We start from the raw sequence: 56,790 nt of genomic DNA, 5'->3' as shown, positions 1-56,790 counted from the left end.
TCGGTGTTGTAAAGCTCGCTTGCCATGTGCGCCGACCAGATGTGATCGCGGCCCAGCTTCTCGCCCATGAAGCGCTGGAGCAGCTTGTCGCGAACCGGCTCGATCGTCGCATAGGGTAGCAGGATCGAGAACACACCGCCCCCGCCCTCCATGCTGACGCTGTAGCTGGCGACGGCGGCGGCATTGCTCGGCTCGGCGATGGCGGCGAAGCGCGGGCTCGATTCCATGCGCTCGAGCCCCATCGTGACGGCGGCGATCTCTTCGAAGGCGGAAGCCAGGTCGTCGAGCGCCATCTGCACCACGCGGCTGACCAGGCTCATCTCGATGGTGGTGAAGCTGCGCGCCTCGGCAGGCTGCGTGCGGGTGCCGCCGCGCCCGCCCAGCAAAGCATCGACGATGGCATAGATCAACCCGGCATCGACGGTGACCACGCCGTAGCTTTCCCAGGGTTTCACCTGGAACACGCCGAACAGCGAGGGCAGCGCCATGTTGCCCATGAAATCGCCGAAGCGCACCGAAGTGATCGCCTCCAGGTTCACGTCGATGGCATCGGAGGTGAGGTTGCGCATAGAGGTGGCGAAATTGCGCACCATCCTCTCGCACACCACTTCCAGCATCGGCAGCCTTTCGTGGCTGATGACATTGGATTCCAGCACGGCCTTCAGTCCCCGGCGGGGCACGGTGTCGCCGTCCACCGCGGCAAGGCGGATGGTTTCCGGGCGAGGTGCGGAAGAAGCCGGATCGTCGCGCTCGCCGGTCATTGCTGGATCAGATCCTGGATCAGCACGTCGCGCACCATGCCCGCGCCCAGCGCCTGAGTGGAGCGGCGCAGCATCTCTTCCTTGATTCTGAACACCGCCGCTGCGCCGTTGAGGTCGTCGGGGCGCAGTTCACGCAGGAAGGGCTGCAGCGCATCGAGAATCACCGGCAGGCGCGCCTTGACGGCGTCGGTCTTGCCATCGGCGGCGACGATGATGAAGCGCAGCTTGATGAACTTGGCCTGGGCGCCGCCCCCGCGCAGGTTCACCATCATCGGCGGAACCTCGATATAGGCTGCCGAAGGGTCCGCGTCCGCCGTGCCACCGTGCCCGGAAGTTTCAGCCGGTGCTTCTGCTTCCGTCTCCGGCTTCGCATGCCCGGCGCTGCCCTGCATGTACCACCAGACGCCGCCCGCACCGGCGAGCATCCCGACCACCACGACGGCAATCGCGATCAGACGGCCACGCTTCTTCTTCGCTGCTGCGGCCGCGCCGTCTGCTGTCCCTTCGGACACCTCGACCGGCGCAACGTCGATCACCTCGCTGGACACGTAATCACCCCTGACACCCGGCCATTAAATCTTGCCCGCACATCCGCGCGCACGATTTCATTCCTATATATAGGATTGTTTCCCGGTCGGGTCCCCTTCCCGGCGGGTTATACCGAACTTTTTCGTCAAGGTGCCGCCATGGACGTCTCCTCCTTCGTTCTGCTGAGCCACGAGCAGGCCTTGCGCCGCCAGTTGGACGTGGCCGCGAACAACATGGCGAACGTCTCGACCACGGGGTACAAGCGCGAACAGGCGCTGTTCCACGAATATGTCGAGAACACACAGGACGCGCCCGTCCAGGATGCGCGCAAGACCTCGTTCGTGCTCGACTACGGCGCTGTCCACGACGTTTCGCAAGGCGCCTTCCAGGCTACCGGCAACGCGCTTGACGTGATGATCGACGGGCCGGGCTACCTCAACGTGCAGCTTCCCGACGGTTCCACCGCTTACACTCGCGCCGGCTTCATCAAGGTGCTCGACACCGGGGAACTGGCGACTTCGGGCGGGCAGCGACTGCTCGACGAGAACGGACGGCCGATCAACGTTCCCACAGACCAGGTCGGCAGCCTGACCATCGCGCCGGACGGCTCGGTCATGGCGGGCGAGGAAGCCGTGGGCCGCCTTGCCGTCACCAGCTTCGCGGACGAGAACATGCTGGAGGCGCGCGGCGACGGGGTGCTGACCGGCAGCGGCGGCCAGATGATGACCGCCGCCCAGACCAAGCTGCGCAGCGGGGGCGTCGAAGGCTCCAACGTCGAGGCGATTTCGGAAACCACACACATGGTCGAGATTCTGCGCTCTTACCAGACCAGCCAGCGCCTTTCATCCGACCTTGCCGACATGCGCCGCAATGCCATCGGCCGCCTCAGCAAGCTCACCTGATTCATCTGGACTGACCCTAGCACCCCAACCTTACGAAGGAGTCCCCCATGCGTTCGCTCTCCATCGCCTCGACCGGGATGCTTGCCCAGCAGACCAACGTCGACGTCATCTCGAACAACATCGCCAACATGAACACCACTGGCTTCAAGCGCCAGCGTGCGGAGTTCGAGGACCTGCTCTACCAACAGGTCTCGCGGCCCGGCGCGGCAACCAGCCCGGACGGGACCAAAGTGCCTACCGGCATCCAGATCGGCGCCGGCGTGAAGACCGGCGGCGTCTACCGCATCACCGAACAGGGGGCCCTGACCAGCACCGGCAATGCCTATGACATGGCGATCGACGGCCCCGGCTACTTCCAGGTTTCGCTCCCCTCGGGCGATATCGGCTATACCCGCGCCGGCTCGTTCCAGCTTTCCGACCAGGGCGAACTGGTGACCACCGACGGCTACCGCGTGCAGCCGGACATCACCATCCCGCAGGGCGCGCTCAGCGTCACCGTTTCGAAGACCGGCGAAGTGCAGGTGAAGCTGGCGGGCCAGGCCGAAATGCAGACCGTGGGCCAGCTCGAACTCGCCACCTTCATCAACGAGGCGGGCCTTGAGGCCATCGGCTCCAACCTGTTCCTGGAAAGCGGCGCTTCGGGCCAGCCCAATGTCTCCACCCCCGGCCAGCCCGCATTCGGCACCCTGAGCCAGGGCTTTATCGAGGCTTCCAACGTCAACCCGGTGTCGGAAATCACCTCGCTCATCACCGCCCAGCGCGCGTATGAGATGAACAGCCGCGTCCTCAAGACCGCAGACGAGATGCTGCAGACCTCGACCCAGACGGTCTGACGCAATGCTTGCCGCCCTGCTCCTTGCCGTCGCCGCCGCGACGACGCCCGCACCCGGGACCGAGTTCGCGCCGGTTCTGGCGCGTGCGGTAGAGCGGGGCGAAGTCCTCGCGAAAGCCGATTTCGAAACCGCGCGGGTGCTGCCCGCCGTTGCCCGCAATGCGCTCAGCCCGGCCGAGGCGGCAGGCCAGGAAACCACCCGCCGCCTGAACGCGGGCGCGCCGGTAAGGGCGAGCGACCTCACTTCCGCGCGGGTCGTGCGCCGGGGCGAGACGGTGACGATCTCCCTCGTTTCGGGCGGCCTGCGGATCACTGCGCCCGGCCGCGCGCTGAGCGATGCTGGCCGGGGCGACCTGGTGCGCGTGATGAGCCTTGCCACGAACCGCACGCTGGAGGGGGTCGCCCTGGCCGCCGGCGAAGTGCGCGTACAGGCGCCCTGAGGAAATGCTGCCAATGAAGTCCCGTTTCGCCGGATTTACCTGCCTTCTGGCATCGGCTTCGCTGCTGGCCGGCTGCGGCTCGGTTGGCCGCCTCAAGAACGTGGGCAAGGCGCCGAAGCTGACCGAGGCGGGCGAGCCTGTCGCCCCGCGCCTCGAACCCTCGCTCGGCAACCATTCCGTGGCGGGCCGCACGGCCGACGGCGGCGATCCGCAGGCGGAAGAGGCCGCGCGGGGTGCCTCGCTATTCCGTACCGGCGGCGGCGCCTTCTTCCGCGACCAGCGCGCCTCGCGGGTGGGCGATATCGTCACGATCCGCATCAACATCGCTGACAACGCGCAGGTCGCCAACACCACCACCCGCACCCGCAACGGTAGCGAAAGCAGCGGTATCGCCGCGCTGCTCGGGCTGGAAAGCCAGATCAGCAAAGTGCTGCCGGGCAACCCAGATCCCGCCAATCTTGCCAGCACCAATTCGAAATCGAGCGCAGTGGGCGCGGGCAACACCTCGCGTTCGGAACAGATCAACATGACCGTCGCCGCCACCGTCACCGGCGTCTTGCCCAACGGGAACCTGGCGATCCGCGGCAAGCAGGAAGTGCGGGTCAACTTCGAGCTGCGCGAACTGGTCGTCTCGGGCGTGATCCGCCCCGAGGACATCGCCCGCGACAACTCCATCCGCCACAGCCAGATCGCCGAAGCGCGCATCAGCTACGGCGGACGCGGCCAGCTTACGGACGCCCAGCAAGCCCGCTGGGGCCAGCAGATCTACGACGCCCTGTTCCCGTTCTGAGTCCTTTCGGTGTCGCACCCGAAGCTAATTTTTCAAGGATAAAACCGCCGCGCCAAGACTCCTCCTAGAATGATCATGCACCCGTCTTTTTCGGGACCGCACGGACGACAGCGTTTCTGTCGCCGGACCGCAGAATCGGTCTGTAACCTAGAAGGAAACTTGAAATGGCGTTTTCGGTAAACACCAATGCTGGTGCCATGGCTGCTCTCCAGAGCCTGAACAGCACCAACCGTTCGATGGAAACCACCCAGAGCCGTATCACCACGGGTCTGAACGTGGCGTCCACGAAGGACGACTCGGCGAAGTACACCGTCGCCCAGACGCTCCGCGGCGACCTCGGCAAGTTGAATGCTGTCACCAGCTCGCTCAACAATGCCAAGAGCGTCACGGATGTGGCCGTCGCCGGCGCAGAACAGATCTCTGACCTCCTCAACCAGATGAAGTCGAAGACTCTCGAAGCATCGGACGCCGGTCTCGACGTCGAAAGCCGCACCGCGATCTCGAAAGATCTCGCTTCTTTGAAGAAGCAGATCAGCACGGTCATCGATGGTTCGGACTTCAACGGCGTCAATCTGCTGAAGGGTGCCGGAGCGGCCGACACAACTGCGGGTAAAGTCACCGCATTGCAGTCGATCGCGACGGACGAGACCACCGGAAAAGCGCCGGTTCTCGAAATCAACAATCAGGGTTTCAGCACCATGCTCGAAACCCTGCCCACTGACGATTTCGCGAGCCTTGCCGGAACGGATTCCGTCGTAGCGGCAGGTGCAGCAGATGCCCTTACCGTCGTTCTCGACAAGTTCTTTAACGACGTAAAGGGTAGCCTCAGCGTTCTGGGCGCGGGTTCGCGCCAGATCGAGGGCCAGCTTGCCTTCAACAGCAACCTGACTGACGTGGTGACGAGCGGCATCGGCAACCTCGTCGATGCAGACCTCGCCAAGGAGTCCGCGAGCCTTCAGGCCCTTCAGGTCCAGCAGCAGCTGGGCGTGCAGGCCCTGTCGATCGCCAACCAGGCACCGCAGACGCTCCTGTCGCTCTTCCAGTAAGCGGAACGAACGACTTGCCTTTCCGGCTTGCCGGAAGGGAATTTCGGATGGGCCGGGACGACTTGTTCGTCCCGGCCTTTCTTTATGGTGATCAGCGCGCAGCGCAGCTGGGCCGCCATCGCCCTCTCGCCGGTAGCAATCCGCGCGCGCCGCTATCGGACGTCACGTAATCGGGAATTACGCCGAAAGCAAAAAGGCTGGTGCGATCACACGGGAAAATACCGCTGACGCTATCGCCAAAAACGCAGTTAGCGACTGCGAAATCGATTAATGTGGAGAAAGCAGCCCGGGTTGAAAAACGCTCCGGCTGAATTCGCATGTCACTCAAGTGACAAGGAAAATCTCTGGATGCCCCGCGAGGAGGCAGACCGGCCTGATCGATGGCATTTTCGACGAGTGCCGTTGAGCGGTTGGAGCGGGTAGCGGGAGACTGCCAGACCTCTGAACCGGGGCCGGGGCTACAGCGCTGATCCAGCGCAATTTCTTCTGTAGCCGGGTTCGGGACCGATAGCGGGAACGGCACCAGTGCCATATTCTCGGACGATATCCTGGCCTGCGCGGTAGCGAGGACTGGCTCGAGGTGGCTGGATATTTCGTCGAGGCTCATCCCTGCCTGGTGGGCAGCCCGTAGGTGATCGATGATGATGGCGAGGCGGCCCTGGTCATCGTGGAGGGTGTCTTCGCGGGAGCCCGTTTCGGGCGATGCAGGCGTGTTGATGACGACGTTCTCCAATGTCAGGCGCGTTGGCGCCGAGGATACCGGTATCGTGGGGAGGACGGCCTGGTGAGCGATCGAGATGAACGTTAGTGGATCGTGGTCCAACCAGAGGTGTCATCGTCGAGGAACGTCTCCATGCCCTCGGTCTCGACCGCCCGGAGGAACGCTTTGAAGGCCGCAGCGTCGGTATCGAAGGGTTCTTCCCAGACCGTGGATGTACCCTCCGCGTTGACTACCTCCAGCGTCCAGCCTGCATCCCCGCCGATTTTAAAAATCGCGACCTGCACGGTGATCGCGTGTCGGGTGACGGTTTTCGACAGCGGCGATTCGATGATGGGCGGATCGATGTCGGCCATGACGGTCTCCAGGATAGACGAAGACGATATAGGTCAGGCCGCTTGCGAGGTCATCTGCTGCTTGAGCCGGTGAACGGTTCCGATGCCGACGCGCAGCTTCTTGGCGGTCGCGTTGATGCTAACCCCCCGGCCGAGAGATCGCTTGATCCGTTCGACCTTGTCGGGGTCGAGGGCGGGGCGACCGCTCTTCTTGTCCGAACGGGCAAGGCCTGCGCGGACGCGTTCGGAGATCATGGCTCTTTCGAACTCGGAGAAGACGCCAAGCATCTGGAACATCGCGCGCCCAGACGGGGTGCTGGTGTCGAGGGCCTGCACATGGAGATAGAGATCGACGCCGCGCGCGTTCATGTCGCCCAGCATGGAGATCAGGTGCTGGAGAGACCGCCCTAGACGGCAGACCGACCATGCGGCCACCATGTCGAACTCGCGCCGGGTGATGGCCTTCAACATCGCGTCGAGGCCGGGGCGCTTGTCTCGGCCGCGTGCACCGCTGATGCCTTCGTCGGTGAAGTGCTCGACGATTTCCCAGCCCATCCGCTCGGCGGCAGCGTGGAGTTCCCGAAGCTGGTTCTCCGTGGTCTGCTTCCCATCGTTGGTCGAAACCCTGGTGTAAATGGCAACGCGCTTCATGCTGGGATTATATCCCGAACACATCGATTTTGGCAATAAATCAGAGGCTTTCAATCGTTTCTGGCGATTTGCATCGAGCGGCCGCGTCAGCCCACCTTTCGTTCAGTGCTTCCCGGCTTGGGCGATCTTCCTCACGCTTCGGATGGTTCGTGATCTCATGAGGTATGCCCAGGTTCGTTCGAACGCCATCGGGTACCCAGATACGGTAGTCGCCATCGATCCGAAGGATATCCAGGTCGAACCGGGTGTGGATGTCCGCGCGCAGCAGCAGGCCGTTCTGCACATGGTTCGTCTGGCCGTCTCGGGCAGGCATTATATGTGCGGCCTGGAGAATTTCCTCGATCGTGCAGCCGGTGATGGCGCAGCGGCCACCGTATGCTTGCAGCAGATCGTCTCGGAACCGGGACTGGCCCTGTCGGACGGCGACCAGGCGCTCGATTTTCTTCCGCGCGTCCGTCTTGTCCTTAGGATCGAACGGTTCGGTATCCTGGGCCGGAGACGTGCGGTGATCTCTCGGCACGTACTTCCACTCACCGGAGAAATCCACGTCGTCGGGATACTTCCAAAGGACGGCAGGCATGCCCTGCCTTGTCTCATCGGCGAACCGCAGGCGCGTGCAGCCCACCATGAAGCCATGAGCGATGTTGCTGTCCGCATGATCCCCGGCATAATCGATATCGACGATGTTGCCTTGCACCGTGATGGAACAGCGGACCTTCGCCTGCCATGCGCTGTCTTTGCCGATGACGATGTGCTGGCGGAACTCGCTGATGCCGTCATGGCGGAACCAATAGCGCGGGATCAGGTCGGTGGTTCCTTCGGCAGGATCGGCATCAGCCCATTTGATCGCGAGCATGTCCGTCATAGCTAACCCCCTTGTACTCGCAGCGGGATCGCATCGGACATCGGTCGGGGCAAGGACGTTCCAATTCCAACCGGTTGTGGAATGGCCGGTTCCTGCTTATCGATATGGCCGTTTTCCGTACCTTTCGAGAGGCACGGTGCAGCAGGGTTTATGGAATGCTCACTGTACGTAATGGCATAGGCGCAGCCTTGGCTTCGAACGCGCGGAACATCTTCACCCAGATCGTCCAGCGGTCACATCAGGATTGGGCGCGGAGATGATCACGAACATCGCATCCGCGTCATCCCAACTGTCTTGGCAAGAACTTCCAGGACGGATCATGATGAAAGAGAAGAAAGGGAAAGATGGCGTCCGCCCAGCAGAGAAATGACGCCTTTTGGATCATGACAAAATGATCTTTACCCAGTCTAATCAGTGGCCTAGACGATGCGCCTCATCACAAGGGGGCAATTTTTATGATCGAACTTTCACCGAAAGCGAAAATTCGTCTCGGCACATTTTTAGCAGTATCTGTGACATCATTATTTATGGTCGAAATGTTAGGGCTAACATTCGGCGCAATGATGGCGGGTTTCTTATTTCTTTTAGCAGTGGTTTTTCGGTTTACGACTGCAGCAAAAATCATACAAGATTATTATTCTAGTAATAGCTTCATAAATCACATTTTCGCACAGGTAAATCAGAAAAAACTGGCGCGATATATTTTTATCGCAAGCGCGATTATGGGCACAAGCACAATCCTCGCCTACAAAACGAACGAAAGTAGGGAAGAAAAAGCTAGAGAGCTATTAATGCGAAATGCTCAGATGGAGCGTGACGCCGCTGCAAAAAAGCAAGCCTATGATAACAGTGAATACGGGAAATTTATGAATAGCTGCATCGGATTAGTCGTCGCAACGACCCAAGGAAGCAGTGCAGGCGAAATTTGTGAAAATAAAGCGTCGATGATGGGGCTATCGTCAGGCAATTGAATATCATAAAATCGAAAATTCAAAGTCGAGGCACTGTAGCGGATCTAAAACGCCTACGATTGCTGCTGCCTAAAGGACCGATAATAGAAAGCGCTTCTTCGATCTCAACAGGATTCATTCCGCATCCATAGGTGGCCTGTTGATGTGAGCCAAGACCGTCGAAGAGCGCAACATGCGTGTTTATGGTCGAACATCGCGGTCCAGTTTGATTTTCCGCTGGCGTATGGCCAAAGAACGCGCGAAAATTTTCGCAGGATTTTGATGCAGATTGGCAAAGCGATAAGAGATGCCAGGAAGGCTGCCGGTCTTTCCCAGCATCAGGCCTCAGCCCTGGCAGGGGTTTCCGCCCGTGCACTCTGGACTTTGGAGAAAGGGGGCGGGGCAATCGAGACCTTCCACCTTGTAACAAAGGTACTCGATTTCCGGATCGCTGGCCTTCCGCGTGGATCGAGTTTGGCGCAACGCCTGCGTCTGGCACGCAAGAAAAGACGGTGGCCACAAGCAGAGGTCGCACGTCGCGCAAATTTGACGGCAGCTACTGTCCGAGCATTGGAGGCGGGCGGCGGTTCGGTTGCCAGTCTAGGTGCTGTAATGTCAGTACTCGCGCCAACTGCCCGGGGACGAAAGCCTGAACGCGCGGCATGGGCGGAAGGGAGCCGTGATGAACGGTTTACGCCTCGGCATTTTCTCAAGCTGATCGAGGACTCATTCGGCGCCATCGCGATTGATCCCTGCAGCCATCCGAATTCTAACGTGGTCGCTGAGCGCCACATCATGATTGAAGAGAATGGTTTAAGCACGCGATGGTCTGGACGGCTGGCGTACGTAAACCCGCCGTTCTCGGCGGCAGCGGCCTGGATTGAACGCTGCCATCAGGCTTGGCTGAATGGTGAAGTCGAGACGGTCGTGCTGCTCTGTCCGGCACGGACGCACATCCGCGCTTACAGCAATTTTGTGCATGGAGTCGCCGACACGATTTTCCTGGCAGGACGCCTGCAATTCGATAACGCCGAGAGGGGGGCGGGATTCCCGCTGGGTCTCATGGTCGCTGTATGGGGTGGTTCAAAAGAGCAGATTGCTTATCTACTCTCCAGAATCGAAGGGGCGCACGTTTCAGGAAAGTCCACGCGCTTCGCAGGAATGGCAGAAGCCTGACCTCCTACGGTCGAAGGTGCTTGCCTGGGCGCGCATCTCCGACCGCAACGACTACAGCCTCACCAGTCAATCGCCGAACGGCTCCATCGGCGCAGAGCCTGGAGTTCAGGTTTGCCGTCGAAACGAGGGCGGTGATCCAGCACCCCATTCTCCCGCACAAAGTCACGCGCCTGACCATCCAGCGTTGCAGATACCGGCCGATTGCGAGTGGCATAGACTCCGCTCAGAAACCAACGCTCACGGTGTTGATTGCCACTGAGATGTGACCCGGGATTACCGTCGAGAATTGACCCGGGTGGGTATTAGTTATGTGCTGCCGTTGACGGGCAGGTTCAAGATGCTGGCTTCTCCTTTCTGGCCTTGGGCGCAGCGGTGCTGGCGCGGAAGCGGAAGCTGTCGTTCCCGGTTTCCAGGATGTGGCAGTGATGGGTGAGGCGATCGAGTAACGCGGTGGTCATCTTGGCGTCGCCGAACACGCCGGACCATTCGCTGAAGCTCAGGTTGGTAGTAATGACGACGCTGGTGCGCTCGTACAGCTTGCTGAGTAGATGGAAGAGCATGGCCCCTCCTGATGGGCTGAAGGGCAGATAGCCCAGCTCATCGAGGATGAGGAGGTCGAGACGCAGCAAACGTTCGGCCAGTTGGCCGGAACGGTTCGCCGTCTTCTCCTGCTCAAGCGCGTTGACCAGATCGACCGTGGAGAAGAAGCGGACCTTCTTGCGGTGATGCTCGACGGCCTGGACGCCCAGGGCAGTGGCGATATGGCTTTTGCCGGTACCGGGTCCGCCAATCAACACGACGTTGTCGGCGTTTTCCATGAAGTCGCCCTGGTGGAGTTGGCGCACGAGTGGCTCGTTGATCTCGCTGGCGGCAAAGTCGTAGCCTGCCAGGTCTTTGTAAGCTGGGAAGCGGGCCGCCTTGATCTGATAAGATATGGACCTGACCTCCCGCTCGGCCATCTCGGCCTTCAGCAGCTGCGACAGCATTGGCACGGAAGCGTCGAAGGCCGGCGCGCCCTGTTCGATCAGGTCGCCGGCGGCCTGGGCCATGCCAAACATCTTGAGGCCGCGCAGCATGACAACGACCGCGGCGCTGGCAGGGTCATGACGCATGGCGAATCTCCCTGAGTGTATCGTAGCGATCGACATTGGCCCTGGGCTCCTGCGTCAGGCGCAAGGCCTGAGGCGCATCAATCGGCGCTGCCGGCGGCGCCTTGCCGTCAATAAGGCGATGCAGCACGTTGAGAACGTGGGTCTTGGTGGCGACGCCTGCTTCCAGAGCCAACTCGACTGCATGCAAGACGGCCTGCTCGTCGTGATGCAGAACGAGAGACAGGATCTCGACCATCTCCCTGTCGCCACCTGGGCGCTTAAGGAGATGGCCCTGTAATTGCCGGAAGGCTTCGGGCATCTCGAGGAAGGGGGCACCATTACGCAAAGCGCCGGGCTTGCGTTGGACCACCGCCAGATAATGCCGCCAGTCATAGATTGTGCGTCCCGGCTTGTGATGGGAGCGGTCGATGAGCCGGGCATGTTCGCACACGATCTGGCCTTCGGCAGCAATGACCAGGCGATCCGGATAGACCCGGAGGCTGACCGGCCGGTTCGCGAAGGATGCCGGAACGGAATAGCGGTTGCGGTCGAAGGCGATGAGGCAGGTTGGCGACACGCGCTTGGTCTGCTCGACAAAACCATCGAAGGGCCTGCCCAGCGGCATCAGGCAGGAAGCTTCCTCAGCATGCGCATCGGCTACGGTGCCGGGCATGACACCATGTTGGATCTCGCCCCATTGGGCGATGCATCGCTCTTCCAGCCAGGCGTTCAGCTCGGCCAGGCCAGGGAAGCTNGGCATCGGTTGCCACAACCGGCGCCGNGCGTCCTGGACGTTCTTCTCGACCTGNCCNTTCTCCCAGCCTGAGGCCGGATTGCAGAAATCGGNCTCNAACAGATAGTGGCTGGCCATGGCGGCAAACCTTGCGTTGACCTGCCGTGCCTTCCCNGTCCCGATCTTGTCGACNGCGGTNCNCATATTGTCNAAGATCCCGCGCTGGGGCACGCCGCCCAGCACCCGGAACGCCTGNGTNAGCGCGTCNAACAGCATCTCATGGGTCTGGAGCAGATAGGCTCGCACGATGAAGGCNCGGCTATGNGCCAGCTTGGTATGGGCGACCTGCAGCTTCGTNGGCTTGCCGCCCAGCANGGCATAATCCTCNCTCCAGTCGAACTGGAACGCCTCGCCGGGCTGAAAGACCAAGGGTACGAATGTNCCACGCCCGCTGGTCTGCTGCTCATACTGNAGCTNGGTCCGCCATCGTCGGGCAAACGCCGCAACCCGGTTATAAGAACCGTCGTACCCNAGCTTCACCAGATCGGNGTACANCTGCTTGGCGGTCCGCTTCTGTTTGCGGGGTTTCTTGGATTCCACCCGCAGCCANGCGGTCAGCTTCTCGGCNAAAGGGTCGAGTTTGCTCGGCCGAACCGGGACTTTGAAGCTGGGCTCAACAGCATCGGAACGCAGATATTTGCGGATGGTGTTGCGGGATAGGCCGGTCCGCCGCTTGATCTCCCGAATGGAGATCTCCTGCCGGAAATGCCACCGGCGGATCACACTGAGTAAGTCCATGTCGATCACTCCGAGACCCTCCGACTGGCAGCCGGAGGGGAGGAAAACATGGGTCAATTCTCAATGGTAATTTATAGGCGCCCCGGGTCACATCTCAGTGGCAATCAACACATAGGCCGTTAGAATTAGGGCGCGTCTCGCGTCACGCATGGATGAAGTGTTCAGAGACCGACTGATGTGACTTCGGCCCAGCACCGTGGCGACATCGGCTGGAACCCTCACGCGATACTGAAAGATCGTGCCCCGCCGCCATAGCCCCGGCAATCGTCGACCCGAACGTTTGTGCAACAGTGGTGTGCTACAGTCGGCAGGACCGTTTCTCCCACGATTTCCGAGGCTTCCCGACGATGGGGAAGGCTTCGTGTACAACAGTGGTGTGCGACACGTAGCTCGACCTTGCTCCGAAGAGCGCGGTATTGCTGGAATGTGGGAAACTCTGGATGCCCCGCGAGGATTCGAACCTCGATAGGCGGTATCAGAAACCGCAGTCTTACCATTAGACGACAGGGCACCGGAGAGGCGCTCCCCTTAGATGCGGCTTTGATTCGCGTCAAGTGCCTTGGTCAAGGTTCTGCAATTCGGGGGCCTTGTGCCTTTGCCCGCAGGGCGTTAGCATCGCGGTCAGGTGTCCGCCTATCCGGCGGAATGATATATGATCGAGAATTGAAATCATGGCGGAGCAAGATCCGCCGGCAGCGAAAGTCGAAGTGTCGGGCCGCCCGGGACGGCGGCGAAAAGGTCGTAAGGGCAAGGCTGGTTCGCCTGGTAGCCCACAGACCGCCGGCATAGCCAAGGGCAAGGCGCGCCCGTCAGGGAGCGCGCGGGGGCCCGAGGCCGGCAAAGCGCCGCGCGCAGAAAACAAGTCCAGGACTCCGGCCGCAGGCAAGTCTCCAGCCGTGCCTAAGGTGCCCGCAGCCCCTGCCAAGCTGATGGAACAGCCTGCGGCGACACCCGCCCCCGCTGTATCGACGGCACCGGCTCAGACGCCCTCCGCAGCATCGTCCGGGCCGCCCTATCCGCGCCAGGCCTATGCCGCGATCAACCTTGGCACCAACAATTGCCGCCTGCTTATCGCCCGTCCCTCGGGAGAGAATTTCACCGTGATCGACGCTTTCAGCCGCGTGGTGCGGCTGGGCGAGGGACTGGCGCAATCGGGCCGGCTTTCCGACGCGGCGATGGAGCGCACGCTTTCAGCGCTGCGAATCTGCGCGGACAAGCTGATGCGCCGCAATGTTTTTCTTGCTCGCTCGGTGGCGACGGAAGCCTGCCGGCGCGCCGTCAACGGCACCGAATTCATCGAGCGGGTACGGGACGAGACCGGGATCGCGCTCGACATCATCAGCGCCCGCGAGGAAGCGCGGCTGGCGGTGCTTGGCTGCCATGTCCTGCTTGAAGAAGGGCTGGGCCCGGCGATGATCTTCGACATTGGCGGCGGCTCCACCGAACTGGTCCTGATCGAGAGCACCGGCACCGTACCGCGCATCCTCGACTGGCAGAGCGTGCCTTGGGGCGTCGTCTCGCTAACCGAAAGCTGCGCACCCGAAGGCGCCACGCGCGAGGACCGCCTAGCCCGCTATCGCCACATGCACAGCCTCGTTGCAGAAAGTTTCGCGGCATTTTCCAAGCGCGTCGCCCCGGCGCGGGAAAGCGCGGGGCAGGACGGCCCGCTGCGCCTGCTGGGCACCAGCGGCACCGTAACCACGCTTGCCAGCCTGCACCTGGAACTGCCGCAGTACGATCGCCGCATGGTCGACGGGCTGATCGTGCCGGCCGAATCAATGCGCGACATCAGCACGCGGCTGTCCTCCATGTCGCTTGAGGAGCGCCGCGAGGTGGCGTGCATCGGGCGTGAGCGCGCCGATCTGGTGGTGGCGGGCTGCGCCATTCTCGAGGCAATTCTCGATCTTTGGCCGGCCGCACGCCTTGGCGTGGCCGACCGCGGTATCCGCGAGGGCATTCTGCGCAGCCTGATCGCGTCCCACAGTCCTTCCCACGGTCATATTCGCGCGCCCGGCGTGCGCGGTTCCGTACATAACGCGATAGGTGCAAGATGAGCCGTTCAGGAAAAGACCCCGGCGAGCGCCTGCGCACCGCCAAGAAGCGCACGACGAGTTCGGCGCGCTGGCTGACGCGTCAGATCAACGACCCTTATGTCAAGAAAGCCAAGGCCGACGGCTATCGCAGCCGCGCCGCCTACAAGCTGATCGAGCTGGACGAAAAATTCGACCTGTTCAAGGGCGTGACCCGCGCAGTCGATCTTGGCATCGCGCCGGGCGGCTGGAGCCAGGTGCTGCGCCTCAAGGCTCCCAAGGCCAAGGTCGTTGGCATCGACCTGCTGCCCACCGATCCGATTGAGGGCGTGACCATCTTCGAGATGGATTTCATGGCGGACGAAGCCCCCGCCGCGCTGGAAGGCGCGCTGGACGGACCGCCGGATCTCGTGCTGTCGGACATGGCGGCGAACACCGTTGGCCACAAGCAGACTGACCACCTGAGGACCATGGGCCTGGTCGAGACGGCGGTGGACTTTGCGATCCATTCGATGGCGCCGGGCGGTACATTCGTCGCCAAGGTGCTGGCGGGCGGTACGGATACGGAACTGCTGTCTCTGCTCAAGAAGCACTTCACCAGCGTGAAGCACGCCAAGCCGCCTGCGAGCCGCAAGGACTCCTCTGAGTGGTACGTGATCGCCAAGGGCTTCAAGGGGCAGGGCTGAGCGATAGGCGCAGGCAGGGCTGCTGGATTGTGCCACCACAATTGAAGTGGTGAGCGGCTATTCTGCGCCTACTTCACCATCGTCAACAGCGTCGTCATCCTGAACTTGTTTCAGGATCCGTCCGGCTTGCCGCTGTGCAGCAAGCCGCACATCCGGCGTGCCATTATGACACTGGGCGAGCGGCATGATGGACCCTGAAACAAGTTCAGGGTGACGGGCCAAGCGAGGGGCGGCTCCAATCTTGCCGACAGTGTGCATTCTGCCGATAGCGGTCCCAGCCTTCGCTGGGATGAAGATGATATGCCACATCCCCGAAAGACGAAAACGGCCCGCTAGCGACTCGGCGGCGCTAGCGGACCGTTTTCAACCGGCAGAGCCGGATGGCGTTTTTACTGCGCCGCAGCCTCGCTCGCTTCGGGAGCGGCTGCTCCTTCCGCGGCGGGAGCGGCAGCGGCGTCCGCAGCGGGCGCTGCATCGGCCGCCGGCAGCGGCAGGTTGGAACCCTGCGTGTTCAGATAGGCGATGACGTTGGCGCGGTCTTCCGGCTTCGACAGGCCGGCGAAGGTCATCTTGGTCCCCGGCGCATAGGCCTTGGGGCTCTTGAGCCAATCGTTCAGCGCATCGAACGACCAGTTGCCGCCCTTGCTCTTGAGAGCGTCGGAGAACGCGAAACCGCCCACGCCCTGGCCGATCGCCTCGCCGACGACGCCGTGAAGGTTGGGACCGATGCCGTTGGCGCCGCCCGAATTGATGGTGTGGCACGAGGTGCACTTGGCGAAAGTAGCCTGGCCCTTCGCGACGTCGGCGCTGGCCAGAAGCGTTGCGATCGGCACGTCAGCGCCGCCTTCGCCCTTTTCGGCTACGCCCTCGACTGGATAGCCCGCCGTCTCGGGAGCGTGGTGCTTGTCAGCCTGAAAGTACATTCCGCTAGCAATGCTCAGCCCCAGGCCGACGATGCCCGAGAATAGAGTCCAGCCGGCGATAGTATTGAAACGATCGTCCATTCGTGCATGCCCCTGCGGCTTATTTAAGCTCATCCTGTGGCTCGGGGTCCTAATGGGCGCCTTGATCCAGCGCAAGAGCCATTGCGGATATCGCGATTGCCGCCTAATCGCGCGCTAGTCATGAACGCCTATCCTCAACCCGCGATCGCCCTTGTCGGCGAAATGGAAGTCGCCGCCCTCGCCAGCCCCGAACGGGCCGTCGCCTTGCAGGGCGCGCCCGGCTGCAACGGGCACCGCGCCGCCCTTGAATATGACGCGGATTGCCTGCCGCTGCCGTGCTTCTCATTCGAGGATGCGCTGGATGCGGTGAAGGAGGGGCGGGCCGCTCGCGCGATCATCCCGATCGAGAATTCCCAGCATGGCCGCGTTGCCGACATTCACTTCCTGCTGCCGGAAAGCGGGCTGTCGATCGTGGGTGAGCATTTCATGTCGATCCATCACGCGCTGATGGCGCTGCCCGGTGCCAAGGGGCCTTTTTCGGCCGCCTACAGCCACCCGCAGGCGCTGGGCCAATCGCGTCATTACCTTCGCGAACGCGGCATCGTACCGATGGCCTATGCCGACACCGCCGGCGCCGCCGCGCTGGTGCGCGAGGCCGGCGACCCCAATTCCTGCGCCATCGCCCCGAAGCTGGCGGCGCAGCTCTACGGCCTGGACGTGATCGAGGAGAATGTCGAGGACGCGGCCGACAATACCACCCGCTTCGTGGTGCTGGCGCGCGAACCGCTGGATCCCTTCGAGCTGAAGGACCAGCCGGCGATGACCACTTTCATCTTCGAGGTGAAGAACATCCCCGCCGCGCTCTACAAGGCGCTGGGCGGATTCGCGACGAACGGCGTCAACATGACCAAGCTGGAAAGTTATCAGGCCCAGGCCAGCTTCGCGGCGACGACCTTCTACGCCGACATCGAAGGCGCGCCCGGCGAGGCGCGCGTCGACATGGCCCTGCAGGAACTGGCGTTCCACTGCAAGTACGTGCGCCCGCTAGGCACCTATCGCCGGGCACGGGCACGCGGCTGAAGGGCAGGTCGCCCGCAGGCCGTGTTGGCGTAGTCGGTGCGACGGGCGATTAACACGCAGTAGCAAGCGCTTGCGCCGCCCTGGCGCCCGTGCAATCGTGCGCCTGTGACGGTTGGCGGAGGTCAAGGCGCGGGTTCGGCCGCAGGGTCCTCTGCGGCTGGATTGGCCAATGGCGGGGCCGATGACTGGAAGGCCGTACGCGATACCGCCGACATCCAGTACGCCCCGCTTCCCGAACCGCGCTTGCCCGATCCGCAGACGACGCCGGAATGGCTCAAGGGGCTAGGCCGGTTTCTCGAAAGGATTTTCAGTCCCATCGGCGAACTGCTTGGCATGTCCTGGCCGGTGTTCCAGTACATCCTGATCGCGCTCGGCGCGGTGCTGGCGCTGTTCCTGCTCTGGCGCATCGCCATCGAGCCGCTGATGGACAAGTGGCGTATGCGCCAGCCTGCGCCCGAGGAAATCCACTGGACGCCGGACCGGGCAGAAGCGGTGGCCCTGCTGGAAGATGCCGACCGGCTGGCCGCTCAGGGCCAGTTTGGCGAAGCGGCGCACCTGCTGCTGCGGCGCAGCGTCCGTCAGATTTCCGATGCCCGGCCCGATTGGCTGAACGCCGCCTCCACCGCGCGCGAAATCGCCGTGCTGCCGATGCTGCCCGATGCTGGGCGCAGCGCTTTCGCAGTGATCGCCGAGCGGGTGGAGCGCGCGGTATTTGCGCTGCGCGACCTCGACGCGGGGGATTGGGACGCGGCCCGCAGCGCCTATGCCCGGTTCGCACAGATCGAACTGAGCGCATGAGCACGGCTAGGGACACCTCTACCGCAGGCCGTACCCCAACTGGCATTGCGGTCGGCGCCAATCCGTTTTCGCGCTGGGCGGTGCTGGCCCTCGTCCTGCTGGGCGGGGCGCTGTTCGTGGCGCTGCTGTGGATGATCGCGACCGGCACCGGCATGGGCTCCGCGAATGACGGTCAGGCCCACGCCGAGGGCAGGGGCCTCAACGGCTATGCCGCCTTTGCCGATTACATCGAACGGCGCGGATACGCGGTGAGCCGGGTGCGCAACCAAGGCGCGCTGAACAAGCCGGGCCTGCTGGTACTGACCCCGCCTGCGTTTGCGGACGGCAAGGACATCGAGAAGATCGTTGCCAATCGCCGATATATCGGCCCGACGCTCGTCATTGCGCCCAAGTGGATGGCGAGCCAGCCCGCGCGCGAACAGAAAAAGGACGCCAAGACCGGCTGGGTGCGCCTGACGGGTACCATGCCGCCCGAATGGCGGGGTTTCCTTGATACACTGTCGGTACGGATTTCGCCGCTGCCCAAGACGCGTGCTGCTTGGCAGGGCGCTGGCCTTTCCGGGGTGCTGCCTGACGGCCGCTACGTACTTTCAGGCGGAGGCACGGGCCTCGTGCGGATCGTCGGCAGCCGCGATGGAAAGCTGACGCTGGCCGGATTCATGGATGACGGCGGATATTATCCCGAGCTTGAGGACATCGCGCAGGACCGCGTCATCAACGACGAGGAAGACGAGGAGCGTTACCCCGTCATCATCGTTTTCGAACCCGATCTGCTCGACAATTACGGCATGGCCCGGATGGAAAATGCCCGCTTGGCCGAGGCGCTGGTCCGTGCAAGCGGCGTGGAGAAGGGCGCCCCGGTCAGCTTCGACATGACGCTGCCCGGTTACAGCCGCTCCCAAAACCTGCTGACGCTGGCCTTCACTCCGCCTTTCCTGGCGGCGACGCTGTGCCTGCTGCTGGCGGCGCTGGTGGTCGGCTGGCGGGGTTTCATGCGCTTTGGCCCGCCGCTGGTGCAAGGCCGGGCGATCGCGTTCGGCAAGCGCGCTTTGGTATCGAATGCCGCAGGCTTTGTGCGCCGCACCCGCCGCTGGCACCTGCTCGGCGGGCCCTATGCCGATCATTCGCGCGAGCGGCTGGTGCAGGCCCTGGCCCTGCCGCGCACGCTCGGTCCCGAGCGCGCCGACGCCGCGATCGACCGTGCTCTTGCCGCCCGCCGCCACCAGGGTGAACCTTTTTCCGTTATCGCCGGCCGCCTAAGGGCAGCGCGGCGTCCGCATGACCTTCTGAAAGCCGCGCGTGACCTTCATGCGCTCGAAAGGATGCTGATCCGATGACCGACACGCCCCCGTCCGATCCGGGCTTTTCCCAACCGGGCGTTGCCGAACCGGCACCGCAGGGCAACGCCGGTGTCGCGGCCGTTGCCGCCCTGGCTCAGGCCATCCGAGTCGAAGTCGCCAAGGGCGTGGTAGGGCAGGCCGAAATTGTGGAGCATCTGCTGATCGCGCTGATGGCGCGCGGCCATGTGCTGCTGGAAGGCCCCCCGGGCACCGCTAAGACGTTCCTTGCGCAGTGCTTCGCGGCGACGCTGGGCCTCGATTTCGGGCGCATCCAGTTCACCCCGGACCTGATGCCGGGCGATATTCTCGGCTCCAATCTGTTCAACTTCCAGACCAGCCAGTTCACCCTGACTCACGGGCCGATCTTCTGCGACATGCTGCTGGCAGACGAGATCAACCGCACCCCGCCCAAGACCCAGGCGGCGCTGCTCGAAGCCATGCAGGAACGGCGCGTCACGCTGGACGGCACCGCCCACGCGCTTCCCGCCCACTTCACCGTGGTGGCCACGCAGAACCCGATCGAGAGCCAGGGCGTCTATCCCTTGCCGGAAGCGCAGCTCGACCGCTTCCTGTTCAAGCTCCTGGTGGATTATCCCAGCGCCGACGAGGAACGCCGCATCGTTGCCCGCTACGGCGAAAACCGGGGCGCCCCCACGCCTGCCGAAGTCGGCATCACCGCGATCATCACGCCCGCCCAGCTGGAAGGGGCGACCCGGGCGGTCGCCTCGGTGAAGCTGGCGGACAGCGTGATCGACTATATCGTGCGGCTGGTGCGGGCCACGCGGGAGAGCGCGGACCTGTCTTCCGGCGCCTCGCCGCGTTCGGCGGTGCTGCTGGCCGGCGCCGCGCGGGCACGCGCCGCGCTCGACGGGCGCGACTATGTGGTGCCCGACGATGTGAAGGCTTTGGCAACGGCGGTTCTGCGCCACCGCCTGCTGCTCAGCCCCGCTGCCGAGATCGAGGGCAAGCAGGTAGAGGCACTGGTGCGTCAGCTGGTCGAACAGACCGAAGCGCCCCGCTGACGGTGAGCAGCCGTCCTCCCCGATTTTCCGGCGCGCCGATTGTGCCGACGGCCCGCGCCGCAGCGGGGCTGGCGCTTGCCGCGCCGGTGGCGCTGGTGATCGCGGCGGCGCAGCCGGCCCTGTGGGTTATCGCGCCGGTGGCATGTATGGCCATTCTGGTGCTGGTGATCGCCGACGCGCTAATGGCGGGGCGGGTCGAGGACTTGCGGGTTGCCGTCCCTTCCGACATCGAGGTGGGCAACGAAGAGGCGATAGGGGCACAGCTGCGGTTTCGCGGCGGACGCCCCTCACGTGCGGAGATGGCGCTGGAATGCGATCCGCGCCTGACCCCCGGTGGCCGACTGGTCTTTCCGCTGGCCGGGGGAGATGAGCGCTGGAGCGGCAGCGGTGTGTTCACCGCATCGCGCCGCGGCACGGGTAAAGTTGTGCGCGCATGGCTGCGCTGGACCGGCCCGCTGGGGCTTGGCGCGCGGCAGATGACCGGCGATCTGGACGAAGCGGTGCGGATGTGGCCGAACATCGCCGCCGTCCGCTCCCCGGCTTTGCAGACCTTCCTCAAGGACGCCCAGTACGGCCTGCTCGCCCGGCGTATCCGGGGCGAAGGCACCCAGTTCGAATCGCTGGCCGAATATCAGCCCGGCATGGACCGTCGCCGCATCGACTGGAAAAGCTCGGCCCGCCACGTCCATCTCTACGCCAAGGAATACGAGACCGAGCGCAACAACCAGATCGTCTTCGCCTTCGACTGCGGGCAGGCGATGTGCGAACCGATCGCGGGCATGCCCCGGCTTGACCGCGCGGTTTCCGCCGCGCTGGCGACTGCGTTCGTCGCGCTCAAGGGCGGGGACCGCGTCTCGCTGTTCGGCTTCGCCTCGCGCCCCGAAGTCTCGACGCCGTTCATCGCCGCCAGCTCCGAATTCCATCGTCTGCAACGCGCCGCCGCCGGGTTGGAATACCGCTCGGAAGAGCCGAATTTCACCTTGGCGCTGGCGACCCTGGCCAGCCGCCTGCAACGCCGCTCGCTGATCGTGGTGTTCTCCGACTTTGCCGACCCGACCAGCGCGCAGCTGATGATCGAAAGCGTGGGCCGCCTCGTTTCGCGCCATGTCGTCCTGTTCGTGACCATGGCCGACGAGGAACTGGAGGGGCTTTCCGCCGCCGCGCCGGACGATCTGGAAACCCTGTCGATGGCGGTTTCGGCCGACCAGCTGCTGCGCCAGCGTGCATTGGTCACCCGGCGGCTGCGCCAGATCGGTGTCGACGTGCTGGAAGCGCCCTGGCACAACGTGGGCACGCGCCTGATAGACGCCTATCTTGCCATCAAGCGCGTCGGAGCGATCGGATGAACGCCATTTCCGCCTCGGCCTCCCCCGATACGCCGATCAACGCGATCGAGATCGCCGCACTGCGCTCCGACCGTTTCCGTATCGAGCGCGAGGCCGACTGGCAGCGGCTGGAAGCCATCGTCGTCCGCATGGAGAAAGGGCGCCTGCGCCGTATCTCCGACGAGGACCTGCTGGCATTGCCCGGCCTTTACCGCACCGTAGCCTCCAGCCTGTCGATCGCCCGCGAAACTTCGCTGGATGCAGCCACGCTGGCCTATCTTGAAGCGCTGGTGCAGCGGGCATGGTTCGTCGTCTACGGCCCGCGCTCATCGCTGGCCGAATGGCTGGGCAGCTTCCTGGGCGGAGGCTGGAGCGCGGCGGTAAGGGCGATCTGGCTCGACATCGTCGTGGCGCTGGCGGTGATGGTGGCGGGCGTGGCGGTCGGCTGGCTGCTCGTCTCGCACGATCCCGAGTGGTATTTTTCGCTCATGTCGCGCGACATGGCCGGCGCGCGGGTGCCGGGCGCCACAGCGCAGGCCCTGAGGGCCACGCTGTTCGGCGAACAGGAGCGGGACGGGCTGAGCGTGTTTGCCGCCCAGCTTTTCAGCAACAATGCGCAGGTTTCCATCCTCGCCTTTGCGCTCGGCTTCGCCTTCGGCATCCCGACGCTGCTGCTGCTGATCCACAATCTGGCGCTGCTCGGCGCGATGGCATGGCTGTATCACGGAGCGGGCCTGCTGACCGACTTCGCCGGCTGGATCTGCGTGCACGGCACCACCGAACTGTTCGCGATCCTGCTGGCGGGCGCGGCGGGGCTGCACATCGGCCGCGCGCTGGCCTTCCCTGGAGATCGCCCGATCCTTGAGGCCGCCGCCGTGGCGGGGCGCCGTGCGGCCGTGGTGATGACCGGGGTGGTGCTGATGCTGGTGGTCGCCGCGCTGCTCGAAGGCTTCGCGCGCCAGCTCGTCGACAATACCTTCGGCCGCTTCGCCATCGGCGGCTTCATGCTGATGCTGTGGTGCGCCTATTTCTTCGCCTTCCGGGGCAATGCGCGCACCGGAACACGCCGATGAAGGCAGCCGCTGCCATCCGCCGCCCTCGCGCGCGCAAGGAACGCATCCTCGTCACCCCCGAAGGGATTTCGCTGCCGGTGACGGTGGCGGGGCGCGGGGCGCGGCTGGGTGCCCTGATCCTCGACCTGATCTTCATCGCCGTGCTGATGGTCTGCTCGACGCTGGCGCTGGCGCAGATCGCCGGGGGCGTCGGCCAGTTCATGCGTGAGGCCGAGGGCAAGGGCGCCTCGGCGCAGGCGCTGCAGTTCCTGATGATCGTGTGGGTCGTCATCATGTTCCTCTTCCGCAACGCCTACTTCCTCTATTTCGAGCTGGGCCCGCGCGGAGCGACGCCGGGCAAGCGGCTGACCGGCATACGCATCGCCGCGCGCGACGGCGGCCGCCTTACCGCCGAGATGGTGATCGCCCGCAACCTGCTGCGCGATATCGAGCTGTTCCTGCCGATCCCGCTGATCATGATGGCCGGTGCGGACAGCGGCATGGCGTGGCTGGCGGCGGCCGGCTGGTTCGGCATCTTCATGCTATTCCCCCTGTTCAACCGCGACCGCCTGCGTGCCGGAGACGTGATCGCGGGCAGCTGGGTGCTGGAGCGCCCGCGCCAGAAACTGGAAGCGACGATGACGGCGGTGCAGACCCCGCCAGGCGAGGCAGGGTCCTTACCCACGCAAAAGTACCGCTTCGAGGAGGCGGAACTGGCCGTCTACGGCGAATTCGAACTGCAGTCTCTGGAACGCGTGCTGCGCGAGGATCGCGGCGAATCGATCGAAACCGTCTACCAGACCATCGCCACCAAGATCGGCCGCAGCGACGGCTGGGGTGACGAGCGGCGCTTCCTGTCGGAATACTACACCCAGCTGCGGGCAAGACTGGAAGCGGGGATGCGCATGGGCCGGCGCAAGGCCGACAAATATTCTGGACAATAGAAGTATGATCGCGAACCTGCGCATCGTCCCCGACGACCTGAGCGGCGAAGGCGTGCTCGCGCTGCTCCAACTGCACCTCGATGAGATGCGCCAGTGGTCTCCGCCCGAAAGTGTCCACGCCATGCCCGCCGCGCGGCTGCGCCAGCCGGACGTCGCGTTCTTCTCGGCCTGGGACGGTGAAACTCTGGCCGGTTGCGGTGCCATCAAGCACCTTGGCGATGACCACGGAGAACTCAAATCGATGCGCGCTGCTCCGGCCTATCGCGGGAGGGGTGTAGGCAAGGCGATCCTGGCCCGGCTGCTGGCCGAGGCGCGCGGGCGCGGCTATACTCGCGTCAGTCTCGAAACTGGCCGTCCAGCGGCGTTTCAGCCTGCCCAGGACCTCTACCGCGCCCATGGTTTCGCCGAATGCCCGCCTTTCGGCGATTACGTCGCGGACGGTTTCTCGATGTGCATGAACTTGCAGCTATAGCCCGCGCCGCGTCTGCGGACATGGCGATTGACGCTGGGGGCGGGGCGGCGATATCAGCCCGAATGGACATTCGTTTCGCGCAAGGCTCCGATGCCGCTTCGCTGGCCCGCCTCGGCACCGACAGTTTCGTCGCCAAGTTCGGGCATCTCTATCGGCCCGAGGATCTCGCGAATTTCCTGGGCGAATCGCATAGCGAGGAGAAAGTCGCGAAGGAAATCGCCGATCCCGCCCTGCGCGTCGTACTTGCCGAGGATGACGGCAACTTGCTCGGTTTCTGCAAGCTGGTGATGGACTGCGGCTGGCCTGAACATGCGCGCGGCGCCAGGGTGATCGAACTAAAGCAGCTTTACACCGCGCCTGCAGCAACCGGGCAGGGTATCGGCGCGCGGCTGATGGACTGGGCGCTGGCGGAAGCCGCCGCGTTCGGTGCCGACGAAATCCAGCTCTCGGTCTATTCCGACAATCCCGGGGCGCAGAAGTTCTATGCGCGCTATGGCTTCGACAAAGTGGCCGACATCCACTTCATGGTCGGCGAAAAGCGGGACGAGGAGTTCCTTTTCGCCGCGCTTCTCGCCGGGTAATCTGGACGCCTACACCCACTTCAGCCGGCGCAGCAGCAGGACTTCGACGACAAGCAGCCCTGCGCATAGCCCGCAGATGATCCAGAACCCGTGCGAGCCGGTCTCCGCCAGCGGAATATCGCCGACGTTGATGCCCAGAAGCCCGGTGATGAAGGTCAGCGGCAGGAATATTCCCGCCACCACGGCCAGCACATATTGCGTGCGCTGGCTGTTGGCGGCCGCGCGGGCGCGGATGTCGTCCTGCAGGACGATCGCGGATTCCTTGCTGATGTCGAGGTCGTCGAGATAGCGGCGCAGGCGGGCGATGGATTCGGCGATCTCGCGCCGGTCGTGCTCCTCGAACCAGCCTGGCGCGCCGTGGGCGATCGCGAGAAGGGCCTCGTGCTGCGGCGACATGTGCCGCTTCAAGGCCAGGCAGTTGCGCCGGATCGTGGCGATCTTGTCGAGCGTCTCGACGGCATCGCTTTCGATCGTCTCGTCTTCAAGTTCGTCGATCACCGCGTTCATGTCGACTATGGCGTGGCTCATGCGCTCGATCAGGTGTTCGGTCAGCGCGGTGACGAGCGAACCGGCATCGACCGGCCCGGCGCCCGCATCGAGATCCGCCCGCACCAGCCGGGGCGTCTGCAGCGGGTCGCGCCGCAGGGTGATGACGCGCGCCCCGTCGCTCCATAGCTGCATCGAGAGCATGTCCTCGGGCGCGGCACCGGGGTTGAAGTTGATGCCGCGCAACGTGGCGACAAGGGTCTGGCCTTCGCGAAAGGCGCGCGGACGGGTGGCATCGCTGGTCAGCAGCTCGGCCGTCGGCTCGGAAATGGCCAGCTCCCCCATCAGCCATGCCTCGAGGCCGGGATGGGTGCGCAGCAGGTGAATCCACAATACTTCGCCGTCTCTCGCGGGCTGCCAGTCCCGCGCCGCCTCCCAGCCGATTTCGTGCGCGCCGCCTTCGCCATCCAGCACCCGGCCGAACAGGAGGGGTAGTTCGCGGCGGTCGTCGTCGTTCAGCAGCTCGTTCGTCATCGCGTTTCCATGCCTCAATTCGCATGACCGCAAAAGCCGCACCGGATTCGGCTTCAATACGTCATCCGCAGCGCCTATAGGGGAGCTATGTCTTCCATTCGTCCCTGGCGCGATATCGAGCGCCGCAAGAGCCGCCAGATCATGGTCGGTGCCGTCCCCGTCGGCGGTGATGCGCCGATCACGGTTCAGACCATGACCAACACCCTCACGTCCGATGCCGGCGCCACGATCGACCAGATCCGGCGCTGCGAGGATGCTGGGGCGGACCTGATCCGCGTATCGTGTCCCGACGTCGAAAGCACCGCCGCCTTCCGCGAAATCGCCCGCGCGGCGCGGGTTCCGCTTATCGCGGACATCCATTTCCACTACAAGCGCGCGCTGGAAGCGGCGGACGCAGGCGCTGCCTGCCTGCGCATCAATCCCGGCAACATCGGTTCGGCAGAGCGCGTGGCCGAAGTGGTGCGCGCCGCCAAGGCCAATGGCTGCGCGATCCGGATCGGCGTCAACGGCGGCAGCCTGGAACGCCACCTCCTCGAAAAGTACGGTGAGCCGTGCCCCGATGCGTTGGTCGAATCGGCGATGGATCACATCAAGCTGCTTCAGGACCACGACTTCCACGAATTCAAGGTGGCAGTGAAGGCTTCCGACGTGTTCCTCGCGGTCGCCGCCTATCAGGGCCTGGCAGACGCGGTGGACTGCCCGCTGCACCTTGGCATCACCGAGGCGGGCGGATTGATCGGCGGCACCGTCAAGTCCTCGATCGGCATGGGCATGCTGCTGTGGTCTGGTATCGGCGATACCCTTCGCGTTTCGCTTTCGGCCGAGCCGGAAGAAGAAGTGCGTGTCGGCTTCGAGATGCTGAAGGCGCTGGGCCTGCGCACGCGCGGCGTGCGCGTCGTCTCCTGCCCCTCCTGCGCGCGGCAGGGGTTCGACGTGATCCGCACCGTGGAGGCGCTGGAAGACCGCCTGCAGCACATCAAGACACCGCTCTCGCTCTCGGTCCTTGGCTGCGTCGTCAACGGCCCGGGCGAAGCGCGTGAGACCGACATCGGCCTGACCGGCGGCGGCAACGGCAAGCACATGGTCTACCTTTCGGGCGTGTCTGACCACACCATCCAGAGCGAGGCGATGCTCGATCACATCGTATCGCTGGTGGAAGCCAAGGCCGCCGAGATCGAAGCCGCCGAAGCAGAAGCGGCCGCCGTCGCGGCGGAGTGATCCGGGTTTAGTGCGATGGCGGGAGGGGAGGGTGAGGACCCTCGGGCTACCGGCTCTTCCGGCGAAGCAACGGGAGATTATCGGGCCATGCCTTCCTCCCGCTCAGGCTGAGCCTGTCGAAGCCCCCGAAGCAGCACGCCAAGCCGATCTTGGCCCCTAACCAATAGCCCAAAAGCAGAAAGCCCCGCCGGATCGCTCCGGCGGGGCTTTTCGTTTGCCTGTCAGACGGGAGGCTTAAGGCTTATGCCTCGTCGCCATCCGCTGCCTCAGGGTTCAGGTAGTCACCGGCATCCGCGTCGGTGCCGTGGGTCTCGCCCTCGACTGCCGCGAGCGGGCTGTCGCCCAGGTCGTCGGCGGCATTGCGGGCCAGTTCAGCCTTGTGCTCTTCCTCGGCCGTGCTGGCGAGGATCATGGCTTCCTGCACGCGCCGGGTCGATGCGCGCAGTGCCACGTCGCGGCTGGTGGCCGCCACGCGAACGCGGTTCATACCTGCACCCGTACCGGCCGGGATCAGACGGCCGACGATGACGTTTTCCTTCAGGCCGATCAGCGAGTCGGTCTTGCCCTCAACCGCCGCCTGCGTGAGCACGCGGGTGGTTTCCTGGAACGAGGCCGCCGAGATGAACGAACGGGTCTGCAGCGAGGCCTTGGTGATACCCAGCAGCACCGGCTTGCCCTCTGCCGGCTTCTGGCCGGGAGCGAGCTTGGCGTTGTACTCGGCCATTTCCTCGTAGTCGACCTGCTCGGCCGCCAGCAGCGTGGTGTCGCCGCCGTCGGTGATCTCGACCTTCTGCAGCATCTGGCGAACGATCACCTCGATGTGCTTGTCGTTGATCTTCACGCCCTGGAGACGGTAAACTTCCTGGATTTCCGCGACGAGGTATTCCGCCAGCGCTTCCACGCCGAGGACTTCCAGAATGTCGTGGGGATCGGGCGAGCCCGAAACCAGGTTGTCGCCCTTCTTGACCCAGTCACCTTCCTGAACGTCCACGACCTTGGACTTCGGGATCAGGTATTCTACCGGCTCACCCTCCTCGGGGATGATCGCGATCTTGCGCTTGGCCTTGTAGTCGCGAACGAATTCGACGCGGCCCGAAACCTTGGCGATGACCGCGTTGTCCTTCGGCTTGCGGGCCTCGAACAGTTCGGCAACGCGCGGCAGACCACCCGTAATGTCGCGGGTCTTGGCGGCTTCGCGCGAAGCACGGGCAACGATGTCGCCGGCTTCGATCGTCTGGCCATCCTCGACCGAGAGCGTGGTGCCCGGCGCCAGCATGTAGCGCGCGGTTTCGCCCGATGCGTCATCGAGAAGGGTGATGCGCGGACGCAGGTCCTCCTTCTTCTTGGCGCGGCTGGACGAACGGTCTTCGGTGACGACGCGGCTGGTCATGCCGGTCGCATCGTCGACGTGCTCGGTCAGCGTGCGGGTGTCGATCAGGTCCTGATACTTCACCACACCCGAGGTTTCGGTGATGATCGGGAGCGTGAACGGATCCCACTCTGCCAGGCGTTCGCCCTGCTCGACCTTTGCGCCGTTCTTGTGGAGCAGCACCGTACCGTAAGGCACGCGGTGGATTGCGCGCTCGCGGCCCTCGGTGTCGAACAGAATGATCTCGCCGTTGCGGGCCAGCGACAGGAGACGGTCACGCTTGTCGACGATCGTCGGGATGTCGCGGTATTCGACATGGCCCGCGCTGATCGCTTCGAGGTGCGAGGTCTCGTTGAGCTGCGCCGCACCGCCGATGTGGAAGGTACGCATGGTCAGCTGCGTGCCCGGCTCACCGATCGACTGCGCGGCGATAACGCCGACAGCTTCACCGATGTTCACCGGAGTACCGCGGGCAAGGTCGCGCCCGTAGCAGGTGCCGCAGACGCCCTGGGTGGCTTCGCAGATCAGCGGCGAGCGGATGCGTGCGTTCTGCAGGCCGGTGGCCTCGATCGCGGCGACCGCCGGCTCGTCGAGGAGCTGGCCCTTGGTCGCGATGACGTTGCCTTCCTTGTCGACGATGTCCTCGGCCAGGGTACGGCCCAGGATACGCTCGGCGAGCGAGGCAATAACCGAACCGCCCTGAACGATCGAACGCATTTCCAGCGCGCGCTCGGTGCCGCAATCGTCGACTACGACCACGCAGTCCTGCGACACGTCGACGAGACGGCGGGTCAGGTAACCCGAGTTCGCCGTCTTGAGCGCCGTATCGGCCAGACCCTTACGGGCACCGTGGGTCGAGTTGAAGTACTCAAGGACGGTCAGACCTTCCTTGAAGTTCGAGATGATCGGGGTTTCGATGATCTCGCCCGACGGCTTGGCCATGAGGCCGCGCATACCGGCAAGCTGCTTCATCTGCGCCGGGGAACCACGCGCACCGGAGTGGCTCATCATGTAGATCGAGTTGATCTGGGCCATGCGGCCCGTCTCGGGATCGATCGGCTGGGCCTTGATCTCGTCCATCATGGCGTTCGCCACCTGATCGCCGCAACGGCTCCAGGCGTCGATCACCTTGTTGTACTTTTCCTGCTGGGTGATCAGACCGTCCTGGTACTGCTGCTCGTAGTCCGCGACCAGTTCCTTGGTCTCGGCGACGAGGGCAACCTTGCTGTCCGGGATGATCATGTCGTCCTTGCCGAACGAGATGCCGGCCTTGAACGCGTGGCGGAAACCCAGCGTCATGATCGCGTCGGCGAACAACACCGTGTCCTTCTGACCGGTGTGACGGTAGACCTGATCGATGACGTCACCGATTTCCTTCTTGGTGAGAAGGCGGTTGACGACGTCGAAGGGCACCTTGTGCGACTTGGGCAGGCACTCGGCGAGCAGCATGCGGCCCGGCGTGGTGTGGAACCGCGCCATGTACTGCTGGCCGTTCTCGTCGGTCTGCGGCACGCGCGCCTCGATCTTCGAGTGGAGCGTGACGGCGGCGACGTGAAGCGCCTGGTGCACTTCGGCCATGTCCGAGAACTTCATGCCTTCGCCCGGCTCACCGTCGCGGTCGAGCGACAGGTAGTACAGGCCGAGAACCATGTCCTGCGAAGGAACGATGATCGGCTTGCCGTTGGCAGGCGAGAGGATGTTGTTGGTCGACATCATCAGCACGCGCGCTTCGAGCTGGGCTTCCAGCGAAAGCGGCACGTGGACGGCCATCTGGTCACCGTCGAAGTCGGCGTTGAAGGCCGAGCAGACGAGCGGGTGCAGCTGGATCGCCTTGCCCTCGATCAGCACGGGCTCGAAAGCCTGGATGCCGAGACGGTGCAGCGTGGGCGCGCGGTTGAGCATGACCGGGTGTTCGCGGATCACCTCGTCCAGGATGTCCCAGACTTCCTTGCGCTCCTTCTCGACCCACTTCTTGGCCTGCTTCAGGGTCATGGAAAGACCCTTGGCGTCCAGGCGGGCGTAGATGAACGGCTTGAACAGTTCGAGCGCCATCTTCTTGGGCAGGCCGCACTGGTGCAGCTTGAGTTCCGGCCCGGTCACGATGACCGAACGGCCCGAGTAGTCGACGCGCTTGCCGAGCAGGTTCTGACGGAAGCGGCCCTGCTTGCCCTTGAGCATGTCGGACAGCGACTTCAGAGGACGCTTGTTGGCGCCGGTGATGACGCGGCCGCGGCGGCCATTGTCGAACAGGGCGTCGACGGCTTCCTGCAGCATGCGCTTTTCGTTGCGCACGATGATGTCAGGCGCGCGCAGTTCGATCAGGCGCTTCAGGCGGTTGTTGCGGTTGATGACGCGGCGATAGAGATCGTTGAGATCCGAAGTCGCGAAGCGGCCACCGTCCAGCGGCACCAGCGGGCGCAGTTCTGGCGGAATGACCGGCACGACGTCGAGGATCATCCACTCCGGGCGGTTGCCCGAATCGATGAACGATTCCACGACCTTGAGGCGCTTGATGATCTTCTTGGGCTTGAGTTCCGACTTGGTCGTCTCAAGTTCCTGGAGAAGGTCGGCACGCTCCTGCTCGAGATCGAGGTTCATCAGCATGTGCTTGACGGCCTCGGCGCCGATGCCGGCCGAGAAGGCGTCTTCGCCATACTCGTCCTGGGCGTCGAGCATCTCGTCTTCGGTGAGCATCTGGTACTTTTCGAGCGGGGTCAGGCCCGGCTCGGTAACGATGTAGCTCTCGAAGTAGAGGACGCGCTCAAGCAGCTTGAGCTGCATGTCGAGCAGCAGGCCGATGCGCGAAGGCAGCGACTTGAGGAACCAGATGTGCGCGACCGGGGCGGCCAGCTCGATGTGGCCCATGCGCTCACGGCGCACCTTGGTCACGGTGACTTCGACGCCGCACTTTTCGCAGACAACGCCCTTGTACTTCATGCGCTTGTACTTGCCGCACAGGCACTCGTAGTCCTTCACGGGACCGAAGATGCGCGCGCAGAACAGGCCGTCACGCTCAGGCTTGAACGTGCGGTAGTTGATGGTTTCCGGCTTCTTGATTTCGCCGAAGGACCAGGAGCGGATGCGCTCGGGCGATGCGAGACCGATCTGGATCTGATCGAAGGTCTCAGGCTTGGCCATCTGGTTCGTGAACTTGGTCAGGTCGTTCATAGTTTCATTCCCCTGGGGGTGAATTCTCTAGGCGGGGGAGGGGAGGGCGAGGCCATGCGGCCCCGCCCGATCCCGTTATTCCGCCGCGATCGCGATGCCGTCGTCATCCCTGTCGACGGACGACAGTTCGACGTTGAGGCCCAGCGAGCGCATTTCCTTGACGAGCACGTTGAAGCTCTCGGGAATGCCGGCTTCGAAGGTGTCGTCACCCTTGACGATCGCTTCGTAGACCTTGGTGCGTCCGACAACGTCGTCCGACTTCACCGTCAGCATTTCCTGCAGAGTGTACGCCGCGCCGTAAGCCTGGAGCGCCCAGACCTCCATCTCACCGAAGCGCTGGCCACCGAACTGCGCCTTACCGCCCAGCGGCTGCTGAGTGACGAGGGAGTACGGACCGATCGAACGGGCGTGGATCTTGTCGTCGACAAGGTGGTGCAGCTTCAACATGTAGATGATGCCCACGGTGACCATACGGTCGAACTTGTCGCCCGTGCGGCCATCGTAGAGGTGCGACTGGCCCGACTTGTGCAGACCGGCCAGCTCCAGCATGTCCGCAACGTCGGCCTCGACCGCGCCGTCGAACACCGGAGTGCCCATCGGAACGCCCTTGGTGACGTTGTTGGCCAGTTCGAGCAGCGACTCGGTGTCGCGGTTCTTGATGTCCTCTGCGTAGTGCTCACCGTAGATCGTCATCAGACGCTCGCGAACCGCTTCCGGCGGCGCCGCGGCTTCCGGGTCGGGGTTGGCGTGGCGCCAATCTTCCAGAGCCTGCTTGACCTGCTGGCCCAGACCGCGTGCGGCCCAGCCCAGGTGGGTCTCGAAGATCTGACCGACGTTCATGCGCGAAGGCACGCCCAGCGGGTTCAGCACGAGGTCGACCGGCGTACCGTCCTCAAGGAACGGCATGTCCTCGACCGGCAGGATGCGCGAAATGACACCCTTGTTACCGTGACGGCCGGCCATCTTGTCGCCCGGCTGCAGCTTGCGCTTCACCGCCACGAAGACCTTGACCATCTTGAGCACGCCCGGAGCCAGCTCGTCGCCGCGCTCCAGCTTCTCCTTGCGATCCTCGAACTTCTCCTGGATCGCCTTCACGGTGGCGTCGTACTGGGCCTTAACGGCTTCCAGCTGCGACTGCATGTGGTCGTCCGCAACGGCGAACTTCCACCACTCGTGACGCTCGGCTTCACCCAGGAGTTCCTCGGTGATCTCGACGCCCTTCTTCAGGCCCTTGGGGGCCGAAGCGGCGGTCTGGCCGATCAGCATGTCGCGCAGACGGTTGTAGGTGGCGCGGTTGAGGATCGCACGCTCGTCCTCGCGGTCCTTGGCGAGGCGTTCGATTTCCTCGTTCTGGATGGCGCGGGTACGGTCGTCGATCTCGATGCCGTGACGGTTGAAGACGCGAACGTCGACGATCGTACCGGAAACGCCCGGCGGCAGGCGAAGCGAGGTGTCACGCACGTCGCTGGCCTTTTCGCCGAAGATCGCGCGCAGCAGCTTTTCTTCCGGGGTCATCGGCGATTCGCCCTTGGGCGTGATCTTGCCGACCAGGATGTCACCCGGGTGCACTTCGGCGCCCACGTAGACGATGCCCGCTTCGTCGAGGTTGCGCAGGGCTTCCTCGCCGACGTTCGGGATATCGCGGGTGATGTCCTCAGGCCCCAGCTTGGTATCGCGGGCCATCACTTCGAACTCGTCGATGTGGATCGACGTGAACACGTCGTCCTTCACGATCCGCTCGGAGATCAGGATGGAGTCCTCGTAGTTGTAGCCGTTCCACGGCATGAACGCGACGAGGCTGTTGCGGCCCAGCGCCAGCTCACCCAGCTCGGTCGAGGGACCGTCGGCGAGGATGTCGCCCTTCTGGATGATGTCGCCCACCTTCACCAGCGGACGCTGATTGATGCAGGTCGACTGGTTGGAACGCTCGAACTTCTGCAGGCGGTAGATGTCGACGCCGGACTTGCCGGCTTCGATGTCGCCCGAGGCGCGGATGACGATACGCGTCGCGTCGACCTGGTCGACCACGCCGGCGCGGCCAGCAGAGATCGCAGCGCCCGAATCGCGCGCAACGGTCTCTTCCATGCCGGTGCCCACGAAGGGAGCGTCGGCCTGGACCAGCGGCACCGCCTGGCGCTGCATGTTCGATCCCATGAGTGCGCGGTTGGCGTCATCGTTTTCCAGGAACGGAATGAGCGATGCGGCGACCGAGACCAGCTGCTTGGGCGAAACGTCCATCAGGGTGACCTGATCGCGCGGGCTCATCACGAACTCGCCGTTCTGGCGGGCCGAGACGAGTTCTTCCGCGAACGAGCCGTCCTCGTTGGTGCCAGCCGAAGCCTGCGCCACCGTGTGCTTCTGCTCTTCCATGGCGGAAAGGTAGACAACCTGGCCGGTCACCTTGCCGTCGATCACCTTGCGGTACGGCGTCTCGATGAAGCCGTACTTGTTGACGCGGGCGAACGTCGAAAGCGAGTTGATCAGACCGATGTTCGGGCCTTCCGGCGTCTCAATCGGGCAGATACGGCCGTAGTGGGTCGGGTGAACGTCGCGGACTTCGAAGCCGGCGCGCTCACGGGTCAGACCGCCCGGGCCCAAGGCCGAAACACGGCGCTTGTGGGTGACTTCCGAAAGCGGGTTGGTCTGGTCCATGAACTGCGAGAGCTGCGAGGAACCGAAGAACTCGCGAACGGCGGCCACGGCGGGCTTGGCGTTGATGAGGTCGTTCGGCATCACCGTCGACACGTCGACCGACGACATACGTTCCTTAACGGCGCGCTCCATGCGGAGCAGGCCGACGCGGTACTGGTTTTCCAGAAGCTCGCCCACCGAACGCACGCGGCGGTTGCCGAGGTTGTCGATGTCGTCGATTTCGCCCTTGCCGTCCTTCAGGCCGACCAGTTCCTTGACGACAGCGAGAATGTCCTCGTTGCGCAGGGTGGTGACGGTGTCCTCGGCGTCGAGGCCAAGGCGCATGTTCAGCTTCACGCGGCCCACGGCCGAGAGGTCGTAGCGGTCGGCGTCGAAGAACAGGCCGTCGAAGAGGGCTTCGGCGGTTTCCTTGGTCGGCGGTTCGCCCGGACGCATGACCTTGTAGATGGCCTCAAGGCCCATCTCGCGGTTCTCGGCCTTGTCGGCCTTGAGCGTGTTGCGGATCCACGGGCCGGTGTTGACCTCGTCGATGTCGAGCAGGGCGATCTGGTCGATGCCGGCCTGGTCGAGCGCTTCGAGGTTCTCGGGCGAAACTTCGTCGCCTGCCTCGATGTAGATGCGGCCGGTCGACTCGTCGATCAGGTCGACGGCCGAATAGCGACCGAAGATTTCGTCGGTCGGGATCAACAGCTCCTCAAGACCGTCCTTGAGCGCCTTGTTGGCGGCGCGCGGAGAAATCTTGGTGTCGGCGGCGAAGATCACTTCGCCCGACTTGGCGTCGACCACGTCGAACGTCGGCTTCGCGCCGCGCCACGCCTCAGGCGTATAGGGCAGGCGCCAGCCGCCATCGCCGCGCTTCCACGTGATGGTCTGGTAGAAGTGATCCAGGATCGCTTCGCTGTCGAGGCCCAGGCCGTACAGCAGCGCGGTGACCGGCAGCTTGCGCTTGCGGTCGATACGCACGTTGACGATGTCCTTGGCGTCGAACTCGAAGTCGAGCCACGAACCACGGTAGGGAATGACGCGCGCGGCGAACAGGAACTTGCCCGAAGCGTGGGTCTTGCCGCGGTCATGGTCGAACAGAACGCCCGGCGAACGGTGCATCTGCGAGACGATGACGCGCTCGGTGCCGTTGATGAAGAAGGTGCCGTTTTCCGTCATCAGGGGCATGTCGCCCATGTAGACGTCCTGCTCCTTGATATCGAGGACCGAACGGGTCTCGGTCTCGGCGTCAACTTCGAACACGATCAGGCGCAGCGTGACCTTCATCGGCGCCGCGTACGTGATGCCGCGCTGACGGCACTCGGTCACGTCGTACTTGGGGTCTTCCAGCTCATAGTGGACGAAGTCCAGCTCGCTGGTGCCCGCGAAGTCGCGGATCGGGAATACCGAGCGCAGGGTCTTTTCCAGGCCCGACACATAGCCGGTTGCCGGATCGGAGCGCAGGAACTGCTCGTAGCTCTCGCGCTGGACTTCGATCAGGTTGGGCATCTGGACGACTTCGTGGATGTCGCCAAAGATTTTGCGGATGCGCTTCTTGGGCGAGCGTGCCCCAGTGGTCGCAGCGGGTTCGATGGGCTTGGTGGCCATGAGCTGGTCTTGCCTCTTCGCTTCTTGAAGGACCGATTCGCGAATGGAACCGGGCCGGAAAATTTCGTCGTCGCGAGAACGATGTACTTGCCGCAAGGCAAGCTATCCGAAACGCGAAAAGGCCGCCCGACACGCGGAATTCCCGGATGGGATGTCCCTGCGGTCAGCAGCCTTACACGTCGGATAAATCCCGGATCGCCTCCTTCCGTGGCCTGTCCCCGCGCATGGACCTGCCTTGCTCGAAGCGACCGAGCGAGCGCGCCATATAGGATCGGGTAGGGGCCATGTCAAACCCGCGATGCTGGCGTGGTTTGGGCAAAGGTTCGGGAAAGCACTCCCTCCAGTCTGCGCAGCCGGCTAAGTCGATTGGACACCTGCTGCACGAAATGACGGTCCAGTATATGCACGCTTTGCGGGCAGTACGGTGGATAGACCGCGTTTCGCATGGTTCATCTGGCATAAATGTAGTAACCAATGTGAATAAGGCCACCCGGTACCGGAAGTAACCGTTCGTCGCATGTATGGGCTCGACTTGTCCTGTATTGAGCGAGGTAGTCGAACCGATCGTGCATTTCACGCATTCTCTGTTGCATGAAACACGATCCCATCAACCGTTCGCCCCGCGCCGTGACCGCGATTGCCGCTGTCCTCGCGCTTTCCGCCATCCCGCTCGCTTCGGTGGCTAGTGCTCAGGACGCGCCGGCTCAAGCCGCGCCTTCGCTGTCGCTGCCCCAGGACGTGACTGCGGGATCGCCTGCGCAGCCCATGGCGGCTCCGGCCCCCGCTGCTCCAACGGTGACCTTGCCGCCCGAGGCGACCGGCCCGGCCAGCGCGCCGAACCCGGCGACCACCGCTGGCACCGCGCCCCAGACCACTACGACCTCCTCGCCGGTCGTGCAGCCTATCCCCCAGCCGGAAGCGCAAACTACGGCAGACGCCGCCGCGCCCGCAACGCCGGCCGATGCAGAAGCCTCGCTTGAAGCTGCTCCTCCCGCAGCATCGGAACGTACGGCCCCGCGCGCGGCCGCCCGCACCGTGGCCGGTCCGGCTGCTGACGCCGCGCAGGTCGCGCCGAGTGTGCCCACTGCTGGCAGCAGGGCAGCCGCTGCCGATAGTGCTCTCGCTGACGGCGCTATTCCGCCCGCACCGCCTTCGCCCACCAGGGTAGATACGGCGCCGGCCCCGGTTTCATCATCGCCTGCGCCCGCCAATGAGGGCAGCGATCTGCCGATCGCTGGTATCGCCGGCCTGCTCGCCGCGATCGGCGCGGCAGGTATTGGCATAGCCGCAATGCGCCGCCGCCGCACAAGCGAGCCGACGTATGACGAGGTAGACTACGCCCCCGAGCCTCGCCCGCTCACCAATGTCGTCGAGCCTGTACCGGCGTCTGCCCCTGTTATGGAGGTTGCTCCGGTGGCAGTAGCCGAGCCGGTCCGCCAGCCGGCGCCGGTGCCGGCTGCGACGCGAACCGCCATGACCCCTGCCGTTGTGGCAGCGGGTTCCGCCAGCGCCGTGCTTGCCGCCTCGCCGCTGCCACACGACGCCGAAGAGCGCCGCGAGCTGCTTGACCGGATGGTCGATGCACAGCCGGACGAGGATAACCCCTTCACTTCGCGCAAGGCCCGCATGCGCCGTGCCCGCGTCCAGCTGCAGCACCATGAGCATCAGGCGGAGCAAAGCGATGCCTTCGACTTCCGCACTTACAGGCCGTCGAACCGGACCACATCGGGAACTCCCTCCCCCGAGCGTACCCCGGATCTGATCGACGCCTAACCTGCCGGCTGTCACGCCCGGCAACGAGGGGCGGCTCCACCCGGAGTCGCCCCTTTGTTATGAATGCATCGCTTTTCGATATAAATCATATCGTTTTTCAATATTATTGTTTGACAGCAAACTGCCGCAAATTTATTGAATTTCGATATGAAGCATATCGGAGAACGAGCAATGATTCGGTTGGTACAGGCTCAGCGCCCGCTAGTTGCCGCTTTCGCGCTGACCGCGATGGCGGCAGCCTTTCTATCTGCCCCGGCCGGCCACTCACCGCGGCCGTCCCTATCGTCATTTTTCGATGCGACAGTGCCTGCGCCCGTCACCGTGCGGCTTGTCGGCATTAGCCCGGTGCTGATGTGAGCGCAGCTCCGAAAGCCGGCGCCATGCGCTCGATCACGCACGACCCGCTACTCGCCCTGGCGCGCGGGGCGGTGCTGGTCTCCATGGGTGTCGCGGCGTTGATCGGCGCGTTTTTCATCGTCCTTGCGCCGTTCATGGTGTTTGGCCGCTTCAATATGATGGCCCGCGTTTCGGGTGAGGGCCTCGACGGGCTGACGGCCAACACCTTCATCGCCATCGGCGGGGTGCTGATCCTGATCGCGGCGATGGCGGCCTGCGCCTTCCTGTTCCTGCGCCATCTGCTGCGGATCATCGATTCAGTGGACCAGGGCGATCCGTTCAACCCGGTCAACGCCGCACGCCTTGCGGCAATGGGCTGGCTGACGCTTGCGATCGAGGGCATCAGCTTTCCCACCGGACTTGTCGCGGCATGGATCGCGCGCACCGTAAAGGACGCCCACATCGGCATCGGCTTCTCGCTTGGCGGAGTGCTGCTGGCGATCGTCCTGTTCATTCTTGCCCGCGTTTTCCGCAAGGGCGCAGAGATGCGCGCCGAACTGGAAGGCACCGTTTGATGGGCGACGATGGCAGCGAAGCGAGCCGCATCGTGGTTCGGCTCGACGAACTTCTCCACCAGCGCCGCATGACGCTGACCGAACTGGCTGAGCGCATCGGCATTACCCTTGCCAACCTGTCCATCCTCAAGACGGGCAAGGCCAAGGCGATCCGGTTCTCCACCCTGGAGGCGATCTGCCGCGAACTGGAATGCCAGCCCGGGGACATCCTGGGCTACGCTGAATAAGTTGGCGGCGTCGCCGAGCATCATTCGCTCACGGCTTGCCTCTTCCCCCGGCGTCCTCGTAGGAATGCGCGTGACGTAATCGGGGACCGGCACGACATGACTACGAAACGCGGCTGGCGGCCGTTCGGGGCCCGCGACCCGCATGAGACGCACCGGGTGTCGACCCCGCTCGAACTGCTGTTCGACCTTGTCATCGTCATCGCCGTCGCCTCTGCCGCCGAAGGCCTGCATCATGCGATAGCCCAAGGGCACGCCGGCATGGGGGTTGTCACCTTCGCCATGGCATTCTTCGCGACGTGGTGGGCCTGGGTGAACTTCACCTGGTTCGCCTCCGCCTATGATAACGACGGGCCGATCTATCGGCTCGTCACCTGCTGGATCATGGCGGGCGCGCTGACCATTGCCGGCGGCATACCCCGCCTGTTCGCGGGACTGGACCTGTCGCTGGCGATCCTGGGCTATGTCGTGATGCGGGCGGGCATGGTTGTGTTCTGGCTGATCGCCGCGCGCAGCGATCCCGTCCATCGCTCTACCGCACGGCGCTATGCGCTGGGGATTGCCCTGGTGCAGGTCTATTGGACCGCCGCGCTGATGTTGCTGAGGCCCGAGGGGCAGGGCGCGGTCATGGCGTTGTTCGGCCTTGGTGTGCTGCTCGAACTCGCCGTGCCGCTGTTGGCTGAGCGGCGGGGTGCCACGCCCTGGCACCAGCATCATGTCACCGAGCGGCACGGGCTGCTGGTTATCATCGTGCTGGGCGAGGTCCTGCTTGCCAGCGCCGCCGCCTTCACCCTGTCCGACGGGCCGGGCAGCCATTCCGCGCAGTTCATCGTGCTGGCGATCTCGGCGCTGGCAATCACTTTTGCCATGTGGTGGCTGTATTTTTCTCAAGACGGACCGCTGGACCATGACCGGTTCGCCAGCGCGTTCCAGTGGAGCTATGCCCATGCCCTGATCTATGCCGGCGGCGCCGCAACCGGCGCGGGCTTCTCCGTAGTGATCGATGCCGTAGGGGGCGAAGGACACCATGCGCCGCCGCTCACGGGCAATCTGGCCGTTGCGGTGCCCCTGGCGATCTACATGGCGGCGCTGTGGCTGGTGCGTGACCGGCTGGTGCTGACCGGACCACTGCGGCACGGGTTGCTGGCCTTCGCGGCGGCCATTCTAGGTGCTGCATTCCTGGGCGAAGCGGCGCTGCCGGTGACGGCGGTTATCGCCGTGGCTGCGGTGGCGGCGCGCAGCCGGGCGACATGTCGTTAAGACGCGGGCACAGCGTCGTCATGCTTGACTCGGCTCGATGTTTGCGTCATTGGCCCGCTCCGACCGGCGGGTGAATTCCCGTCGTTCAACCGTCCGAGACAGTTGCTGGGGGTTTCCCCCTTAATTTGCAGCCTAGACGGGGAACAGGAAATTTCCGGCCCTCGCTCCTTCGAGCATGGTGCCAACCTCGTGTTTCGGCACGATACTCCTTCCCCATCGAACGGAATCGCCCACGGTGTGCCTTGCGCACCATGGACTACGTAGCCGGCTGCGGAGGGTCTCCTTTCGTAGCCATTGTGAAGGAGTAAGGCATGGATCGTTCGCAGAAAGCCGATTCGGTCGCCACTCTCAACGCGGTCTTCAACGAGGTTGGTGTGGTGGTTGTCACCCGCAATCTCGGCATGTCGGTGGCTCAGTCCACCGCCCTGCGCGGTAAGATCCGTGATGCGGGTGCGACCTATAAGGTAGCGAAGAACCGTCTTGCCAAGCTTGCCATCGTGGATACCGACTTTGCCGGTATCAGCGACTTCCTGACCGGCCCGACGGCCATCTCGACCTCGGTCGATCCCGTCGCAGCCGCCAAGGCTGTCGTCGAATTCGCCAAGACGACCGACAAGATCGAGATCGTCGGCGGTTCGATGGGTACGCAGGTTCTGAACGCGGAAGGTATCAAGGCGCTCGCCTCGATGCCCTCGCTCGACGAACTGCGCGCCAAGCTCATCGGCCTCATCCAGGCACCGGCGACCAAGATCGCCCAGCTCTCGACCGCTCCGGCGGCCAAGCTGGCGCGCGTCTTTGCTGCCTACGCCGAGAAGGACGCCGCCTGAGCGCAAGCTTAAGCAACACGTTTCTAACGATTTATCCCGGTGGATCGCATTCAGCACCCCGGGACCACAGATCAGGAGTTATATATCATGGCCGACATCGCCAAGCTTGTTGAAGAACTGTCGCAGCTGACCGTCCTCGAGGCCGCTGACCTCGCCAAGGCACTTGAAGAAGCATGGGGCGTTTCCGCCGCTGCTGCCGTTGCCGCTGCACCCGCAGCTGGCGGCGCCGCTGCCGAAGCAGTCGAAGAGAAGACCGAATTCGACGTCATCCTCACCGGCGACGGTGGCAAGAAGATCCAGGTCATCAAGGAAGTCCGCGCCATCACCGGTCTGGGCCTCGCTGAAGCCAAGGCTCTCGTTGAAGGCGCTCCCAAGGCCGTCAAGGAAGGCATCAACAAGGCTGAAGCCGAAGAAATCAAGAACAAGATCGAAGCAGCCGGCGGTACCGTCGAGCTCAAGTAATCTTGTTCCGGTTTCTTACCGGTACAGTTTGAGGAAAGGGCGGCTCCGCAAGGGGCCGCCCTTTTCGTTTGCGCCCTGCTTGCAAATACCGCGCTATTGCATCGACGTCGCCATTCAGCCCGAGTATAGGCCCGCAGTGTCCACCAAGTCACACATGCGAAGGATTCCATGGCCTACGAAACGCTGATCGATGTCGATGCGCTCAAGGACATGGTGGCCTCCGGCGCCGATGTGTTCCTGCTCGACTGCGAGTTCGAACTGGGGGCGCCCGAAAAGGGCCTGGCGATTTACGCGAAGGGACATATTCCCGGCGCCCGCTACGCCCATCTCGACGATGATCTCGCCTCGCCGCCCGATGGCAGCAATGGCCGCCATCCGCTGCCCGCACCCGTAGCGCTCGCCGGGTGGCTGCGCATGCAGGGCCTGCGCGCCGGACAGCAGGTCGTCGCCTATGATAGCAATGGCGGCGCCTGGGCAGCCCGCGCTTGGTGGTTGATGCGCTGGCTGGGCCATGCCCCGGTCGCGGTGCTCGATGGCGGCAAGCCAGCCTGGATTGCGGCGGGTCTGCCGCTGGAAACCGGAATGCCGCAGCCGTTCCCTTCGGGCGATTTCGAGCCTGGCGATCCCCTTGTTCCGGCCCCGATCTCCGCCGCGGACGTGCTTGCCAATATCGACACGTGCGCCGCGCAAGTCCTCGATGCACGCGATCCCTCGCGTTTCGCGGGCGAGCCCAACCCGGTCGACCCGGTCGCCGGCCACATCCCCGGCGCGAAAAACCGCTTCTTTCGCGACAACCTGAACCCCGACGGCAGCTTCCGCCCGGCCGGGGAACTGGCTGCGGCCTTCACCGCACTCCTGGGCGAAGGCCCGGCGATCCTCCAGTGTGGCTCGGGGGTCACCGCCTGCCACAATGCCCTTGCCATGGCTGTCGCCGGAGTGCCGGCCGGGCGGCTATACCCCGGATCGTGGAGCGAATGGATCGCCGATCCCGCGCGCCCGGTGGCGAGGGGGACTGAGTGAAAACAGGCGCGCCCGAAGACTCCGGCGGCGCCCACCCCGCAAGCCGGGCGCCGTTCGTTGTCGTGGGCTGCTGATTACTTCGCGAGTTCAGCCTCGATCGCGCCGACCAGCGCCGGATCGGCAGGCTCGGTGCCGGGGGCGAAGCGGCCGACGACCGAACCGTCGCGCGCGACCAGGAACTTTTCGAAGTTCCACAGCACTTCGGGGTCCTGAGTGGGGGTCATGCCGTAGCCCTTCAGGCGCTCGCGGAATTCCTCGGCAGGGCCCTGCTTGGTGGGCACGGCTTCGGTCAGTGCGGCGTAAAGGGGCTGCTTGCCCTCGCCGGTGACGTCTGCCTTGGCGAAAAGCGGGAACGAGACCCCGTAGTTGATCGAGCAGAACTCGGCGATTTCCTCATGGGTGCCGGGCTCCTGCGCGCCGAAGTCGTTGGCCGGGAAGCCCAGCACTTCGAATCCCTTGGCCTGGTATTCCTTGTAGAGCGCCTCAAGGCCCTCATACTGCGGGGTAAGGCCGCACTTGGAGGCGACGTTTACGACCAACAGTACGTTGCCAGCATGATCGGCGAGGCTGTCGGAGGCGCCGTCGATGCGTTCGAGCGGGATGGAGGCGAGGTCGGCCATTCGAGATTCTCCCAATGTGTTCCAGCGGGTTATGGGACGGCTATCTGACGGCGGCAAGACACTCATGACGGATGGTGGCACGGTTTCCCGAGTACCGGCGAAATCCATTCAGGGTCGTGCGCGAAGGGCAGCTCGTGGCCATCCCGCAAGGCGCCCAGGATGGCCGCGAAGTCAGTCTGCGCGCGCCAGCCCAGCAGGCGTTCGGCCTTGGCGGGATCGTAGACGCGCTCGATCCGCTCGGGCAGCACCCAGCCGGCCTTGGCATAGAGCGCCTCTGCATCCGGGAACTGCCGCGCGATCACGGCGCGGGCATCGACCGCCAGTTCCGCTGCATCTTCGCGCGCAAAGGGCGGCGGGGCGGAGAGGATGAAGGTTTCGCACCCTCCGATCCGCTCCAGCGCGGCCAGATGCGCCAGCGCCGCGTCGGCCACGGTGAGGCGGCGGTTCAGGAATTCGTTGGCCTTGAGGTTGGGGCCGGAGGGCACAGCGTGCGTATCGTCGTCCTCGGGGAAGAACCGGCCCGTGCGAAGGATCGCGACGCTCATCCCGCTTTCCTGCGAGACGAGGCGGCACATGTCCTCCGCCGTGCGCTTGGTAATGCCATAGACGTTGCGCGGGGCGATGGGGCCGAAGCTCTCGTCCATCCACCACGCGCCGGTCTCCCCCGCCCCGGAGCGCACGTCGTCCCGGACCATCAGCGAGGTGGTTGAGGTGAACACGAAGCGTACATGGCCGGCACCTGCCGCCGCCTCAAGCAGGTTGAGAGTGCCGGTCAAGTTGACGTCGACGAAAGCCTGACGCGGGAAGCGGGCGATGTCGGGCTTGTGCAAGGCGCCCGCGTGGATCACCGCCTCGATGCCGTGGTGCGCCACAGTCTGGAACACGAGGTCACGGTTCGCCACCGAACCCACGATCGTGGTCGCGTCGCCCGGCGAAACGTCGAGACCGACAACCTCATGCCCGCGCGCTGCCAGCAAAGGCGCAAGGTGCCTGCCGAGCCAGCCGGACGAGCCTGTCAGCAGGATGCGCACCCGATCAGGCGCCGGTGCGGTAGTCGGCGATGATCTCGCCCGCTTCGGCCAGTTCGGCTTCGTGGCTTTCCTCGCGCCAGTCCTCGGCCAGGGCTTCGGCTTCCCACTCGCGCATGGCCGGATGGGCGAGCATCGCATCGACCCATACCTTGCCGCGCCCCACGTCCAGCCCATACGTGCGGATGCGGAAGGCGACCGGGGCGTAGAACGCGTCCAGCGCGGTGAAGGTGGGGCCGGCCAGCCACGGACCGCCGAAACGGGAAAGTCCTTCCTCGAAGATCTCGCGCACGCGGTACACCTCGCGCACCAGCTGGCCGCTCATCGGGCGGGGCCGCACGCGCACGCCGACGTTCATCGTAAAGGTGCCGCGAATGTGGGGGAAGCCGCCGTGCATCTCGCACACCGCGCTCTGGGCGAAGGCGCGCGCGGCTTCGTCGGTGGGCCATACGCCGGGGTGCCGATCCGCGAGGTACATGGCGATGCCCAGCGAATCCCAGACCGTGCAATCGTCGTCGATCAGCGCGGGCACCTGTCCGGTGGGGGAAAAGCTGCGGAATGCCTCGTAGTTTACCGGCATCGTGAACGGCTCCAGCTCGTCCTCGAAGGCGATGCCCAGGGCCTTCATCAGGACCCAGGGCCGCAGTGACCAGCTGGAATAGTTCCGGTTCGCGGTAATCAACGTGTAGGTCAAAGCCATTCCCTCTCAGCGTAGAGCAGGGCAAGGAATAAAGGCCGTTCGCGGTGATGGCGAGCCGATTTCGCACTTGCGCTCCCCCTCCTCTTCGCAAGGAGGGGGAAGCGGCAGTCAGCTTACGTAATGCGCTGTCGTCTTGGCGGCGATTTCCTCAGGCGTGACGCCTGGCGCCATCTCGACCAGCTTGAACGGGCTGTCATGATCCGGCCGCTGGAACACGGCGAGATCGGTGATGACCATATCCACCACATTGCGCCCGGTCAGCGGCAGGGTGCACGAGGGGATGAACTTGGGATCGCCGTTCTTGGAGGTATGTTCCATCACCACGATGATCTTCTTCACGCCGGCAACGAGGTCCATCGCGCCGCCCATGCCCTTGATCATCTTGCCGGGGATCATCCAGTTGGCGATGTCACCGTTTTCAGCCACTTCCATCGCGCCCAGCACGGTGAGGTCGATGTGGCCGCCGCGGATCATGCCGAAGCTGGCCGCGCTGTCGAAATAGGCGGAGTGCGGCAGTTCGCTGATCGTCTGCTTGCCGGCATTGATAAGATCAGGATCGACCTCGTCCGGGTAGGGGAACGGGCCGATGCCCAGCATCCCGTTCTCGCTCTGCAGCGTGACGGTGATGTCCTTGGGCACATAGTTCGCCACCAGCGTCGGGATGCCGATGCCCAGGTTCACGTAGAACCCGTCCTGCAGTTCCTTCGCGGCGCGGGCGGCCATTTCATTGCGGGTCCAGCCCTTGGATTCCTCGGACATCAGACAGCCTCCCTCTCGCGCGTCGTCGTGAACTCGATCTTCTTGTCGTAGGGCGCGCCCACGACGATGCGCTGGACGAAGACGCCCGGCAGGTGGATCGCATCGGGATCGAGGCTGCCCACCGGCACGATCTCCTCAACCTCCACGATGCAGATCTTGCCGCATGTGGCGGCTGGCACGTTGAAATTGCGCGCCGTCTTGCGGAACACGACGTTGCCGGTTTCGTCCGCCTTCCAGGCCTTGATGATGGACAGGTCGGCGAAGATGCCTTCCTCGAGGATATATTCCTCGCCGCCGAAGACCTTCACTTCCTTGCCCTCGGCGACTTGTGTGCCCACGCCGGTCTTGGTGTAGAAACCGGGGATGCCCGCGCCGCCGGCGCGCATACGCTCGGCCAGGGTGCCCTGCGGGCAGAACTCGACCTCAAGTTCACCGGCCAGGTACTGGCGTTCGAATTCCTTGTTCTCGCCGACGTAGGACGAGATCATCTTCTTCACCTGCTTGGTGCGCAGCAGCTTGCCGATGCCTTCGTTGTCGATGCCGGCATTGTTCGAGGCGAACGTCAGGTCCTTCACGCCCGAATCGCGCATCGCGTCGAGCAGGCGTTCCGGGATACCGCAAAGGCCGAAGCCGCCGCTGGCGACCAGCAGGCCGTCCTTGAGCACGCCTTCCAGCGCGGCCTCTGCACTGGGATAAATCTTTTTCATGAGGCAAATCCTCTTCCGATTGCGGGACCGAGGCTAGTCGGCGTCTATCATTACGAATAGCGATTATTTTTTATCAATTCCGATAACGATAATCTATTGATTCACTCATGAAGCGCATCGCCCTGTTCCATCTCGAAACGCTGATGTGGATCGACCGCCTCGGTACATTCGCCGCCGCTGCACAGCGTCTAAATACCACCCAGCCCGCCATTTCCGCCCGCGTACGCGAGATCGAGGAGCAGCTTGGCGTCGCCCTGTTCCAGCGCGAGGGGCGGCGTATGGTGCTGTCCGCGCGCGGCCGTCGGCTGGTGCAGGCCAGCGAGCCGCTTTACCACGGGCTGGAGCAGGTCCTGCTGGAGGCAAGCGACTTCGCCGGGGCCACGGCAGCGGTGCGCATCGGCTCGGGCGAGATCGCGGCGGCAAGCTGCCTGCCTGCCTTTATCCAGGGGATCGAGCGCGACCGGCCCGGCGTCACCATGGAACTGGAGATCGACCTTACCGCCCCGCTGCTCCAGCAACTGCTGGCCGGCACGCGCGACATCGTGTTTCTTGCCGGTCCGGTCGCCAGTCCGGGAATACGCACCGCGCCGATCGGTTCGGTGGAACTGGTCTGGGCGGCGGGCGCGGCGGTGGCCGCGGCCGGCGGTTTTGCGCAGGGGCTGCCGGTGTGGTCGCTGCCCGAACACTCCCCCCTGCACGCCGTCATGCACGAGGGATTCGAGGCCCACGGCATCAACCCGCGCGCACTGCACACCTGCAACAACGTGCGCACTTTGATAGAGATCGTCGCCACCGGCCAAGGCGCCGCCGTCCTGCCCGAGACGATGGTGCGCGGCGCGCTGGCCGCCGGAACCTTGCACGAAATCCTGCCGCGCCCCGCTCAGCACGTCCACTTCGAGGCTGCAATCCGCACGCGCGAACGCGATCCGGTGATCCTTGACCTGTTCGCGCGGGCATCCCGGCTCACGATTGATCCTTCGGCGAATTCGGTCTGACTTTTTGCGATCCCATGCCGCGACAACCGTAATCTACGGTTCAGCTTCGCGGCGGCAGCATGGCCAGTGCAAAGGGTCGAGTCACGAAGGAGCATCATCCCAATGCGAATGCCCCCTAAGAAGTACCTGATTGGCGCCGCCGCGCTCGCGCTGCTGGGCGCAGGCGTAGCCGAAGCCGCCACCGCCAGGCTGCATACGATGAACGTGGAAGCGCCCGATGGCTCGGTGGTCCAGGTCCAGTATACCGGCGACGTCGCGCCCCGCGTGCAGGTTGTCCCTGCCGATGCCATGACGCCTGCGGACATGCAGTTGATGGGCGATCCCTTCGCTCACATGGACCGGATTTCGGCGATGATGGACGCGCAGATGAATGTCATGATGCAGCGCGCCGCCCTCATGCAGCAGCAGGTTGGCGCGGACGGCAGTGCCGCCGGTGCGCCGGGCTTAACCGCCGCCTCCGATGCGCCGCAAGGCATGCATATGACCTATTATTCGACCTCGACCGACGCCAGCGGCTGCACGCGCTCGGTATCCTATAGCTCCGATGGGTCGGGCGAGGCGCCGAAGATGACGCAGGTCGCTTCGGACGGCTGCGATGCAGCCAAGCCCGGCAATCAGGCAATTCCCGCCAAGTCCGAAGTACAGGTGGCCCAGCCGGCCTCGCAGGAGCCGCTCGGCCCGAAGGTCTGAATTTCTCCAAGGCGTCCTACGTCCCCTTGGGCGCCTTGAACGACGGGGCCTTGTGCACGGGAGCGCGCAAGGCCCCTTTTTTATGCCGGGACGATGGTCATTTCAGCGTTTCGAGATAGTCGATGATCGCCTTGCGCTTTGCCGGATCGGAAACGGGCAGCACCATCTTCGTTCCCGGGACCATCTTCATCGGCCCCTGTAGCCAGGTGTCGAGGCTGGCGCGGTCCCAGGTGATCCCGGAATTCTTCAGCGCCGGGCTGAAGGCATAGCCCGGTACATTTCCTGCCTTGGACCCGGCGATGCCTGCCAGCGTAGGTCCAATCCCGTTCTGGCCGCTCTGGGTGGAATGGCACGAGCGGCACACCGCAAAGGCAGGCGGCGCCGGGTCGACGATCGCAGCGGCGGGAGCGGGAGAAGCGCCCGGTGTGGCGGCATCGTCAGGGGCGTTCCCGCCGCAGGCCGTCAGCAGCGCGGACAGGGGGATCATCAGCGTCATCGCCCTGATTGTCGTCGTCATGGAAAACATCTCCTTGCGGAGGCGGGGTAATATAGGCCGACTGGCAAGGGAAGCGTTGGGTGCTGAAGGAAAGGCAGACCTGCGGCGATGGGCCCAGGTCTGCGCTCGTTCACGAATCGCTTCCCTGCCTGCCCCCAAGGCCCTATCGCGCCCTTAAATGCGGGAGAGCCAACACCATCCGTTCCGCGCCGAACTCGGCGCGACCTTGCGACTTGCCGGGCCGCTGGCGCTTGCCAACATGCTGCAGATGGCGGTTTTCGCGATCGACGTGATCTTCGTCGCGCGGCTGGGTCAGGAATCGCTTGCCGCGTCCAGCCTGGCGGTGGCGATCGTCGCCGTCGTGATGATGGGGTTGAACGGGGTGACGGGCGCGGTGGCTCCGCTGATCGCTGCCGAAATCGGACGCAGGCGCAATTCGATACGTGAGGTCCGCCGGTCGGTGCGCATGGCCTTGTGGCTGGCGCTGGCGCTGGGCGTCGGCGCGGTCGGCGTATGCTTTCTGGGCGAGACGATCATGCTGGCGACCGGGCAGGACCCGCATGTCGTCGCGTTGTCGGGCAGTTTCATCCGCGTGGTCTCTCTGGCGCTGGTGCCTATGGCGGTGGCCAATGTGCTGCGCACTTTCGTCTCGGCGCTGGGACGGCCGGTTTTCGCGACGATGATCACCGCGCTGGCGATCCTCGTGAACGCGCTGGGCAACTACGCGCTTGTTTTCGGCAATTTCGGGGCGCCGGCGCTGGGCCTCAACGGGTCGGCGACGGCGAGTGTCATCACCGCCTGCGTCACCGTTCTGGCCTATATTCTGGCGATCCGCGGCGATCGCCAACTGCGCCGCTTTCACATCTTCGGGCGCTGGTGGCGGCCTGAGTGGAACCGCCTGCGCCAGATGTTAGGCCTCGGCCTGCCGATCTCCGCGACGCTGATCGCAGAGGGCGGTCTGTTCAGCGGCGCCGCTTTCCTGATGGGCCGCGTGGGCGAGACGGAACTGGCCGCGCATACCGTGGCGCTGCAAATCGCCGCCTTCGCCTTTCAGGTGCCTTACGGCATCGGACAGGCGGCGACGATCCGGGTCGGCTATCACTACGGCGCGGGCAACAAATCGGCGATCGGCCATGCGGGCTGGGCGGCGATCGTGATCGGGTTGGCGTTCGTGGGCGTTTCGGCTCTGGCGATGCTGCTGTTCCCCAAGGCCATCATCTCGGCCTATGTCGACGTCTCGGCACCTGAGAATGCGGCCATGGTGATCCTGGCGATGCAATATCTTTTCATCGCTGCCGTGTTCCAGCTTACCGATGGCCTCCAGGCCGTTGTCGCTGGAGCACTGCGCGGCATTCAGGACACGCGCATTCCCGCCGTGATCGCCGTGCTGGGCTACTGGGCAGCGGGCTTTGCGACATCGGTGGCGCTGGGTCTTTTCACGCCCCTGCGCGGCGTGGGCGTGTGGATCGGCCTTGCCGTGGGGCTGACCGTGGCGGCGATCCTGCTGCTGGCGCGCTGGCACTGGCGCGGGCGTTTCCGGCTGGTGCCCGAGTCGGTGGTGCAGCCCGTCTCCGCGCCGGTAATCCACGCCGTCATCGCCTAGTCATCCCTTTCGCCCATCCTTCATCGGAACCGCCTCATCGCGGGGGCAGTGCGCCGGTGAACTTTTTCTCGCACAGGCCGCTTGACGCTACCCGGGGCGGGGACCATATCCACGGCCGTTGGCACTCCTCATTGTAGAGTGCCAACCCAGTTTTATGTTCGTTGGATATTAGGGAGATTCCCAATGACTTTCCGCCCGCTGCACGACCGTGTTCTCGTGCGCCGCGTCGAGGCCGAAGAAAAGACGGCCGGTGGCATCATCATCCCCGACAGCGCCAAGGAAAAGCCCGCTGAAGGCGAGATCGTCTCCGTCGGCACCGGCGCCCGCGCTGAAAACGGCACCATCACCCCGCTCGACGTCAAGGTCGGCGACCGCGTTCTGTTCGGCAAGTGGTCGGGCACCGAGGTCAAGGTTTCGGGTGAAGACCTGCTGATCATGAAGGAATCGGACATCCTGGGCGTCATCGCCTAAGATTTTCGCATCCATCTGACTGATTTTATTAAAGGAATTCTACAATGGCAGCCAAGGACGTACGCTTTTCGCGTGACGCACGTGAGCGCATTCTCGCCGGTGTCGACACCCTCGCCAATGCCGTCAAGGTAACCCTGGGCCCCAAGGGCCGCAACGTCGTGATCGAGAAGAGCTTCGGCGCTCCGCGCATCACCAAGGACGGTGTTTCGGTCGCCAAGGAAATCGAACTCAAGGACAAGTTCGAGAACATGGGCGCGCAGATGCTGCGCGAAGTGGCCTCGAAGGCCAACGACAAGGCCGGTGACGGCACCACCACCGCGACCGTTCTCGCTCAGGCGATCGTTCGCGAAGGCATGAAGTCGGTTGCCGCCGGCATCAACCCGATGGACCTGAAGCGCGGCATCGACCTCGCTGTCCTCAAGGTCGTCGAGAACCTCAAGGCCCGTTCGACCCCGGTCGCCGGCACCTCGGAAATCGCCCAGGTCGGCATCATCTCGGCCAATGGCGACGTGGAAGTCGGCGAGAAGATCGCCGAAGCCATGGACAAGGTCGGCAAGGAAGGCGTCATCACCGTCGAGGAGGCCAAGGGCCTCGAGTTTGAACTCGACGTCGTCGAGGGCATGCAGTTCGACCGTGGTTACCTGTCGCCTTACTTCGTGACCAACCCCGAGAAGATGACCGTCGAGCTCGAAAACCCCTACATCCTCATCCACGAAAAGAAGCTGTCGTCGCTCCAGGCGCTGCTTCCGATCCTGGAAGCCGTGGTGCAGTCGGGCCGTCCGCTCCTCATCATCGCCGAGGACATCGAGGGCGAGGCTCTGGCCACGCTCGTCGTCAACAAGCTGCGCGGCGGCTTGAAGATCGCAGCCGTCAAGGCTCCGGGCTTCGGCGATCGCCGTAAGGCCATGCTGGGCGACATCGCCACGCTGACCGCCGGCGAGATGATCTCGGAAGACCTCGGCATCAAGCTTGAGAGCGTTACGCTCGGCATGCTTGGCGAAGCCAAGAAGGTCACCATCGACAAGGACAACACCGTCATTGTCGACGGCGCCGGTTCGCACGAGGAAATCAAGGCCCGCGTCGAGCAGATCCGTTCGCAGATCGAAGTCACCACTTCGGACTACGACCGCGAGAAGCTGCAGGAGCGTCTCGCCAAGCTTGCTGGCGGCGTTGCTGTCATCAAGGTCGGCGGTGCGACCGAAGTCGAAGTCAAGGAGCGCAAGGACCGCGTCGACGACGCTCTCCACGCTACCCGCGCTGCCGTTGAAGAAGGCATCGTCCCCGGCGGCGGTACGGCTCTGCTGTACGCAACCCGCGCTCTCGACGGTCTGACCGGCGCGAACGAAGACCAGACCCGCGGCGTGGACATCGTCCGCAAGGCGATCCTCGCTCCGGTGAAGCAGATCGCCGAGAACGCCGGCAGCGACGGCGCCGTCGTTGCAGGCAAGCTGCTCGACCAGTCGGACGAGAACATCGGCTTCAACGCCTCGACCGACGTCTACGAGAACCTCAAGGCTGCCGGCGTGATCGACCCCACCAAGGTCGTTCGCATCGCTCTGCAGGACGCAGCTTCGGTTGCCGGCCTGCTGATCACCACGGAAGCGGCGATCGTCGAGCGCGCCGACGACAAGCCTGCCATGCCCCCCATGGGTGGCGGCATGGGCGGCATGGGTGACATGGGCTTCTGATAAGAAGCCCGTCGATCTCATCGACGGACATGAAGGGGCCGGGAGAGCAATCTCCCGGCCCTTTTCCTTTGGCATTCGTGCGCTGCACTCGATGACCGACGAAGGTAGCTGCGCCGTCGGTGAACGTGCCAGATTCGTTCATCTGGGCGAAAGGAAAGTGCGTATTCGGGAAATTGCCGCAAACCCGATGCGGTTCGTCGCTAGGGAGTGGCGTTTTATCTCTACTCCGTTAACCGTTTGGGAACGTGGACGACTTTATGGGGGGGACTGCATGACCGGGGCAGGCCAACTTTTCGCGCGGTGCCGTGCTGGCATCTGGCGCTCTTTCGCAACTGCGGCAATGTCCGCAGCAGCAGCTTTGCTGCCGTTTGGCGCGGCTTATGCCGAACAACTTCAGCCCATCGCGCCCGCCGCTCGGGCGACCGACCAGGTGGTCGAAGTTCAAAGCAGCTTCGACGACATGTTCGGCACGCAGCAGCGCGGGCCGCGTACGTATTCCTCACCGTTTGGTCAGCAGCTGGCCGCCGTTGCCAATGCCTCGCAGGGGCGCATCGGCGTCGCCGCGATGGACCTTACCAGCGGCCGTATGGTCGACGTGCTGGGCAACCAGCGCTTTCCGATGGCCAGCACCAGCAAGATCGCGATTGCCGCCACGTTCCTCGAAGGCGTCGACAAGGGCAAGTGGACCCTCACCAGCGAATTTCCGCTGATGGTTCCGGTCGGCTCGGCGCCGTTCTCCAGCGCGGTCGCGCCGGTTCGCGCGGGCGAATACATGAGCGCCTCGCGCCTGCTGGAACTGATGATCACGCGCTCCAACAATTATGCCACCGATGCGCTGCTCAAGGTCGTGGGCGGCCCCAAGGCGGTCAACGCCTGGGTCGAGCGCGCCGGTATTGACGACTGGCATATCGACCGCGACATCGCCACGCTGGTGCGCGATGACGGCGCCATCGATCCGGCCCGCGTCGTCGACACGCGCGACAGCGCCACGCCTTATGCGATGGTGCAGCTGCTCTCGGGCATCTACCAGGGCAAATGGCTTAGCCCGTCTAGCCGCAGCGCACTGCTGGGCGCGATGAGCCGCTGCGTTACCGGCAAGCGCCGGATTCCCGCCGGTATTCCCGAAGGCGCGCAGGTTTCGCACAAGACCGGCTCGCTCAACAACACCTCCAGCGATGTGGGCATCGTGCAGACCCCGGATGGCCGCGTCTTTGCAATCGCCATCTATGTGACCGGGCAGGGCGGCCGCCCGGGCCGGGAATCGCGCATCGCCAGCATCGCCCGCACTGTCTATAACGGTTACCTCACCGAAGCTCCCGCAATGCGGCGCACCGCCTCCTCGCGCTGAGGCAGTTCAAGGGGCTGAGACACAAAAAAAGGGGCCGCGGGGCCCCTTTTTCCGTTCCGCAATAGCGAAAGAAATCAGTTGGTCTTCGGGTTGCCGTCGGTGTGATCGGCCATCTCGTTGGCAACGTCGTTCGCGGCCTTCTCGGCGTCGGCGGCGATGTCGTCCGTGGTCTTTTCTGCGCTCTTGGCCGCATCCTTGGCGGCGTTGGCGGTGCTGTCGGCGGCCTGCGAAGCGGTATCGCCCACATTGCTCATGGCGTCGCCCACGTCGGTGGCAGTGGCCTGGATGTCGTCACCGGCCGACGATGCGGCGGCTTGGGTGGCGTCCTGGGTCTTTTCCGAGCAGGCACCCAGCGACATGGCGGTCACGGCTGCTGCGGCGGCGAAAATGATCTTGCGCATAGTGTCTGTGTATCCCTCTTAGCTGCGAAATAACCCCGTCGGCGAAACGCCGCGTGAGCCTCCTTCGTTGGGCTCTTGCCCGTGGGTAGGAGGCGCTGCGCGAGGTTTCAAGCGCGGTGCGAAAACTCCTGCGGACACGATCGGTTCCCTGCCGGGTGAAATCCACTGCCTTGCTGACGAGCCGGTCCGGCGCTGCTAGGGATCGTCCATGGATTCCAAGCAGCACCTCTATCTCGTCGACGGCTCGGCCTATATCTTCCGCGCCTACCACCGCCTGCCGCCGCTCACCAACCCGGAAGGGACGCCGGTGGGCGCGGTGTATGGCTATACGACGATGTTGTGGAAGCTGGCAGAAGACCTCAACAAGGCGGACGGCCCCACCCATCTCGCGGTGATTCTCGACGCCTCCAGCAAGTCGTTCCGCAACGACATCTATGCCGATTACAAGGCTAACCGCCCACCGCCGCCGGAGGATCTGGTCCCCCAATTCCCTTTGATCCGCGACGCCACGCGCGCATTCTCGCTGCCCTGCATCGAGGAACTCGGCTACGAGGCGGACGACCTCATCGCCTCCTATGCCCGCGCCGCCACGGCACAGGGCTGGGACGTGACGATCGTGTCGTCCGACAAGGACCTGATGCAGCTTGTGGGCAAGTGCGGCATCGGCGGCGGCTGCGTCGACATGCTGGACACCATGAAGAACCAGCGCATCGACATCCCCGAAGTACTCGAAAAGTTCGGCGTCGCCCCCGACAAGGTCGGCGACGTGCTGGCGCTGATGGGTGATGCGGTGGACAACGTGCCGGGCGTCTACGGCGTCGGTCCCAAGACTGCGACCAAACTGATCCAGGACTACGGCGATCTAGAATCCGCGCTCGCCGCCGCGCCGGCGATGAAGAAATCCAAGCTGCAGGAGCGCCTGATCGAGCAGGCCGAACAGGCGCGCCTTTCCAAGGTGCTGGTCACTCTCAAGGAAGACTGCGCGCTGCCGATGGCGCTGGACGATTTCAAGCTGGTCGCAATTCCGCCCGAACCGCTCGCCGCGTTTCTGGGCTTCCACGGCTTCACCAGCCTGCTCAAGCGGCTCGACCTGGGTTCGGGCAGCCCCGAGCGGGCGACCCAGCTCAATCCGGCCAAGGCGGTTGCCGCCGGCGCGAAGGCCGATGCGGGCGGTGGCGCCGGGATCGCAGGCGCCTCGCGCCAGGCATTGCCGGAATGGCCCGCCGTCGACCGCAGCGCCTATGAATGCGTGACCACAGTGGCCCAGCTGGACGAGTGGATCGCACGCGCCGCCGCAGCGCGGCTCGTCGCCGTCGATACCGAGACTTCCGCGCTTGATGCGATGCGTGCCGATCTTGCGGGGATCAGCCTGGCGGTGGGCGCCAATCAGGCCTGCTACATCCCGCTGGGCCACGGCGGCACCGACATGTTCGCCGAGAAGCCCGAGCAGGTGCCGCTCGCCGAAGCGCTGGCGCGGCTCAAGCCGCTGCTGGAAAGCGACGCGGTGCTCAAGGTCGGGCAGAACATCAAGTACGACCTCAACGTGCTGGCCCGGCACGGGATCGAGGTTTCGCCGGTGGACGACACCATGATCGTCAGCTTCTGCCTCGACGCCGGGCGCTCGCTCGACGGGATCGGCGGCGGTCACGGCATGGACGAGCTGTCGCAGCGCCACCTTGCGCACACCACGCTGACCTTCAAGGAGATCTGCGGCACCGGCAAGAAGGCGATCCCGTTCGGCGAAGTGCCGCTGGACCGCGCGACCCAATATGCCGCCGAGGATGCGGACGTCACATGGCGCCTGCACAGCGCGCTCAAGCCGCGCCTGTCCTTTGAGGGCGGCACTCGCATCTACGAGCGGGTCGACCGCCCGCTGATCCCGGTGGTGGCGCAGATGGAACGCCACGGCATCAAGGTGGACCGCGAGAAGCTGGCCGGGCTCTCCAGCCAGTTTGCCGAGGCCATCGGCGCATTGGAAAAGGAAATCTTCGCCAAGGTCGGCCAGGAATTCACCATCGGCAGCCCCAAGCAGCTGGGCGATATCCTGTTCGACAAGCTGGGTTACAAGGGCGGCAAGAAGGGCAAGAGCGGCCAGTATTCCACGGACCAGTCGATCCTCGAAGGCCTTGCCGGGCAGGGCGCCGAAGTGGCGACGCAGGTGCTGGAATGGCGCCAGCTGTCCAAGCTGCGCTCTACCTACACCGAGGCGCTGCAGGCGGCGATCAACCCCGCAACGCAGCGCGTCCACACCAGCTACAGCCTTGTCGGCGCGCAGACCGGGCGTCTTTCGTCCACCGATCCAAACCTGCAGAACATCCCGATCCGCACCGAGATCGGCCGCCAGATCCGCGATTGCTTCGTGGCCGACACCGGCAACGTCCTGCTCTCGGCCGACTATTCACAGATCGAACTGCGCCTTGCGGCGCACATGGCCGATGTGCCCAGCCTCAAGGAAGCCTTCGCGAATGGCGAGGACATCCACTCGCGCACGGCGATGGAGATGTTCGGCGTGGTCGACCGCGACACGCGCGGACGGGCCAAGACGATCAACTTCGCGATCCTCTATGGCATTTCGCGATGGGGCCTTGCCGGGCGGCTGGGTGTGCCGGCAGACGAGGCGCAGGCGATGATCGACCGCTATTTCGAACGCTTCCCGGGCATCCAGCGCTATATCCATGAGACGCTGGAGAGCGTGCGCCTCAATGGCTATTCGGAAACGCTGTTCGGCCGCAAGACGTGGTTCCCGCGCGTAAACTCCAAGAACCAGGCCGAGCGGCAAGGCTCCGAGCGCGCCGCGATCAACGCCCCGATCCAGGGGACCAGCGCCGACATCATCAAGCGCGCCATGGTCCGCATGAATCCTGCGCTGGCGGCGGCGGGTCTGGGCCATGTGCGGATGC

At 64.2% G+C, this 56,790-nt stretch carries 53 protein-coding genes and 1 tRNA gene (2 of these 54 cut by a window edge); 33 read left to right on the top strand and 21 right to left on the bottom strand.

Features of this window, described 5'->3' with window-relative positions; all coding sequences use genetic code 11:
- Together fliM and V474_RS17500 are read right to left on the bottom strand one after the other, a co-directional pair.
- Positions 1–761, bottom strand: the 5' portion of a protein-coding gene (gene fliM / locus V474_RS17505) for a flagellar motor switch protein FliM (protein WP_059152717.1). Its footprint begins 217 nt before the window's first position; 761 of the gene's 978 nt are visible here — the first part of the coding sequence; its start codon is at positions 759–761; the stop codon falls past the left edge of the window.
- Positions 758–1,309 carry a flagellar basal body-associated FliL family protein gene (locus V474_RS17500; protein ID WP_082699851.1) on the bottom strand — a complete coding sequence of 184 codons (552 nt, stop codon included), beginning with the start codon at positions 1,307–1,309 and terminating at the stop codon, positions 758–760. The genes fliM and V474_RS17500 overlap by 4 nt, the downstream gene beginning before the upstream one ends.
- A 138-nt stretch (positions 1,310–1,447) precedes the next feature.
- Here V474_RS17500 and V474_RS17495 point away from each other — a divergent pair, with 138 nt between their 5' ends.
- From V474_RS17495 to V474_RS17475, 5 genes are all read left to right on the top strand, one after another.
- The gene (locus V474_RS17495; RefSeq protein WP_059152716.1) at positions 1,448–2,191 is read left to right on the top strand and encodes a flagellar hook-basal body complex protein; all 744 of its coding nucleotides are present in this window, start codon (positions 1,448–1,450) and stop codon (positions 2,189–2,191) included.
- 47 nt (positions 2,192–2,238) lie between these two features.
- Complete coding sequence (gene flgG, locus V474_RS17490; protein WP_043973866.1) at positions 2,239–3,024, top strand: flagellar basal-body rod protein FlgG; 786 nt, start codon at positions 2,239–2,241, stop codon at positions 3,022–3,024.
- A gap of 4 nt (positions 3,025–3,028) precedes the next feature.
- Positions 3,029–3,463, top strand: a complete 435-nt coding sequence (gene flgA, locus V474_RS17485; protein ID WP_059152715.1) for a flagellar basal body P-ring formation chaperone FlgA — start codon at positions 3,029–3,031, stop codon at positions 3,461–3,463.
- A gap of 13 nt (positions 3,464–3,476) precedes the next feature.
- On the top strand, positions 3,477–4,253 hold the full coding sequence (flgH, locus tag V474_RS17480) for a flagellar basal body L-ring protein FlgH (RefSeq protein WP_059152714.1): 777 nt from the start codon (positions 3,477–3,479) through the stop codon (positions 4,251–4,253).
- A gap of 164 nt (positions 4,254–4,417) precedes the next feature.
- Positions 4,418–5,299, top strand: a complete 882-nt coding sequence (locus V474_RS17475; RefSeq protein WP_059152713.1) for a flagellin — start codon at positions 4,418–4,420, stop codon at positions 5,297–5,299.
- Positions 5,300–5,390: 91 nt separating this feature from the next.
- Here V474_RS17475 and V474_RS25715 read toward each other — a convergent pair whose 3' ends face one another.
- The 4 genes from V474_RS25715 to V474_RS17460 form a co-directional block, all read right to left on the bottom strand.
- On the bottom strand, positions 5,391–6,032 hold the full coding sequence (locus V474_RS25715) for a hypothetical protein (RefSeq protein WP_148649447.1): 642 nt from the start codon (positions 6,030–6,032) through the stop codon (positions 5,391–5,393).
- Between the two features lie 71 nt (positions 6,033–6,103).
- Positions 6,104–6,373, bottom strand: a complete 270-nt coding sequence (locus tag V474_RS17470) for a hypothetical protein (RefSeq protein WP_059152712.1) — start codon at positions 6,371–6,373, stop codon at positions 6,104–6,106.
- A gap of 33 nt (positions 6,374–6,406) precedes the next feature.
- Positions 6,407–7,003, bottom strand: coding sequence for a recombinase family protein (locus tag V474_RS17465; RefSeq protein ID WP_082699850.1), 597 nt, complete (start codon positions 7,001–7,003; stop codon positions 6,407–6,409).
- Positions 7,004–7,043: 40 nt separating this feature from the next.
- Positions 7,044–7,868, bottom strand: a complete 825-nt coding sequence (locus tag V474_RS17460; RefSeq protein WP_059152710.1) for an HNH endonuclease — start codon at positions 7,866–7,868, stop codon at positions 7,044–7,046.
- Between the two features lie 455 nt (positions 7,869–8,323).
- Here V474_RS17460 and V474_RS25710 point away from each other — a divergent pair, with 455 nt between their 5' ends.
- Together V474_RS25710 and V474_RS25060 are read left to right on the top strand one after the other, a co-directional pair.
- Positions 8,324–8,839, top strand: a complete 516-nt coding sequence (locus V474_RS25710) for a hypothetical protein (protein ID WP_148649446.1) — start codon at positions 8,324–8,326, stop codon at positions 8,837–8,839.
- A 144-nt stretch (positions 8,840–8,983) separates the two neighbouring features.
- A complete protein-coding gene (locus V474_RS25060) occupies positions 8,984–9,994 on the top strand; it encodes a DNA N-6-adenine-methyltransferase (RefSeq protein WP_148649445.1) in 1,011 nt (336 codons plus the stop codon).
- A 332-nt stretch (positions 9,995–10,326) separates the two neighbouring features.
- On the opposite strand, the gene istB is transcribed toward V474_RS25060, so the two are convergent.
- The 4 genes from istB to V474_RS17445 form a co-directional block, all read right to left on the bottom strand.
- A complete protein-coding gene (gene istB / locus V474_RS17455; RefSeq protein WP_059151300.1) occupies positions 10,327–11,106 on the bottom strand; it encodes an IS21-like element helper ATPase IstB in 780 nt (259 codons plus the stop codon).
- Positions 11,096–12,616, bottom strand: coding sequence for an IS21 family transposase (istA, locus tag V474_RS17450; protein ID WP_059152939.1), 1,521 nt, complete (start codon positions 12,614–12,616; stop codon positions 11,096–11,098). The genes istB and istA overlap by 11 nt, the downstream gene beginning before the upstream one ends.
- Before the next feature lie 87 nt (positions 12,617–12,703).
- Entirely contained in the window at positions 12,704–12,880 is a 177-nt protein-coding gene (locus V474_RS26980; RefSeq protein WP_407938351.1) for a DUF6538 domain-containing protein, read from the bottom strand.
- A gap of 173 nt (positions 12,881–13,053) precedes the next feature.
- Positions 13,054–13,127, bottom strand: a tRNA-Gln gene (locus V474_RS17445).
- Positions 13,128–13,287: 160 nt separating this feature from the next.
- Here V474_RS17445 and V474_RS17440 point away from each other — a divergent pair.
- Together V474_RS17440 and V474_RS17435 are read left to right on the top strand one after the other, a co-directional pair.
- Positions 13,288–14,670, top strand: coding sequence for a Ppx/GppA phosphatase family protein (locus V474_RS17440; RefSeq protein ID WP_059152709.1), 1,383 nt, complete (start codon positions 13,288–13,290; stop codon positions 14,668–14,670).
- On the top strand, positions 14,667–15,332 hold the full coding sequence (locus V474_RS17435) for an RlmE family RNA methyltransferase (RefSeq protein ID WP_059152708.1): 666 nt from the start codon (positions 14,667–14,669) through the stop codon (positions 15,330–15,332). The genes V474_RS17440 and V474_RS17435 overlap by 4 nt, the downstream gene beginning before the upstream one ends.
- A gap of 389 nt (positions 15,333–15,721) precedes the next feature.
- Here the strand turns inward: V474_RS17435 and V474_RS17430 are convergent, their stop codons facing one another.
- Positions 15,722–16,336 carry a c-type cytochrome gene (locus V474_RS17430; protein ID WP_059152707.1) on the bottom strand — a complete coding sequence of 205 codons (615 nt, stop codon included), beginning with the start codon at positions 16,334–16,336 and terminating at the stop codon, positions 15,722–15,724.
- Between the two features lie 120 nt (positions 16,337–16,456).
- Here V474_RS17430 and V474_RS17425 point away from each other — a divergent pair, with 120 nt between their 5' ends.
- The 9 genes from V474_RS17425 to V474_RS17385 all read left to right on the top strand — a co-directional run bounded on the left by V474_RS17425 (position 16,457) and on the right by V474_RS17385 (position 24,890).
- On the top strand, positions 16,457–17,356 hold the full coding sequence (locus V474_RS17425) for a prephenate dehydratase (RefSeq protein WP_059152706.1): 900 nt from the start codon (positions 16,457–16,459) through the stop codon (positions 17,354–17,356).
- Between the two features lie 105 nt (positions 17,357–17,461).
- Complete coding sequence (locus V474_RS17420; RefSeq protein ID WP_059152705.1) at positions 17,462–18,154, top strand: hypothetical protein; 693 nt, start codon at positions 17,462–17,464, stop codon at positions 18,152–18,154.
- Positions 18,151–19,491, top strand: a complete 1,341-nt coding sequence (locus tag V474_RS17415) for a DUF4350 domain-containing protein (RefSeq protein ID WP_059152704.1) — start codon at positions 18,151–18,153, stop codon at positions 19,489–19,491. The genes V474_RS17420 and V474_RS17415 overlap by 4 nt, the downstream gene beginning before the upstream one ends.
- Positions 19,488–20,516 carry an AAA family ATPase gene (locus V474_RS17410; protein WP_236711315.1) on the top strand — a complete coding sequence of 343 codons (1,029 nt, stop codon included), beginning with the start codon at positions 19,488–19,490 and terminating at the stop codon, positions 20,514–20,516. Before V474_RS17415 ends, V474_RS17410 begins: the two co-directional genes overlap by 4 nt.
- A gap of 41 nt (positions 20,517–20,557) precedes the next feature.
- A complete protein-coding gene (locus V474_RS17405) occupies positions 20,558–21,862 on the top strand; it encodes a DUF58 domain-containing protein (RefSeq protein WP_236711314.1) in 1,305 nt (434 codons plus the stop codon).
- Entirely contained in the window at positions 21,859–22,914 is a 1,056-nt protein-coding gene (locus V474_RS17400; RefSeq protein WP_059152702.1) for a stage II sporulation protein M, read from the top strand. The genes V474_RS17405 and V474_RS17400 overlap by 4 nt, the downstream gene beginning before the upstream one ends.
- Positions 22,911–23,837 carry an RDD family protein gene (locus tag V474_RS17395; RefSeq protein ID WP_059152701.1) on the top strand — a complete coding sequence of 309 codons (927 nt, stop codon included), beginning with the start codon at positions 22,911–22,913 and terminating at the stop codon, positions 23,835–23,837. The genes V474_RS17400 and V474_RS17395 overlap by 4 nt, the downstream gene beginning before the upstream one ends.
- 4 nt (positions 23,838–23,841) lie before the next feature.
- Complete coding sequence (locus V474_RS17390) at positions 23,842–24,309, top strand: GNAT family N-acetyltransferase (RefSeq protein WP_059152700.1); 468 nt, start codon at positions 23,842–23,844, stop codon at positions 24,307–24,309.
- 62 nt (positions 24,310–24,371) lie between these two features.
- Positions 24,372–24,890 (top strand): GNAT family N-acetyltransferase, encoded by a 519-nt coding sequence (locus tag V474_RS17385; RefSeq protein WP_059152699.1) that lies wholly within the window; start codon positions 24,372–24,374, stop codon positions 24,888–24,890.
- Positions 24,891–24,899: 9 nt separating this feature from the next.
- Here the strand turns inward: V474_RS17385 and V474_RS17380 are convergent, their stop codons facing one another.
- A complete protein-coding gene (locus V474_RS17380) occupies positions 24,900–25,910 on the bottom strand; it encodes a CorA family divalent cation transporter (RefSeq protein WP_059152698.1) in 1,011 nt (336 codons plus the stop codon).
- An 87-nt stretch (positions 25,911–25,997) separates the two neighbouring features.
- On the opposite strand from V474_RS17380, the gene ispG reads away from it, so the two are divergent.
- Positions 25,998–27,128, top strand: a complete 1,131-nt coding sequence (gene ispG, locus V474_RS17375; RefSeq protein ID WP_059152697.1) for a flavodoxin-dependent (E)-4-hydroxy-3-methylbut-2-enyl-diphosphate synthase — start codon at positions 25,998–26,000, stop codon at positions 27,126–27,128.
- Positions 27,129–27,369: 241 nt separating this feature from the next.
- Here the strand turns inward: ispG and rpoC are convergent, their stop codons facing one another.
- Together rpoC and rpoB are read right to left on the bottom strand one after the other, a co-directional pair.
- The gene (rpoC, locus tag V474_RS17370; RefSeq protein ID WP_059152696.1) at positions 27,370–31,665 is read right to left on the bottom strand and encodes a DNA-directed RNA polymerase subunit beta'; all 4,296 of its coding nucleotides are present in this window, start codon (positions 31,663–31,665) and stop codon (positions 27,370–27,372) included.
- Positions 31,666–31,740: 75 nt separating this feature from the next.
- Complete coding sequence (gene rpoB, locus V474_RS17365; RefSeq protein WP_059152695.1) at positions 31,741–35,907, bottom strand: DNA-directed RNA polymerase subunit beta; 4,167 nt, start codon at positions 35,905–35,907, stop codon at positions 31,741–31,743.
- A 591-nt stretch (positions 35,908–36,498) separates the two neighbouring features.
- Between rpoB and V474_RS17360 the strand changes: the two genes are divergently transcribed.
- The 7 genes from V474_RS17360 (at position 36,499) to V474_RS17330 (ending at position 42,384) form a co-directional block, all read left to right on the top strand.
- Positions 36,499–37,680 (top strand): hypothetical protein, encoded by a 1,182-nt coding sequence (locus V474_RS17360; protein ID WP_059152694.1) that lies wholly within the window; start codon positions 36,499–36,501, stop codon positions 37,678–37,680.
- Positions 37,681–38,060: 380 nt separating this feature from the next.
- Positions 38,061–38,591 (top strand): DUF2975 domain-containing protein, encoded by a 531-nt coding sequence (locus V474_RS17355; protein WP_059152693.1) that lies wholly within the window; start codon positions 38,061–38,063, stop codon positions 38,589–38,591.
- On the top strand, positions 38,591–38,818 hold the full coding sequence (locus V474_RS17350; RefSeq protein ID WP_059152692.1) for a helix-turn-helix domain-containing protein: 228 nt from the start codon (positions 38,591–38,593) through the stop codon (positions 38,816–38,818). Before V474_RS17355 ends, V474_RS17350 begins: the two co-directional genes overlap by 1 nt.
- 96 nt (positions 38,819–38,914) lie before the next feature.
- Positions 38,915–40,075 carry a low temperature requirement protein A gene (locus V474_RS17345; protein WP_059152691.1) on the top strand — a complete coding sequence of 387 codons (1,161 nt, stop codon included), beginning with the start codon at positions 38,915–38,917 and terminating at the stop codon, positions 40,073–40,075.
- 311 nt (positions 40,076–40,386) lie between these two features.
- Positions 40,387–40,902 (top strand): 50S ribosomal protein L10, encoded by a 516-nt coding sequence (rplJ, locus tag V474_RS17340; protein ID WP_059152690.1) that lies wholly within the window; start codon positions 40,387–40,389, stop codon positions 40,900–40,902.
- Between the two features lie 87 nt (positions 40,903–40,989).
- Positions 40,990–41,364 carry a 50S ribosomal protein L7/L12 gene (gene rplL / locus V474_RS17335; protein ID WP_043973812.1) on the top strand — a complete coding sequence of 125 codons (375 nt, stop codon included), beginning with the start codon at positions 40,990–40,992 and terminating at the stop codon, positions 41,362–41,364.
- A gap of 168 nt (positions 41,365–41,532) precedes the next feature.
- Positions 41,533–42,384, top strand: coding sequence for a sulfurtransferase (locus V474_RS17330; RefSeq protein ID WP_059152689.1), 852 nt, complete (start codon positions 41,533–41,535; stop codon positions 42,382–42,384).
- Between the two features lie 74 nt (positions 42,385–42,458).
- On the opposite strand, the gene V474_RS17325 is transcribed toward V474_RS17330, so the two are convergent.
- The 5 genes from V474_RS17325 to V474_RS17305 all read right to left on the bottom strand — a co-directional run bounded on the left by V474_RS17325 (position 42,459) and on the right by V474_RS17305 (position 46,198).
- The gene (locus V474_RS17325) at positions 42,459–43,004 is read right to left on the bottom strand and encodes a glutathione peroxidase (protein ID WP_059152688.1); all 546 of its coding nucleotides are present in this window, start codon (positions 43,002–43,004) and stop codon (positions 42,459–42,461) included.
- A gap of 62 nt (positions 43,005–43,066) precedes the next feature.
- A complete protein-coding gene (locus V474_RS17320) occupies positions 43,067–44,035 on the bottom strand; it encodes an NAD-dependent epimerase/dehydratase family protein (protein ID WP_059152687.1) in 969 nt (322 codons plus the stop codon).
- A 4-nt stretch (positions 44,036–44,039) separates the two neighbouring features.
- Positions 44,040–44,726 (bottom strand): glutathione S-transferase family protein, encoded by a 687-nt coding sequence (locus tag V474_RS17315; RefSeq protein ID WP_059152937.1) that lies wholly within the window; start codon positions 44,724–44,726, stop codon positions 44,040–44,042.
- A gap of 114 nt (positions 44,727–44,840) precedes the next feature.
- On the bottom strand, positions 44,841–45,491 hold the full coding sequence (locus tag V474_RS17310; protein WP_059152686.1) for a CoA transferase subunit B: 651 nt from the start codon (positions 45,489–45,491) through the stop codon (positions 44,841–44,843).
- The gene (locus V474_RS17305) at positions 45,491–46,198 is read right to left on the bottom strand and encodes a CoA transferase subunit A (RefSeq protein ID WP_059152685.1); all 708 of its coding nucleotides are present in this window, start codon (positions 46,196–46,198) and stop codon (positions 45,491–45,493) included. Before V474_RS17305 ends, V474_RS17310 begins: the two co-directional genes overlap by 1 nt.
- 107 nt (positions 46,199–46,305) lie before the next feature.
- Here V474_RS17305 and V474_RS17300 point away from each other — a divergent pair, with 107 nt between their 5' ends.
- Together V474_RS17300 and V474_RS17295 are read left to right on the top strand one after the other, a co-directional pair.
- Positions 46,306–47,193 (top strand): LysR family transcriptional regulator, encoded by an 888-nt coding sequence (locus tag V474_RS17300; protein ID WP_059152684.1) that lies wholly within the window; start codon positions 46,306–46,308, stop codon positions 47,191–47,193.
- A 102-nt stretch (positions 47,194–47,295) separates the two neighbouring features.
- The gene (locus V474_RS17295) at positions 47,296–47,883 is read left to right on the top strand and encodes a hypothetical protein (protein ID WP_059152683.1); all 588 of its coding nucleotides are present in this window, start codon (positions 47,296–47,298) and stop codon (positions 47,881–47,883) included.
- Positions 47,884–47,980: 97 nt separating this feature from the next.
- Here V474_RS17295 and V474_RS17290 read toward each other — a convergent pair whose 3' ends face one another.
- A complete protein-coding gene (locus V474_RS17290; RefSeq protein ID WP_082699848.1) occupies positions 47,981–48,400 on the bottom strand; it encodes a c-type cytochrome in 420 nt (139 codons plus the stop codon).
- 157 nt (positions 48,401–48,557) lie between these two features.
- Between V474_RS17290 and V474_RS17285 the strand changes: the two genes are divergently transcribed.
- The 4 genes from V474_RS17285 to V474_RS17270 all read left to right on the top strand — a co-directional run bounded on the left by V474_RS17285 (position 48,558) and on the right by V474_RS17270 (position 53,489).
- Positions 48,558–49,982: an MATE family efflux transporter gene (locus tag V474_RS17285; protein WP_059152682.1), complete on the top strand. Its 1,425-nt coding sequence runs from the start codon at positions 48,558–48,560 to the stop codon at positions 49,980–49,982.
- Between the two features lie 183 nt (positions 49,983–50,165).
- Positions 50,166–50,453 carry a co-chaperone GroES gene (groES, locus tag V474_RS17280; RefSeq protein WP_043973791.1) on the top strand — a complete coding sequence of 96 codons (288 nt, stop codon included), beginning with the start codon at positions 50,166–50,168 and terminating at the stop codon, positions 50,451–50,453.
- Positions 50,454–50,497: 44 nt separating this feature from the next.
- Complete coding sequence (gene groL / locus V474_RS17275; RefSeq protein WP_059152681.1) at positions 50,498–52,141, top strand: chaperonin GroEL; 1,644 nt, start codon at positions 50,498–50,500, stop codon at positions 52,139–52,141.
- A gap of 340 nt (positions 52,142–52,481) precedes the next feature.
- Positions 52,482–53,489, top strand: coding sequence for a serine hydrolase (locus V474_RS17270; RefSeq protein ID WP_407938348.1), 1,008 nt, complete (start codon positions 52,482–52,484; stop codon positions 53,487–53,489).
- A 74-nt stretch (positions 53,490–53,563) separates the two neighbouring features.
- Here the strand turns inward: V474_RS17270 and V474_RS17265 are convergent, their stop codons facing one another.
- Positions 53,564–53,890 carry a hypothetical protein gene (locus tag V474_RS17265; RefSeq protein WP_059152679.1) on the bottom strand — a complete coding sequence of 109 codons (327 nt, stop codon included), beginning with the start codon at positions 53,888–53,890 and terminating at the stop codon, positions 53,564–53,566.
- A gap of 208 nt (positions 53,891–54,098) precedes the next feature.
- Here V474_RS17265 and polA point away from each other — a divergent pair, with 208 nt between their 5' ends.
- Positions 54,099–56,790, top strand: partial view of a DNA polymerase I gene (polA, locus tag V474_RS17260; protein ID WP_059152678.1) — the 5' portion only. Its footprint extends 170 nt past the window's final position; 2,692 of the gene's 2,862 nt are visible here — the first part of the coding sequence; the start codon lies at positions 54,099–54,101; its stop codon lies beyond the right edge, outside the window.

It is taken from the genome of Novosphingobium barchaimii LL02 (assembly GCF_001046635.1).
In the GTDB taxonomy this organism is placed as follows: domain Bacteria; phylum Pseudomonadota; class Alphaproteobacteria; order Sphingomonadales; family Sphingomonadaceae; genus Novosphingobium; species Novosphingobium barchaimii.
This window is presented reverse-complemented; position numbering and strand designations above follow the sequence as displayed.

Excerpts from the sequence above, each read along its gene's own strand:
- V474_RS17390 (WP_059152700.1), top strand. The coding sequence starts at position 23,842 with ATGATCGCGAACCTGCGCATCGTCCCCGACGACCTGAGCGGCGAAGGC.
- V474_RS17265 (WP_059152679.1), bottom strand. The coding sequence starts at position 53,890 with ATGCGCAAGATCATTTTCGCCGCCGCAGCAGCCGTGACCGCCATGTCG.
- V474_RS17440 (WP_059152709.1), top strand. The coding sequence starts at position 13,288 with ATGGCGGAGCAAGATCCGCCGGCAGCGAAAGTCGAAGTGTCGGGCCGC.
- V474_RS17360 (WP_059152694.1), top strand. The coding sequence starts at position 36,499 with ATGAAACACGATCCCATCAACCGTTCGCCCCGCGCCGTGACCGCGATT.
- V474_RS17475 (WP_059152713.1), top strand. The coding sequence starts at position 4,418 with ATGGCGTTTTCGGTAAACACCAATGCTGGTGCCATGGCTGCTCTCCAG.
- V474_RS17285 (WP_059152682.1), top strand. The coding sequence starts at position 48,558 with ATGCGGGAGAGCCAACACCATCCGTTCCGCGCCGAACTCGGCGCGACC.
- V474_RS17425 (WP_059152706.1), top strand. The coding sequence starts at position 16,457 with ATGAACGCCTATCCTCAACCCGCGATCGCCCTTGTCGGCGAAATGGAA.
- V474_RS17465 (WP_082699850.1), bottom strand. The coding sequence starts at position 7,003 with ATGAAGCGCGTTGCCATTTACACCAGGGTTTCGACCAACGATGGGAAG.
- ispG (WP_059152697.1), top strand. The coding sequence starts at position 25,998 with ATGTCTTCCATTCGTCCCTGGCGCGATATCGAGCGCCGCAAGAGCCGC.
- V474_RS17330 (WP_059152689.1), top strand. The coding sequence starts at position 41,533 with ATGGCCTACGAAACGCTGATCGATGTCGATGCGCTCAAGGACATGGTG.
- V474_RS17345 (WP_059152691.1), top strand. The coding sequence starts at position 38,915 with ATGACTACGAAACGCGGCTGGCGGCCGTTCGGGGCCCGCGACCCGCAT.
- V474_RS17435 (WP_059152708.1), top strand. The coding sequence starts at position 14,667 with ATGAGCCGTTCAGGAAAAGACCCCGGCGAGCGCCTGCGCACCGCCAAG.
- V474_RS17355 (WP_059152693.1), top strand. The coding sequence starts at position 38,061 with ATGCGCTCGATCACGCACGACCCGCTACTCGCCCTGGCGCGCGGGGCG.
- V474_RS25710 (WP_148649446.1), top strand. The coding sequence starts at position 8,324 with ATGATCGAACTTTCACCGAAAGCGAAAATTCGTCTCGGCACATTTTTA.
- V474_RS17270 (WP_407938348.1), top strand. The coding sequence starts at position 52,482 with ATGTCCGCAGCAGCAGCTTTGCTGCCGTTTGGCGCGGCTTATGCCGAA.
- V474_RS17300 (WP_059152684.1), top strand. The coding sequence starts at position 46,306 with ATGAAGCGCATCGCCCTGTTCCATCTCGAAACGCTGATGTGGATCGAC.
- rplL (WP_043973812.1), top strand. The coding sequence starts at position 40,990 with ATGGCCGACATCGCCAAGCTTGTTGAAGAACTGTCGCAGCTGACCGTC.
- V474_RS17350 (WP_059152692.1), top strand. The coding sequence starts at position 38,591 with ATGGGCGACGATGGCAGCGAAGCGAGCCGCATCGTGGTTCGGCTCGAC.
- V474_RS17495 (WP_059152716.1), top strand. The coding sequence starts at position 1,448 with ATGGACGTCTCCTCCTTCGTTCTGCTGAGCCACGAGCAGGCCTTGCGC.
- rpoB (WP_059152695.1), bottom strand. The coding sequence starts at position 35,907 with ATGGCCACCAAGCCCATCGAACCCGCTGCGACCACTGGGGCACGCTCG.
- rpoC (WP_059152696.1), bottom strand. The coding sequence starts at position 31,665 with ATGAACGACCTGACCAAGTTCACGAACCAGATGGCCAAGCCTGAGACC.
- flgA (WP_059152715.1), top strand. The coding sequence starts at position 3,029 with ATGCTTGCCGCCCTGCTCCTTGCCGTCGCCGCCGCGACGACGCCCGCA.
- V474_RS17295 (WP_059152683.1), top strand. The coding sequence starts at position 47,296 with ATGCGAATGCCCCCTAAGAAGTACCTGATTGGCGCCGCCGCGCTCGCG.
- groES (WP_043973791.1), top strand. The coding sequence starts at position 50,166 with ATGACTTTCCGCCCGCTGCACGACCGTGTTCTCGTGCGCCGCGTCGAG.
- V474_RS17385 (WP_059152699.1), top strand. The coding sequence starts at position 24,372 with ATGGACATTCGTTTCGCGCAAGGCTCCGATGCCGCTTCGCTGGCCCGC.
- rplJ (WP_059152690.1), top strand. The coding sequence starts at position 40,387 with ATGGATCGTTCGCAGAAAGCCGATTCGGTCGCCACTCTCAACGCGGTC.
- istB (WP_059151300.1), bottom strand. The coding sequence starts at position 11,106 with ATGCGTCATGACCCTGCCAGCGCCGCGGTCGTTGTCATGCTGCGCGGC.
- V474_RS17305 (WP_059152685.1), bottom strand. The coding sequence starts at position 46,198 with ATGAAAAAGATTTATCCCAGTGCAGAGGCCGCGCTGGAAGGCGTGCTC.
- V474_RS17380 (WP_059152698.1), bottom strand. The coding sequence starts at position 25,910 with ATGACGAACGAGCTGCTGAACGACGACGACCGCCGCGAACTACCCCTC.
- V474_RS17325 (WP_059152688.1), bottom strand. The coding sequence starts at position 43,004 with ATGGCCGACCTCGCCTCCATCCCGCTCGAACGCATCGACGGCGCCTCC.
- flgG (WP_043973866.1), top strand. The coding sequence starts at position 2,239 with ATGCGTTCGCTCTCCATCGCCTCGACCGGGATGCTTGCCCAGCAGACC.
- V474_RS17310 (WP_059152686.1), bottom strand. The coding sequence starts at position 45,491 with ATGTCCGAGGAATCCAAGGGCTGGACCCGCAATGAAATGGCCGCCCGC.
- V474_RS17395 (WP_059152701.1), top strand. The coding sequence starts at position 22,911 with ATGAAGGCAGCCGCTGCCATCCGCCGCCCTCGCGCGCGCAAGGAACGC.
- V474_RS17430 (WP_059152707.1), bottom strand. The coding sequence starts at position 16,336 with ATGGACGATCGTTTCAATACTATCGCCGGCTGGACTCTATTCTCGGGC.
- V474_RS17290 (WP_082699848.1), bottom strand. The coding sequence starts at position 48,400 with ATGACGACGACAATCAGGGCGATGACGCTGATGATCCCCCTGTCCGCG.
- groL (WP_059152681.1), top strand. The coding sequence starts at position 50,498 with ATGGCAGCCAAGGACGTACGCTTTTCGCGTGACGCACGTGAGCGCATT.
- V474_RS17470 (WP_059152712.1), bottom strand. The coding sequence starts at position 6,373 with ATGGCCGACATCGATCCGCCCATCATCGAATCGCCGCTGTCGAAAACC.
- V474_RS17415 (WP_059152704.1), top strand. The coding sequence starts at position 18,151 with ATGAGCACGGCTAGGGACACCTCTACCGCAGGCCGTACCCCAACTGGC.
- V474_RS17460 (WP_059152710.1), bottom strand. The coding sequence starts at position 7,868 with ATGACGGACATGCTCGCGATCAAATGGGCTGATGCCGATCCTGCCGAA.
- flgH (WP_059152714.1), top strand. The coding sequence starts at position 3,477 with ATGAAGTCCCGTTTCGCCGGATTTACCTGCCTTCTGGCATCGGCTTCG.
- V474_RS17410 (WP_236711315.1), top strand. The coding sequence starts at position 19,488 with ATGACCGACACGCCCCCGTCCGATCCGGGCTTTTCCCAACCGGGCGTT.
- V474_RS17400 (WP_059152702.1), top strand. The coding sequence starts at position 21,859 with ATGAACGCCATTTCCGCCTCGGCCTCCCCCGATACGCCGATCAACGCG.